We start from the raw sequence: 56,142 nt of genomic DNA on the forward strand, positions 1-56,142 counted from the left end.
ATGCCGACACCCTCGTGGCCGGGCACGAACGGCGGACTGGGCTTGACGGGCCAGTCACCATGGGCGGCGTGGATGTCGGTGTGGCAGATCCCGGACGCCTCCAGGCGGACCAGCACCTGGTGCGGCGCGGGCGTCGGGACCGGGCGGTCCTCGATCACCAGCGGCTGGGCGAAGTCCCGGACGACGGCGGCCTTCATGGTCTCTGCCTTTCGAGCGGGAGGACTTGGGCTGTTTCCATCCCACGCCCACCGCGCCCGTCCCGTAAGGGCCGAAGAGGACCCACCCACCCGGGCCGATGGTCCCCGCCCGCCCTGACCAAGGTCGCCCCGGCCAAGGTCGCCCCCGGCCAGACCCCGGCCCGGGTCAGCCGGGGTGGAAGATCACCCGGACGTCGGCGTCGACGGGCAGGATCAGCACGTTGCCCTCGTTCCAGGTCCAGGTGTACGGAATGAGGAACATCCGGTTGTTCGACTGGGCCAGCAGACGCAGGCCGCGATAGCGGTAGTGGAAGCGCTGGGCCGGCCCCGGGTCCGGCAGTGCCCGCTCGTCCACGCCCTGCCACTGGAGGTAGAGACGCTCCGTGGTGTCGACGATCACGGCGGGGCGCAGGGCGAGGTTGCCGGCGAGGCGGTGCGCGTCGCTGGTGCCCTTCTCGTGGGCGTAGCCCCCGGCGGCCCAGAACGAGCAGAGCGCGATGATCGCGACGCTGATGCCGAGCGCCGCCCGCTCCCCGGGCAACGGGTAGGGGGCGCCGGCGCTCCGCACGGCCAGCAGCCGGGCGAGGACGGCCAGCAGCAGGGCGCCGCCCAGCAGGAGCGGCGTGCCCATCGCGCCCGCGTCGATGGTCTGGAATCCGGCGAGGAAGCCGAGCACCAGGAGCGGAACGGCCAGGAGCCCGATGACGCGGCAGAAGCGGCGGACGGCCCGGGAGGCACCCGGGTCGTCGCGGACGGCGCTGGTCGCGAAGTGGTAGGCCAGCGCCGCGAGGAGGGCTCCGCAGAGGACGGCTCCCACCGGGAGGTAGAGCGCGGCGGAGCTGCGGAGCAGGTAGTCCTGGGTGGCGAAGCCGAGCGTCGCGGCGTCCACGCCGAAGAAGCTGTAGAGCGCGTCGGTGTAGGCGTAGCCGAAGAAGAGCAGCAGGGCGGTGACGAAGGTGGTGGGGGCGATCCACGAGGCGATCCGGCCGATCCAGCCGCTCCAGGTCTCCGGCCGCGCCGCCGGCGCCTCCTGCGGCGGCCCCTCCTGCGACGGGCTCCCCGGTGCGGAGGCCGCCGGTTCAGGGGCCGCCGGTTCGGGCGCCACCGGCTCCGGACCGCCGGCCCCGGTGCCTCCGGGCGGCTCCTGCTCCGCAGGCCTCAGGGCGTGCTCGCAGACGCTGTTCCGCCACCGGGCGCCCCGGGCGTGGCCGGCGGGTAGGAGCTCCCGCCCCCGGGCGAGGCGGAGCCCGGGCTGCCGCTCTGGCCCTCCGACGCGCTCTCGACCACGACGTGGCCCGAGGCGGTGGCGTTCCGGCTGGAGCCGCCCACGGTCACGGTGAGGCAGATGACGCGTTCACTGCCGGCCGGTGGCCTCGGCCCCGGGAGCGTGAACGTGACCGTGGTGCTGCTGCCGCCGACCACGGTGACCGTCCGGCTTCGCGGACTCGCCGGCGCGGACCTGGTGTTCCCGGTGCAGTCGACGACCTGGCTGATCTCGGCGGTGAACGTGCTCCGGGACGAACTCTCCAGGAAGACGCGGACCGTCGGCCAGATGCCGCTGGCGCTCGCCGACACCTCGCCCGCGGCGTTGAACCCGCCCTGGTTCCCACCCACCGAGGTCCGGTTCTCCGAGGGCTGCCGCCCCCCGCCTTCCACGGGCGGCGAGGACTCGGGCTCGGCCGTTCCCGACGCCCCGGCCGATGCGGCCGGGGACGCGGGCCCGGCACCGCCGCCCCCGGAGCAGGCCGCGAGCGTCGAGACCACCAGTGCCGCCAGAAGCCACCGGACCGGTCCTCCTGCTGCGCCGCGCGGTGCGGTTCGCGGTGTTCCGGGCATGCGGTCCCCCATCCAGGGACGAGAAGAGCACGGGCGGGGCCGGTCGGTCCGCCCCGCCGCACGCTACCCGTTCGCACACGTTCCGTCTGTCCGCCGAGCGGGTGGCACGGCAGACCCCGGCAGCGGGGCCGGCGGCCCGGGTCAGGGCGTCGGCCGCCCACCGCGGACCAGGCCCGACTGGTAGGCGATGGCGACGAGTTGGGCCCGGTCGCGGGCGTCGAGCTTGGCCATGGCGCGGTGGACGTGGGTGCGGACGGTGAAGGGGCTGACGTACATCCGCTCGGCGATCTCCTCGTTGGTCAGGCCGGTGGCGGCCATGGCCATCACCTCGCGCTCGCGGGCGGTGAGGACGGACAGCCGCTCGGGTGTGCCGGTGGGGGCGGGGTCGGGCTGGGCCAGGAACTGGTCGATCACGGCCCGGGTGGCGGCGGGCGACAGCAGGGCCTCGCCCGCCGCCACCGTGCGCAGCGCCGCGAGCAGTTCCTTCGGGTCGGCGCCCTTGCCGAGGAAGCCGCCGGCGCCCGCCCGCAGGGCCTGGGCGACGTACTCGTCGATCTCGAAGGTGGTGAGGATGAGCACCCTCGTCCCGGTGAGCTCCTCGTCGCCGCAGATGGCGGCGGTCGCCGTCAGGCCGTCGACGCCGGGCATCCGGATGTCCATCAGGACGACGTCGGGCCGGGTGGCCCGGGCGAGTTCGACCGCCTCGCGGCCGTCGGCGGCCTCCCCGACCACCTCCATGTCCTCGGCCGCGTCGATCAGCACCCGGAACGCGCCGCGCAGCAGCGCCTGGTCGTCGGCGAGCAGTACGCGAATGGTCATGACTGGTCCTTGTCCTCTCGGGCGGCGGCGGTGCGCAGGGGCAGTTCGGCGGAGACCCGGAAGCCGCCGTCCGGGCGGCGGTCGGCGTGGAGCCGCCCGCCGACGGCGGAGGCCCGCTCGCGCATGCCGATCAGGCCGTAGCCGGTCGCGTCGGCCGCCGGGCCGGGGATCGCGGGCCAGGGGGTCGCGGATCGCGGGGCGGCGGGCCGGGGGCCCGGCGGGCGGGGCGCCCCCGGTCGCCGGACGGTGGACGCGCCGTTGGCGACGGTGAGGGCGACCCGGCTGCCGGAGTACGCGAGGGTCACGTCGGCGGTGGCACCGTGCGCGTGCTTGGCGACGTTGGTCAGGGACTCCTGGACGATCCGGTAGGCCGTCAGGTCGACCCCGGGGGACAGCGGACGCGGCTCGCCCTCGACAGCGAGCCGGACCGCGAGCCCGGCGCGCTCGAACGAGTTGATCAGGCGCGGGAGCTCGCCGAGCCCGGGGGCCGGCTCCAGCGGCGCCTGCGGGTCGTCGGCGCGGCGCAGCAGGCCGACGGTGGCCTTGAGCTCCTGGAGCGCCGAACCGGTGGCCTCGGTGAGGTGGCTGAGCACCTCGCGGGCCTGGGCGGGGTGGGTGTCCATCAGGTGGACGGCGATGCCGGCCTGGGCGTTGGCCAGGGCGATGTGGTGGGCGACCACGTCGTGCAGGTCGCGGGCGATCCGGATCCGCTCGTCGGCGACCCGTCGCTGGGCCTCCTCCTCGCGGGTGCGCTCGGCGCGCTCGGCGCGTTCCTCGATCGCGGCCAGGTGGGCGCGGCGGGTCCGGATCGCGTCACCGATGGCGCCGGGCAGCAGGACCCAGCTGATGACGCCGAGTTTGTCGCTCAGCGGCGCACCGGACTGGACGGCCAGGGCGGTGGTGCTGAGCAGCACGGCGGCGATCACCGTGGCGTTGCGCGCGGTGGACCGGTCGGTGCGCACGGCCAGGAAGTAGAGGGCCAGCACCACGGGGCCGACCAGGGCGGGGGTGAGCCGGAGGCCGGTCAGTGTGAGCAGGATGCCGAAGCCGAGGGTGACGGCGGTCACCGCGCGGGGGTAGCGGCGGTGGGCGAGCAGGGTGAGGCTGGACACGGCCGCGAGGACGACGGCCACCGGGTCGGGCGGGCCGTAGTGGCCGGCGCGGTCGACCATGGTGCTCACGCAGGTCAGCGCGGTCAGGACGATCACGGCCAGGGTGTCCAGCAGGCGGGGGTGGCGGCGCCGCACGCGCTGCCAGAGGTCGGTCATTCTCGTGCTCTCCGAATCCAGGGATGCCCTGGCGGCACCCTTGGCCGGGGTTCTGCCAGTACGGTCGCCGGCCGCCGCCGCGGGGCGGTGACCGGCAGGCCGGGGGCCGTCGGCGCGGTGGTCGACGGCCCCCGGACGGAAGGGGAACGATCTAGACGCCGACGGAGTGCCGAACCGGTTCCGGCCGGGGCGCCGGGGTCTGGAGCCGGGCGCCCTCGACATCGATGTCGGGCAGGATCCGGTCCAGGCTACGCGGCAGCCACCAGGCCCTGTGCCCGAGCAGTGCCAGGGCGGCCGGCACGATCGCCATCCGGACCACGAAGGCGTCGAAGGCGACGGCGGCGGCGAGGCCGAGACCCATCATCTTGATCATCGGCTCGTTCATCCCGATGAAGCCGGCGAAGACGCTGATCATGATGAACGCGGCGGCGGTGACGACCCGGGCGTTGTGCCGGAAGCCGGTGACCACGGCCTCGCCGGGTTCCTCGCCGTGGACGTAGGCCTCGCGGATCCGGGTGACCAGGAAGACCTCGTAGTCCATGGCCAGGCCGAACACCACGCCCACCATGAAGATCGGCATCATGCTCATCACCGGACCGGTCTGGTCGACTCCGATCAGCCCGGCCAGCCAGCCCCACTGGAAGACCGCGACGACCGCGCCGAGCGCGGCGGCCACCGACAGCAGGAAGCCGAGCGCCGCCTTGAGCGGGACGAGGACGGAGCGGAAGACCACCAGCAGCAGGACGACCGCCAGGCCGACGACGACGACGAGGTAGGGCACCAGCGCGTCGGTGAGCTTCTGGGAGACGTCGATGTTCATCGCGGTGGCACCGCTCACCAGAACGGTGGCGCCGGTGGCGGTCTTCAGGTCGGCCGCCTTGCCGCGGATGGCGTGGACCAGGTCCTTGGTCTCGGCGGCGGCCGGCCCGGTGGACGGCACGGCGGTGAGCACCGCGGTGTCACCGGTCCGGTTGAACATCGCGGGCGTGACCGAGACGACGCCCGGCAGACCGGAGACGGTCTTGGCGACCCGGTCGGCGGCGGCCTTGGGATCGGCCACCCCCTTGACGTCCACCAGGACGCTCAGCGGGCCGTTGAAGCCGGGGCCGAAACCGTCGGAGAGCAGGTCGTAGGCGCGCCGCTGGGTGGTGGAGGTCGGCTTGGACTCGTCGCCCGGCAGCCCCAGCCGCAGGTCGAGGGCGGGCGCGGCGAGAATGCCGAGGCCCAGCACGCCGCCCACCAGTACGGCCACCGGGCGGCGCAGCACGAAGCGGGCCCACCGGGCGCCACCGTTGGCCCGTTGCCGGACCGTGCCGCCGTTCCGTATCCGGCGGGGCAGGACGCGGCGGCCGAGGAAGCCGAGCAGGGCCGGCACCAGGGTCAGGGCGACCAGCACCGCGATCACGACCGTCCCGGCGGCGGCCATGCCCATCTTGGCGAGCACCGGGATGCCCACCACGGAGAGCCCGGCCAGCGCGATCACGACGGTGAGCCCGGCGAAGACCACGGCGGAGCCGGCCGTGCCGGCGGCCCGCGCGGCGGCCTCCCGGGGCTCGTGGCCCTCGGCGAGTTCGGCGCGGTAGCGGGACACGATGAAGACGGCGTAGTCGATGCCGACCGCGAGGCCGAGCATCATCGCCAGGGTGCTGGTGGTGCTGGAGAGGCCGAGCGTGCTGCCGAGCGCGGTGATCGCGGCGATGCCGAGGCCGACCCCGACCACCGCCGTCAGCAGCGGCAGTCCGGCGGCGGCGAGCGAGCCGAAAGTGATCAGCAGGACGAGGGCGGACAGCGCCATGCCGATGGCCTCGCTGCTGCCGCCCATCTCCGACTTGGGCAGCAGCGCGCTGCCGCCGATCTCGACCGTGAGGCCGGCGTCGCGGCCGTGCTGCGCGGCCTGTTCGAGGGCGTCCGTGGCGGCCGTCGACAGCGCGCCGGGCTTGGCGTCGTAGCCCACGGTCGCGTAGGCGGTGGAGCCGTCCTCGGAGACGGCGCCGGCCTGGAACGGGCTGACCGCGCCGGTGACCTGCTCACCGTGGGCGAGCTCGGCGACGGTCCGCTCGACCGCCTGCTGGTTCGCGGTGGCGGTGATCTTCTGCCCGGACGGTGCGACGAAGACCAGGCGGGCCGAGGCCCCGTCGGCCTTGGCGCCGGGGAAGCGCTCCTCCATGAGGTCGAAGGCCTTCTGCGCCTCCGTGCCCGGCATGGCGAAGCCGTCGTCGGGGGCGGCCGGCGCCTTGGCGGCCAGGACACCGGCGGTCGCCAGCAGCGCGACCCAGAGCAGGGTCACCAGGCGGCGCCGGAGAAAGGCCCATCGGCCCAGGCGGTACAGGAATGTGGCCACGGAAGAGCAGACTCCTTCGAAGGACGATCACAGTGCGCGCCGGGGCGCCCCCGGTGGCCTCGCGGCCCGGGTCGCCCGCAGCATGGCCATCCTCGGTCGGCCGGGGCCGTCGGGTCGTCCTCGCTCCGCAGACACTTTCCGTACTGCGCATGCAGTAGGAAGCGGTCCCGAACGGAGTACGGCGGGCCTCCCCCTACGGCGCCGCGCCCCCGGTCGCGTCACCCGGGCGGGCGGTGACGACGGGCCGTGGGCGGCCGGGCGAAGTAGCGTGATGTGCCTGGCCTGACCCTTTTGTCCGGTCCGTCCAGATCCGACCCTTTTCGATGATGTGCTCATCCCGCTGCCGGAGGTGGCCCAATGGGGGTTCCAGCCGCTCGCATCGTGTTCGACGAGAGCGACCGTACGGCCGTCGCGGACGCGGTGACGGAGATCCTCGCCACCGGCGCGCTGACGCTCGGCCCGTGGACCGAGCGTTTCGAGCAGGCGTTCGCCGCCGAACACGGCGCCTCGCACGCGGTCGCCGTGGCCAGCGGCACGGCGGCCCTGGAGGTGGTGCTGCGCACCGTCGGCGTCCGGGACCGCGACGTCGTCGTCCCGGCCGTCACCTTCTACGCGACCGCGGGCGCCGTCGTCCACGCGGGCGGCCGGCCCGTCCTCGCGGACGTGGACCCGGCGACCTTCGCGCTCAGCCCCGAAACCCTGGAGGCGGCCCTCACCCCGGACACCGCCGCCGTGGTGCTGGTGCACATCGGCGGGCTGATCACACCCGAGGCGGACGCCCTGCGCGCAGTCTGCGACCGCCGGGGCATCCCGCTGGTCGAGGACGCGGCCCACGCCCACGGCAGCAGCTACCAGGGGCGGCCCGCCGGGTCGTTCGGCCTGGCCGGCGCCTTCTCCTTCTACCCGACCAAGGTCGTCACCAGCGGCGAGGGCGGCATGATCCTCACCGAGTCGGCCGAGCTGCGCGACGAGGCGCGGATCTACCGCGACCAGGGCAAGGGCTCGTTCACCACCAACCACCACGTCCGCTTCGGCGCGTCCTGGCGGATGAGCGAGCTGAACGCGGCCGCCGGAGCGGTGCACCTGCGCCGGCTCAAGGAGTTCGTGGAGACCAGGCGCGCGGTGGCCCAGCGGTACGACGCGGCGCTCGCCGGGCTGGACGGGCTGCGGACGGTGGCCGAGCCGGCCGGCTGCCGCGGCAACTACTACAAGTACGTGGCGCTGCTGCCGCACGGCGTCGAACGCGCCGCGTTCAAGCGGACGGTGGCCGAGGAGTACGGCGTCCGGCTCTCCGGCGAGGTGTACGACCTGCCGCTGCACCTGCAGCCCGTGTTCGCGCCCTACCGGACGGCGCCGCTACCGGTGGCGGAGGACCTCTGCGCGCGGCAGATCTGCCTGCCGGTGCACTCCGACATGACCGCGGACGAGACCGACCAGGTGATCGAGGCGGTCTCGGCCGTCCACCGCCGGTTCGCGGGATGACCCCCGGGCGGCCGGTCCCCGGCAGGCCCGGGACCGGCCGCCCGCACCGACCGAAGAGACCGGACTAGGAGAGAGAACGTGCGCGTAGCCGTCACCGGGGGATGCGGATTCATCGGCTCACACGTCGTGGACCGGCTGCTGTCGGCCGGGCACGAGGTGCTCGCGGTGGACGCCACCGACAAGTACCTCAACCCCGACGCCGAGCACTCCCGTATCGACGTCCTCGACCTGCCCGCCCTGACCACCGCCCTCGACGGCAGCGAGGTGGTCTTCCACCTCGCCGCGATGGCCGACGTCGAACAGGTCTCCGCCGACCCGGTCCGGGCCGTGCGGACCAACATCGACGGCACCGCGACCGTCCTGGAGGCGGCCCGGCGCAGCGGCCTCAGCCGGACCGTACTGGCCAGCACCGTCTGGGTGTACGGCGCCGCGCTCGCCGGGGAGGGGCCGGAGGGCGAGGAGCAGGAGGTGGACGAGCACGTCCCGGTCGAGCTGGAGCGCAGCGGGCACCTGTACGTCGCCACCAAGCTCGCCGCCGAGATGCTGGTGCACAGCTACCGGGAGCTGTACGGGCGGCACTTCACCATCCTGCGCTACGGCATCCCGTACGGCCCGCGGATGCGCGACGAGCTGGTGGTGGCCCGGTTCGTGCAGGCGGCCCTGGCCGGGCGGCCGATCACCATCGCGGGCGACGGCCGGCAGAGCCGCAACTTCGTCTACGTGGAGGACCTCGCGGACGCCCACGTCCGCGCCCTCTCCCCCGCCGCCGAGGACCAGACCTTCGCGCTGGAGGGCTCGGCCGCGGTCTCCGTCCGGGACATCGCCGACACCGTCGACCGGCTGCTCGGACCGGTCACCATCTCGCACATCGAGGCGCGCGCCGCCGACTACGCCGGGCGCCGCATCTCGTCCGCCCAGGCGAAGCGGCTGCTCGGCTGGTCACCGCGGACCAACTTCGCCGACGGGGTGCGGCGGTACGCGGACTGGTACCGGGACGCCACCGGCGCCGGGCCCGACCCGTCCTGAGCCGGGGCGCCGCCGTGCCACACGCCCTGCTGGTCTCCGGTTCGCTCGGCCAGGGGCACGACGTGATGGCCCAGGCGTGCGCGGACTCGCTGCGGGCCCGGGGCTGGACGACGTCCACGGTCGACGCGATGGCGCTGCTCGGACAGCGCGCGGGCGCGGCCGGGGAGGCGGTCTTCCGGCGGCTGCTCGACCTGCCAGGGGTGTACGACGCCCTCCACTTCTCGGCGCTGCGGCCGGGCGCGCGGCTCGCGCTGCTGGCCGACGCGGCGGCGCGGGCCCGGCTGGTGCCGGCCCTGCGGGAGCTGGTCGCGCGGCAGCGCCCGGAGCTGGTGGTGTCGGTGTTCGCGACCGCGAGCTCGGCGGTGAACCGGTTGCCGGGGCGGGGGTTCCGGCATCTGGTGCTCTGCACGGACGTGACGCCGCACCGGCTCTGGGTGCAGGACGGCACCGACCTGTTCCTGGTCACCTCCGAGGTCGCCGCGTGCGCGGTGCGGCGCTACCGGCCGGACGCGGCGATCGCCGTACTGCCGGCACCGCTGCGCGCGCCGTTCTACCGCCCGCCCGGGCGGGCGGCGGCGCGGGCCGGGCTGGGCGTGCCGGCGGACGCCCGGTGCGTGCTGCTGATGTCCGGCTCCTGGGGCCTCGGCCCGCTCGCCCGCACGGCGGCCGCTCTCGCCGACGCCGGGCCGCACGTGCTGGCCGTGGCCGGACGCAACCGGGAGCTGGAGCGCCGGCTGCGCCGGGCCACCGACGGCCGCCCCCGTCTGCACCCGTTCGGGTACACCGACCGGATCCCCGCCCTGATGGCCGCCGCCGACCTGGTGGTGACCAGCTCCGGCGACACCTGCAGCGAGGCCCGCGCACTGGGCCGGCGCCTGCTGCTGCTGGACGTCGTCCAGGGCCACGGCCGCGACAACCTGCAGCACGAACTGGAGCTGGGCCACGCCGACGTCACCTCCGCCCGCCCCGCCGAGGTCGTCCGGAGCGCCCTCGCCGCCCTGGCCCGCCCCGCCCCGGCCCCGTCACCCGGCGCCTCCCCCGAAGCCTGGCGGACGGGCTTCGCGGCGGCCCTGGGACGGGTGGGCCTGGCGGCGGAGTAGCGGGGGACGCCCGGTCCGGCACCGCACGACACCGCTGAGACCGACGGGCGCCGCTTCAGCTCGGTGGTCATGGCAATTCTTCCGGTGACGCCGTGGGCCGGTTCGGCTGCACGAGGTGTACGGCCACGCCGTCAGGTGTGCTGTTGGAGGAAGGCCGCGAGTTCGGCGTTGTAGGCGTCGGGGTCGGCGTTCCAGGAGCCGGTGTGGCCTGCTCCTTCCACGGTGACGAGTCTGACCTGGTCGGGCCAGTCGTGGGCGAATTCGGCGCTGGTGGCGTACGGCACGACGGTGTCGCCGGTGCCGTGGAAGAGCAGGACCGGTTGCTTGGGGCCGCCGGTGCGCCGGTTGGCGGCCAGGACGTCGACATCGCGGAAGTCCACGTCCGCGCGCAGGCCGACGATCACGGTTTCCAGGGCGGCGACCGGTGAGGGCAGGCCAAGGCCGGTGACGATGGTGTCGAGGGCCGCGCGGTAGTCGAGGGCGGGTGAGTCGAGGATGACGGCGCGCACGGCGCTGGTGTCGGCGGCACGCTGGAGGTAGGTCTCGACGATGCCTCCGCCCATGGAGTAGCCCAGCAGGACGACGCCGGTGGCCCCGTGGTCGCGGGCGTAGCGGACGGCGGCGTCGAGGTCGCGCCACTCGGTGTCGCCGAAATGCCGGGTGTTGCTGCTGTCCTGGGGCGCGCCGGGGTCGTTGCGGTAGGTGATGTCGAGGACGGGGTGGCCGAGGTCGTGCAGTTGGGGCATGGTGCGCAGTCCTGCGGCGCGGCCGGCGCCGAGGCCGTGGACCTGGATGGCCCAGGTGGTACCGGTGGCGGGAAGGAACCAGGCGGGCATCGGGCCGAGTTCGCCGGGGTAGGTGACGTCCTGGTAGCCGAGTCCGATGGCCTGTCGGGGGTCGGTGGCCCAGACGGTGACGATGATCTTTGCCTTGGCGCCCGGGGTGGGCGGGGTGCCGGCGGTGAGTGCGCGGGTGACGGTGTCGCCGTCGGAGGCGAGGACGGGCCCGAGGGTGCCGTGGTGGCGCTGGTCGGTTCCCTTGTCCTGCCAGATCAGGCCGTAGGTACCGGCGTAGCGGCTGTCCGTGGTGGCGGGGAGGGTCACCGTGCCCGGGGCGGAGGCGACGATGTGGGTGTTGAGCGGGGTGTCGTCCATGGGGCGGACGAGTCTGCCCGCGGCCAGCCAGAGCAGGCCAGCGGTGGCGCCGAGCGCGAGGACGAGGGCGCCCGCGAGGCCGGCCAACAGGCGCCGGCGCAGCCGGGAACGGCGGGTTCGGCGGCCGGGAGCGGTCGGGCCGGGAGCGGGGGGCTCGGGTGGCACGGCGGACACGGGCTCGTGCGGGGCGTGGTCGCGGGGCATGGCTGGTGACGGTTCCCGGTTCATGAGTGCTTCAGGGTGGTGGGGCCGGCGGTGAGGGTGAGAGCGAGGCCGGCCGGGGTGACGGTGAGGGCGGTGGGCTTGAGGCCGAGCGGGTAGTCGGCGGACTGCTTCTTGGCGGTGAGGCGCTCGTTGATCCGGTCGAGCTGGGGTCCGGTGACGGTTCGGCCGAGAAACTGGAGGGCGGTGGCGGTGATGGTGACGCGGCCCTCGGTGAGTGCGGGCTTGAGGGTGAGTCGACCGGTGCCGCCGGCTCCCAGGCCGAGTTCGATCGTGCCGGCGGCAGGGTCGGTGCGGGCGGTGCCGACGGGCAGGCTCTGGCCCCCGTCGCGGACGGCGGCCGCCAGGGCGTCCGCGGGGATCGTGATGTCCGCCTTCACGTCGGCCGCGCTGGGCGCGGGCTCGGCGATGCGCACGTCGTTCATCGTGATGCGCGCCGAGGCGCCGCTCAGACCGCCGAGGCGGGCATTGTCGGCGCTCAGCGTGACGTGCTCCAGGTGCCGGTCGAGGATCTTGAGCAGGGCCGGACCGCTGCCGGTGTCGACCTTCACCTGAGTGCCGAGGGCCTTCGTCGTGCTGTCGGTGATCCGGCTCTCCAGCACGTGCCCGGCGACGGCCTCCGCCCCGGCGGCGAGCACCAGGAGCGCGGCCACGGGCACTGCGACAGCGCGCACGATCCGGCCGCGCCGGGTGGCCGGGCGCAGGAGGCGGCGCGGGCGGCTCGGCGGGCGGGCGGGTGTGCGGGCCGGCACGGGGCGGCGGGTCATGGTCTTCCTCGGGTGGGCTCGGGGCGGCTGACGGTCCGCGGCTCGGCGGGTGTCGCGGTGCGGGTACGGGCGAGGAGCGCCGCGGCGGCGGTGACCAGGACGGCCGTGACGGCGGCGCCGGCGAGCACGAGCGCCGTCGGGTCCGTGACCACCGGTGCCCTCCTTCGTTCCGGGCCCGCCGGTCGGCGGGCCCGGAAGCAGGCTGCACCGGGGCTGCAAGTGGGAGGTTCGGCTTCTGTTCGGGGCGTGTAAGGATCACGGCCGCCGCCCGGGGCCGGCTCATCGCGCGCGTTAGCATCGAACAGTTCGAGACCACGGCCGGAGCGTGCGCGGTGGCGGGCACGGGAGAAAACTGCGATGACACCAAGCAAGGGCCTCGTCCTGGTCGTGGAGGACGAGCGTCACATCGCCGACCTCCAGCGCCTCTATCTCACCCGTGAGGGCTTCGGCGTCCACACCGAGCACGACGGCGCGGCCGGTCTCGCCGCCGTGCGGCGGCTCCGGCCGGTGGCGGTCGTCCTCGACATCGGCCTGCCCGGTCTGGACGGCACCGAGTTCTGCCGGCGCATGCGCGCCGCCGAGGACTGGACACCGGTCATCCTGGTCACCGCGCGCGACGAGGAGGCCGACCGGATCCTCGGTCTGGAGCTCGGCGCCGACGACTACGTCACCAAGCCGTTCTCACCGCGTGAACTCGTCGCCCGCGTCAAGGCGGTCCTGCGCCGGACCGCGGGGCCGCAGACAGCCGGCGTGCACAGCGTGGGGCGTCTGCGTCTGGACTCGCTGCGCCGAACCGTGCACCGCGACGGTGAGCCGCTGGAACTGACCACCACCGAGTTCAACCTGCTCGCCCACCTGCTGGCCCGGCCGGGCCAGGTCTTCGGCCGCGATCAACTGCTCTCCCAGGTCTGGGGGTACGCCGACTACCGCGACAGCCGGGTCGTCGACGTCTACGTCTCCCAGCTGCGCGCCAAGCTCGGCGACGCCAGCCCGATCCGGACCGTACGCGGCGTCGGCTACAGCGCCCAGGAGAGCGGCCGATGAGGCGTCCGTCCGTCCGTGCTCCCGGGGGTTCGCTGACCGGCAACCTGGTCCTGCTCACCACCGTCGTGGCGACCGTGGCGGTGCTGCTGGCCGGGTTCGCGGCCTGGCGCACGGCCCGTTCCAACGCCGAGGCCCAGTACCGGGAACGGCTCACCCGGCAGGCCGCCGTGCTGTCCGTCGCCCCCAACCTCTCCGTGCTGCTGCTCGACCAGGCGCAGCGGCTGACCGGCGCCACCGGTGTCCGGGTCGCGGTGATCGCCCCCGACGGCCAGGTGGCGGGCCCATCGGCGGAGGCCGTCACCCCGAGGGACCGGGACGCCCTGCTGGCCGGTGAGGACATCTCCACCACGGCCGTGCTCAGCGGTGTGCGGGTCCTCGTGGAGGGCCGCCCGGCACGCGACGGCGCCGTGGTCCTCGCCCAGCCCTTCACCGAGGTCGACGCCGCCGCCGACCGCATCCGCGCCGGCCTCACCGTCCCCCTGATCGCCGGGCTGCTCGGGGCGGCGCTGGCCGGCACCCTCCTCGCCCGGCGTATCGCCCGGCCCCTGGTCGGCGCCGCCGCCGTCGCCCACCGGCTCGCGGGCGGCGAACGCGCCCTGCACTGCCCGGTACACGGCCCCGCCGAGGCCCGCGAGGTCGCCCGCGCCCTCAACACCCTCGGCACCGCCCTCGAACACAGCGAGGGCCGCCAGCGTGCGTTCCTCACGTCCGTCTCCCACGAGATCCGCACCCCCCTCACCGCACTCCGGGGCTACGCCGAGGCCCTCGCCGACGGCGTGGTCGAACCCGGACAGCAGGAGGAGGTCGGACGGATCCTCCTGGCCGAGACCAGGCGTCTGGACCGCTTCGTCACCGACCTCCTCGAACTCGCCCGCCTCGACGCCGACGACTTCCGCATCACCCGTGAACCCACCGACCTCGGCGCCCTCGTCCAGGAGACCGCGCGAGCCTGGACCCAGCAGGCGCGGCAGCAGGGGCTGCGCCTGAGCCTGGAACACCCCGACGAACCGGTGATCGCGGCCACCGACGCGTTCCGCGTCCGCCAGCTTCTCGACGGCCTCCTCGCCAACGCCGTCCGCCACACGCCGCCCGGCGCACCCGTCGTGCTGGCCCTGCGACGGACCGACACCGGCCGGGCGGAACTGCAGGTCCGCGACGGCGGCCCCGGCCTCACCGACGACGACGTCCGCATCGCCTTCCAGCCCGGCACCCTGCGCGACCGCTACACCGCCACCCGCCCCACCGGTACCGGCCTCGGCCTGGCCATCACCCACCGCCTCACCGAACGACTCGGCGCCGTCATCACCCTCCGCGGCCACGGCCCCGAAGGCGGCGCCCACTTCACCATCACCCTCCCTGAAGGGGTCTGACCGCTGTACGACGGAGGAAAGCCGAAGCCGGTGCGCCTGTTCTCACCTCGGCGCCGCGAACGCGGCCCGGACGATCCACGTGCTCCACACGTTCGGGCTCCTGCCCGCCGGCTGCCCCGGCCTCCTGTAGGTGTCAAGCGTTGTGCTCCTGCTCGCTGCCGGCCGACGTGGACGAAGACCGCCGCCTTGCCCAGCGCGGTCAGCTCGGCGATCGTCCCGGCACCCGAGCGGGAGATCACCACGTCCGCCAGGGCCAGGACGTCGGGCAGTTCGGCGCCGGCGAACCCGGTGAGCAGGTAGCGGTCCGCGAGGTGAGAGGGGAGGCCGGCGTCCACAGGCGGCTGTCGCGGCCGGAGGGCAGGCCGTGGTCGCGGAGGGGGCCGAGGGTGAGGGTGTGGGTGCGGCAGTGGGTGGCGATCAGGGGGAGGGCGGCGAGGGTGGCGCGCCAGGAGTCGGGGGCGGAAGTGCAGTCGGAGTCGTGCAGCAGGAGGGTGGCGCCGCCGGTGAGGCCGGGGCGGGCGGTGGCGTAGACGGAGGCCGCGGTGGCGTCGTCGGTCCAGTCCCGGCCCCAGGCGGTCCAGAGGACGGTGCGCAGTCCGAGGCGGTGGGCGGCGAGGGCCGGGCCGGCCGTGAGGACGCCGTAGGGCGGCCGGTACCAGCGCGGACGGGCGCCGCAGAGGTCGGTGACCGCCTCGGCGGTGCGGCGCAGTTCCCGCAGGTCGCGGGCGGGCGCGGGGTACCACGGCCGGCGGTGGTGCCAGCCGTGGACGGCGACCTCGTGGCCGCGGGTGACCAGTTCGCGGCCGAGGCCGGGGGCGCGCTCCAGCATCGCGCCGAGCAGGAAGAAGGTGGCGCGCACGCCGAGTGCGTCCAGGGTGTCCAGGACGTACGGGGTGCTGCGCGGGTCGGGTCCGTCGTCGAAGGTCAGCGCCACATGACCGGGCGGCGAACCGTAGCCGGCCAGGTGCCGGGCCGCCGTGCGGCGCACGGGCGGCAGCCGGACGGCCGCCGGTGCGAGGTGCAGGAGCTGGAGGCCCGCGGCCACTGCCGCGGCCCGGCGGGCGGCGCGGGCCCGGTCCATCGGTCTGCGCCTCCCCCGCCTCAGCCGAACCGGGCCGCCAGGCGCCGGAACGCCCCCGGCGCGACGCCGTGGAGGCGCGCGGGGAGGCCGAGCCAGTGCGGGACGAAGAGGCGGTCGCGGTCGGTGGCGATGGTCGCGAGGACGGCGTCGGCGACCCGGTCGGCCGAGACCGGGCGCGGCCGTTCCCGCTGGTAGGGGGTGCCGCGCCGGGCGAAGAACGGGGTGTCCACCGGTCCGGGCAGGACGAGCCGTACACCGACGCCGGTGCCGCGCAGTTCGTACCGGAGGCTCTCGGCGAACATCGCCAGCCCGCCCTTGGTGGCCGCGTAGACGGCCTCGTCACGGACCCCGACCTGGCCGGCGATCGAGCCGAGCAGGACGATCCGCCCGCGGCGCCGTTCCAGCATGCCGGGCAGCAGCAGCCGGACCAGCCGGAGCGGGGCGGCGAAGTTGACCTCGATCATCCGGTCGAGGGCGTCGGAGGGCATGGTGGCGAACGGTCCGCGCCAGCCGAGGCCGGCACTGGCGATCAGCACGTCCACCCGCCCGGCGGTGGCGAGGGCGGCTTCGGCCAGGCGCAGCGGACCGTCCGGTTTGCCGAGGTCCTGGGGCAGGGCGTGGCCTCCGGTGCGGGCGGCGACGGCGTCGAGGCGGGCGCGGTCGGTGCCGGAGAGCAGCAGCTGCCAGCCGGCGGCCGCCAGGCGGGTCGCGGTGACGGCGCCGATGCCGGAGGAGGCGCCGGTGACCAGAACGACCGGGCGATCGGCGGCGGCGGGGCCGGGCCGGCGGGCCCGGTGGGGTCGTCGGTGGACCTCGTCCGCCATGGTCACCTGCCGCTCTGTCCGTGCCTCGCCGTCCGTTTTGTCCGGCAAGCCACCTTCGCACGGCGGCGCCGCCCGGGCTACCGGGGCGGGACCGCCGCCTCCGTCTCCTGCTCGGCGGCGGCCCGGGCGCCGGCGGCGGCCTCGCTCTCCGGTTCGCCGAAGCGGGAGAGCAGGAAGGTGCCGCCGACGGCCACCACGAAGCCGGTGAGCGCGCACCAGGCGTAGCCGGGCCGGGCCGCGTCGCCCAGCACGACGACCCCGACCAGCGCCGGACCGAAGGTCTCGGTGACCGTTCCGGCGGCGGTCGCCGCCGTCACCGTGCCGCGCTGCAGCGCCAGCGCGTACGCCAGGTACCCGCCGAGGCCTCCGGCGGCGAGCGCGTACGTCGCCGGGTCGGTCAGGAAACCGACCGGGCCGGTGGGGTCCAGGACGCGGACGGCCAGGCTGGTCACGCCGAAGCCGGCCCCCGCGAGCAGGCCGAGGCCGGCCGCGGCGGCGTTCCCGTCACGCCGGACCAGGACCAGGGTGAGCAGCACCATCACCACCGTGGCGGCCAGCAGCGCCCAGTGGAAGACGGGCCCGGCGTGCTCGCGGCCCTCCCGGCCCGAGCCGAGTGCCAGCAGGGTGAGGCCGACGACCACGGCCGCGATCCCGCAGACGTCCCCGCGCCGCAGGCGGGCGCCGAGCAGCCGGACGGCGGCGAGCGCGGTCACCGCCAGGCTCGCGTTGGTGAGGGCCTGGACCAGGAAGAGCGGCAGGCTGCGCAGGGCGACGATGCTCAGGGCGAAGCCGGCGATGTCCAGTGCCGTGCCCAGCAGGAACTGCCAGGACCGGGCGAGCGCGGCCAGCAGCCCGGCCCGCACCCGGTCCGCCCGGGGGGCCGTCCGGGCGCCGCGGGCCTGGAAGACCGACCCGAAGCCGAAGCAGACGGTGGCGACCACGGCGGTGGTGAGTCCGAGCAGCATGGCTCTCCCAGCCTCGGCGGCAGGATCCACCCCCAGTCTGTCCCCGCGCCCGGCGGACCGCACCGGCGGTCGGGTGGGACCGGGGGCCCTACGGCTTCAGGGCGACGGCGGCGTAGGAGGCGGCCTCGGCGTCGCCGACCGGGCCGGCGCCGTCGCCGGGGTGGTCGGGGCGCCAGCGGGGGGTGGGGACGAGGCCGGGGGCGACGAAGGCCCAGCCGTCGAAGAAGCGGGTGAACTCGGACCGGGTACGGGCCTGCGCGGCGGTGCCGCCGGCCTCGTAGACGCGGACCAGCCGGGCGACCTCCTCGGGGGCGAACTCCGGGGTGACGTGGGACATCACCAGGGCGCTGCCCGGGACCAGGCAGTCCTTGAGGTGCTCGACGATCTCGTAGGCGCCGAGCGCGTCGGGGACGAAGTGGAGCAGGGCGTTGAGGGAGAGCCCGACCGGGCGGGTGAGGTCGATGGTCTCGCGCAGCCGGGGTGAGGCGAGCAGCGCGGCGGGGTCGGTGACATCGGCCGCGACGTAGGCGGTGCGGCCCTCGGGGGTGCCGGTGAGCAGGGCCTGGGCGTGCGAGAGCACGATCGGGTCGTTGTCGGCGTAGACGACCCGGGCCTGCGGGTGGATCCGCTGGGCGACCTCGTGCAGGTTGGGCGAGGTGGGGATGCCGGTGCCGATGTCGAGGAACTGGTCGATGCCGGCCCGGGCGAGGGCCCGGGTCGAGCGGTGCACGAAGGCCCGGTTGGCGCGGGCGGCGGCGCGCAGCCAGGGTGCGACGGCGAGCGCCTGGCCGGCGGCCTCGCGGTCGGCCGCGAAGTTGGTGAAGCCGCCCAGGTAGTAGTCGTACATCCGGGCCGAGTGCGGCACGTTCAGCCGCAGGTCGGCCCCGTCGTAGTGGCTCATTGCGCTCCCCCCGGGGTGACGGCCCCGGCCCGGGGCGTCGGCCGGGCCCACGACGGCCGGGCCCACGGCGGCCGGGCTCTGTGCGCAGGACCCGATGACAGGACCCGGTGGCAGGACCTTTCGATAGGTGCCCATCGCACCCGGGGACCAATCACCCCCTGTCACAGCCGGGTTCGAGGCAACGAACGATCATCAGATCAGAGAAGATGACAATCTGTGTTCGAATTGCAGCCTGGAGTGACAGAGCTGATGGAATGTCGGTGGGCACCAGACAGCCCCCACCCTCAGGCGGCCCGGCATGCAGACCACGGCCGCGGAAAGCAGGCTCGATGACGATCGACAGGGGTGTCCGCCCGCGTGGGCACCGGGGCGGGCCGACGGTGGCGAGCCCGGCCGGGGCGTACGGCGACGGTGGGTACGGTGAGTACGGCGGGCCCGGCGAGTACAGCGGGCCCGGCGGCTATGGCGGCTACGGCGAGCGCGACTACCGCGACGGGGGCCGGGGCCAAGGCGGACAGACCGCCGAGGAGCCCGCCAACATCCGCCTGGAGCTGGCCTATTCGGCGTTCTGCGAGACCCATGAACCGGCCTGGCGGGCACTCGCCCTGACCCGGATAGGCAACCGCGCGGACATGGCGCTGGTCGTCGAGGCGGTGAAGGAGGACCTCGCGCGCTGCTGGCCGCATGTGCTGCGGTTCGAGGAGCCGGCCGCGTACGCCTGGCGGCTGGCCAACCGGCACGTCGCCGACTGGGTGGCCGGCGAGGAGCCGGTCGAGGTGGAGGCCGTCACCTTCGCCGCCGTGATCGGCGCCTTCAAGGACGTGGCGAACGGCCTGCTGCACAGCGAGGCGGACGAGGTCCGGCTCTACGCGGCGATCCTCGAACTCCCGGACCGGCAACGGGATGTGATCGTGCTGCGCTATCTGCTCGGCCTGCACGTCAAGGTGATCGGCGCCTACCTGGGCCGGCCGGTGGCGACCGTCCACTCCAATCTCCGGCACGCCAGGGACCGGCTCGCCAGACGGCTCGGGGTCCGCGAACTGCCCGACCGGGAGGGCGGTCAGTGAACCCCCGGCCCCGGCCCGAGGCGCTCACCGAACCGGGCGCGCCGCTGCTGGTCCCCCGGGCCGAACGGGCGCACGCCGCACGGATCGCGGCGCTGCGCCGGGCCAGGCTGACGGCCGCCCCCGCGCACCTGCCGTCCGAGCACGAGCAGGCCGCCTTCGAACTGGGCCTGGTGGTCGCCCTGGTGCTGAACGCGCCGGACGCCTCCCGGGGCCTGGACCTCCTGGTCGACGCGCGGCGGATCCAGCCCGAGGGCGCGGAGGTGTTCGGCGCCCTGCTGTACGCCACGGGCCGCGCGGAGGGCGCGGAGTTCTGGTGGCGGTTCGCCGCCGGCTCCGGGAGCGGCACGGCGGCGTACTGTCTGCACCTGCACCACCTCAAGCTGGGCGAGACCGACGACGCGGACTACTGGCGGGCCTGGTCGGACCAGCTCACCGCCGCCGAACGCCCGGGCGGGACAGGCCCGTTGCGGGTGGGCCGACCGCTGCTGCCGGACGACGTGCGGCGCGACGTCCTCTCCCGCTGCCATCGCGGCCTGGCGCCGCGACTGCCGCCCGCGCTGGTCGCGGTGATCGACCGGCTGCCGCTCCAGGACGACGCGGAGGAGCCGGGTGAGGTGCCCAGCCCGTGGGGGCTCACCTCGGGCACGACCTCCGCCTGCTCCTGGGACGGCCCATGGGGCGACACGCAGAACAAGGAGCCGAACGAGTGACGCGGTGACACGTCCGGGTGAAGCTGCCGCCGCGCCGAGCGCACCCTTTCAGGTGAGCCGGACGAGCCGGGCGGCGACCTCCGGGGCGCGACCGCCCCCTTCGGCGGCCACCGGCAGGGCGTCCCAGGGCGGTGGAGCACCCGGCCCGGCACGGTGGACGACGTAGTGATGGGGGGCCATCGCGGTGTCCCGCCCGGGCAGGGCGGCGACCACGGCGCGGTGGGCGGTCAGCGGGGTGAGCGTGCCGTCCTCGGTGAGCAGCCGGGCGACCAGGCGGCCGTCGGTGAGTTCGACCCGTGCGGCCGCGGTACCGCCGAGGGCATGGGCGAGCAGGGCGCGAACGGCGTCCAGATCGATCCAGGAGCCGTCGATCCGGTGCCAGTCGCCGCTTCGGACGGTCGGCCGCAGGGCGGGCAGGGAAGGCAGGCCGGCCAGCGGCAGCGGACCGGCCGCGGCGGCCTTGAGGACGGCGAGCAGACCGTGCGCGAACTCCGCGGTCTCCGCCCGGTCGAGCACCTGTGGGCAGGTGACCAGGGCGAACTCCAGGCTCCCGGAGATCCGCAGGATGTTGAACATGATCCGGACCGGGATCGGCTGGTCGGGCAGCCAGGTGAGCTCGGGGTCGGCCACGGGCGCCGGGCGGGCGTCCGACATGGACTCCGGGATGGTGAGGCTGAGGTCGTTGACGACGACCTGCCGGGCGAAGCGGGAGCCCCGCAGATGGGCGACGTCCTCGATGGTCTGCCAGACCTTGGCGGCGTCCATGGTGCTGTTCCAGTAACCGGCGAGGGAGGCGGACTTGGCGCGGCCGATCAGCTCGTCGAGGTCGGCGGCGTCGGCGTCCAGGGTGAGCAGGGCGTCCTGGGCGAGCGTGCCGACATGGTCGGCCAGCACGGCCCGCTGACGGTTGGCGGACAGCGCCGAGATCACCAGGGCCGGCTGGTCCGCGCACCGGGCGACCAGGGCGGCGAAGGCGGCGAGCAGGACGACGGACGGGCTCGCCCCGGTCCGCCGGGAGGCCGCGGCCAGATCCTCGGCGGCCGCGCGGGAGCGCAGGACCACCGCGGCGACGCCGCCCGGAGGGCCGGTGATCCGGGAGTCGGCGAAGACGGCCTGCGGGCCGGTGGCGAGGAGTTTCTCCCAGTGCCGCAGGGACGCCGCGGCCTTGCGGCGGCCCTGGTCGCTCTGTTCGAGGGCGGCCACCTGCAGCGGGGTCCGCGCGGTGGCGGGCGGGAGCTCCTTGCCCGCGGCGAGGGCGAGCCAGTCCTGGATGAGCAGCGCGGTGGCCGCTCCGTCCGCACCGGCGTGGCAGACCACCACGATCAGCCGCAGCACCCGGTCGGCCTCGGTAAGGAGGGTGAAGCGCAGCCGCGGCGCGACCGTCAGGTCGAACCCGACAGCGACCCCGATTCGCCCCAACTCATCGGCCAGGCGGTCCAGTTCGACGGCCTGGAGGCCGCCCGCTTCCACCGTCGTGACGGTGAACTCGCCTTCCGGGCACACCTCCTGACGGTCGGGGAAGGCGCCCGGGCCGGGGCCGGGCGGGAAGGCGGTGCGCAGCGATTCATGGCGTTCGACGAGAGCGCGCAGGGCGTCGAGCGCGGCGGGCAGGGTGGTGTCGTCGGGCACCGGCCAGACGGACTCCTTGTTGATCTGCTCGGGGTTGTCGCGCCGGATGCAGCGGATCATGTTGTCCTGGCCGAGGGTGAGCGGCCCTGAGCCGCTGCTCGCGCCACCGTACCGGACCGTGATCCGTCGGCTGGTCTCTGTCACGTGATACGCGCCCTTCGGCTGGCCGGGGTCTCGGCGGGATGCGGATCGGGACGCTATCAGCGGCCCCGAGAAGTGGTCCAGACCAGAAATCTGGGATAACTGACGGATCGTCAGCTTTCTTGCCAGGCAAGGGCTGTCGGCGGATTCCAGGCTCGGCTTCGGACCCGGACCGGCCGCTCGCCGACGACCGCGACGGCGGCCCGGAACGGTCCGGGGACGGGGGTGTCGTGGACCTGGCACGGGCCCTCGCCCAGGGCGCCCACCTCGGCCAGGCGCAGCGGGGCCGGTCCGGCCAGCGGCAGGCCGAAGCCCTGGACCAGCCGCCCGCCGTACGCCTTGACGCAGGCCTCGCGGCGGCACCAGAGCCGGGTGAAGCGCTCGGCCCGGGCGGCGGGCGAGGGCGCATCGGCCAGGAATCGCGCTTCGGCGCCCGGGAAGTAGCGGTTCGCGATCCGGGAGGCCACCCGGGCGTCGCGGATCTCCTCGACGTCGGCACCGACCTCCCGGTGCTCGGCCAGCGCCAGCACGGCGAGGGCGCCGGAGGCGGAGTAGCTGATCCGCAACCGGCCGTCGTCGGTGACCGGTTCGGGCTTGCCGTGCGGACCGTGACGCCAGACGACCTCGGCGGGGTGAATACCGAGGCGCTCGGCGACCAGCAGCCGGACGGCGCCGTGGACGGCGGTGAAGCGGCGGCCGAGCAGCCGGTCGGGGCCGGCGGCGCGGGCGCGTTCACGGGGGTCGAGCAGGTGCCGAAGCCGCTGGAGCACGGGCTCGGGCTGGTCGGTCGGGATGACCCAGAGGTCGATCAGGTCGGCCGGGCCGGTCGGGTCCGCCCGGGCGATCGGGCCTGCCCGGTCGGGCAGTTCGGGCCGGACGGACGGGCGGGCCGGGTCGGCCGGAACGGACCGGCCGGGCAGTTCGGGCCGCCCGGACGGGCCGGTCGGAACGGCCCCGTCGGACGGCCGGGGCCGCCCCGCCGGGTCGATCGGTCGGGTCAGTTCGGGCAGGTCGGCCAGTTCGGACAGGTCGGGCCAACTCACAGGAACGGTCGGGCAGGTCGGGCCCGGAGGGTCGGCGCAATCAGCGCAATCAGCGGAATCGGCAGGGTCGGCGGCCGGCTCGGCCGTCACGGGCCGGGCCGCAGGGCCAGGGTGCTCAGCACGCCGAGCCTGCGGTCGTGGCCGGCGACCAGCACCGGCCGCTGTTCGGCCTGCCAGCCGGGCAGCCGCCCGGCCAGCTCCGCCCAGACCCCGGTGAACGGCTGGGCGGCGGAGGCCGTCACCGCCTCCCCGGAGTCGTCGCCCACCGCCAGGCCCGGGCCCAGGACGAGCGCGAGGCCCGCGCCCAGGGTCTCGGCCTGTGCCCGGACGGCCTTCTCCAAGGCCTCCGACGCCGGCTCCGGCTCCGACACCTGACGTACCGTCAGCCCATCCCCGTCCGCCTCCTCGCAGACCAGGACCACGACACAGTGCCGCTCGGGCAGTTCCACCGGCTCGGCCGGCCGGTAGTGCAGCGCCGTCTGCTCGACGACGACCACCACCGCACGGCGGCAGACCCCGGTGCGCTGGTAGTCGGCGGCGATCCGCAGCGCGGTGAAGGCGGCGGCCGAGCCCTGGTCGCAGACGGCGAAGGCCAGCGGCGAGCCGGGACAGGACCGGCTCATGGCGAGCGAGGCGGGGGCGCCGGGGCGGACGTCCGGGGTGTCGAACGCCAGGATCAGCAGGTCCACCGGTCCGCTGTCGGCCAGGGCCTCGCCGAGCAGGCCCTCGGCCATCTCCGCGTAGGAGTGCCCGACGCCCTCGCCCAGCAGGTCCTCCCGCAGCGGCAGGCCGTACGGGCGGACCAGGTCGGAGACGAAGACCCGCAGGTCCGGGTCGAGCGAGGTCTCCGACCGGCCGTCGACGTACCGCGCCAGCACCTTGCTGATCCGCAGGCCCCGGCCGGTCTCGGCGGCCACCCGGTCAGTCCTCGGGGATGACGTGCCCGGCGACGTAGTCGGCCAGTTTCGTCACCGAGCGCAGGTCGTCCTCGCCGATCTGCTCGACGTCCACCTGGATGTCCAGCGACTCCTCGACCTCCAGGATGAGTTCGATGGTGCCGGCCGAGGTGAGGCCGAGGTCGTCGAAGAGGCAGGCGTTCTCCGGGATCTCGGGGAGGTCGCGCTTGAGGACGCGGGGCAGCAGCTCGCCGATGCTCCGCAGGATCCGGTCGCGCAGTTCGGTATCGGTGGTCTGGACCGCGGGTTCTGACATGGGTGTCCCGTCCCGTCGTACGTGGAATGTGAATGGGGGGCGGCCGGCCGAGGTGGTCGTCCCCGCCGCGCCGATACGTCGCCCGGGCCCGCCAGGCTGACGGTACGTCAGTGTTCGACGGCCATGGCGGAGAAGGTGGCTCCGACACCGGCGGCGGCGATCAGGTAGCGGTCGCCGCGCTGGAGCAGCCCCCGCGTGGTGGCGGTGTGGAGATTGATGAGGCTGTCCGCAGCGAAACTGTGCCCGACCTTCGGCACGTTGTCCAGCACCACCCGGTCGACCGGGTAGCCGATCCGGCGGCAGATCATCCGCCAGGAGGCCTGGTTGACGTTGTGCGGAAGCACCGCCGCGAGGTCCGAGAGGTCCAGACCTGCCTGGTCGAGGGCGGCCTCCATCGCCTCGATCATCACCGCCGGGTACTCCCGCTGGTAGCGCGCGAGCAGGTCCGGGTCCTCGGCCAGCCGGCCGTCGAACTCCGGCCGGTGGCGGACGGCGTAGGAGAGCACCCGGTTGCGCTCGCCGGTGGCGCGGACCAGGCAGGCGGCCGCACCCTCGGCGAAGATCCCGGTCTCGGGTACCACCTGGGCGTCCTTGGTGAAGGTCTTCTCCCCCGCCAGCACCAGCGCCAGCGCCTCCGGATCCGGGTCGCCGGCCAGCAGCCTGCCTGCCAGGTCCACCGCCAGCAGGCCCACCGCGCAGGCGTGGTGGGTCACCGTGAAGGCGTTGGCGTGGGACAGGCCGTAGCGGCCGAGGAGCTGGTGCAGCGGGTTGAGCGGGTAGGGCACCGCCACCGGCATGCTGCGCGCGTGGATCACGAACCGGACATGCCGTTCGCGTCCGCGCAGCTGCGGTAGGGCCTCGACGGCGGCGCCGAGCAGGTCGGGCAGCGTCCCGTCCGGGTCCAGCCGTAACTGGTCCAGGCCGTGGAAGCGGCGAAAGAGTCGAAGTTGACGTGGGGTCAGGCCGATCCGCTCGCCCACCGCCTCGATGGGCACGGTGAGGTGGGGGAGGTGAACGGCCACTGCCTCCAGTGCTGTCACGCGGGCTAGTATTCCGACGCCCGACGGGTCGCACAAGTGATCTCGGGCCGTTCTGAGACTCACACGCCCCGTGCCGTCGAGCAGGTGGAGCCCCCCGATGACCGATCGTGAACCCCCCGATTCCCCCGCCCCGGTGAGCCCGGAGCTGATCGCGCTGCTGCTGGAGGCCGCCGAGGCGCCGCCCGAATGGGCATCGCTGGTGACCCCGCAGGCCCGGCTGGACGGCGACCTGACGCTGGACGAGGTCGAACTGGCGGCCCTGGCCGCGAAGCTGCGTGAGCGCTACGGCCCGGCGGCCGATCTCGACCGGCTGCGCGCCGGGCTCGACCTGGCCGGCCTGGAGGCCCTGACCGTCGCCGACGTGCAGCGGCTGATCGCGGCGCAGGTGCGCCGATGAGCCGCTTCCTGCTGGTGGTGCCGCCGCTGACCGGGCACATCAACCCGACGGTGGGCCTCGCCCGCGAGCTGACCGCGCGCGGGCACGAGGTGGCCTGGACGGGGACGGAGTCCGTGCTGCGGCCGCTGCTCGGGCCCGGGGCGACGGTCCTGGGGACGGGCACCCGGGCGTTCCGGGCGCAGGGCGGACACGGGCTCGCCGCCCTGCGGTCGCTCTGGGAGGGCTTCATCGTCCCGTACGCGCGGTTCACCGCGAAGCCCCTGGACGCCGTCGTCCGGGAGTACCGGCCGGACGCGCTGCTGGTCGACCAGCACACCCCGGCCGGTGCGCTGGTCGCCCACCGGCACGGGCTGCCGTGGGCGAGCCTGGCGCCCGGCGCGATGGAGCTGGGCCGGCCGTTCCGGACGCTGCCGCAGGTCGAGGCGTGGATGACCGGCCTGCTGGGCGGGCTCTGGCAGCGGGCCGGACTGCCCGGGGAGGAGTACACCGATCCCCGTTTCTCCCCCGCCCTGGTGCTGGCGCTGACCGGCTCCGCGCTCACCGGCCCGGAGCCGTTCCCGGACCACTACGCGCTGGTCGGGCCGGTGCTGGCCGAACGGCCGGCCGACCCGGACTTCCCCTGGGAGCGGCTGCTGCCGGGGCGGCGGCGGGTCCTGGTGACCATGGGCACGCTGGCCGGGGACATCGGCGCGGACTTCCACGCGCGGGCGGTCCGGGCGCTGGAGCTGTGCGGGGACGACGTGCAGCCGGTGATCGCCGCGCCGCGCGAGCTGCTGCCCGAACTGCCGCCCCACGCGGTGGCGGTGGACCGGGCACCGGTGCTGGAGCTGATGGCCCGCGGGGCGCTGGACGCGGTGCTCTGCCACGGCGGGATGAACACCGTCGGCGAGGCCCTGGCACACGGGATTCCGCTGGTCACGGCACCGATCCGGCACGACCAGCCGTTCGTCGCGGCGCAGGTCGCGGCGGCCGGCGCCGGGCTGCGGGTGCCGTTCGCCCGGGTCGCACCGGAACTGCTGGCGCACCGGCTGCGGACCGTCCTGGACTCGGCCGCCCACCGGGAGTCCGCCGTCCGGGTGGGTGCCGCGCTGCGCGCGGGCGGCGGGGCGGTGACGGCGGCGGACCGGCTGGAGGCGCTGGTCACCGGCGGGGCGGCCGCGGTGCCCGGCGCGGCGCCGACGGCCGAAGAACATGCACATCCATTGGTCTAGGCCATTGTTTCCCGACCGTCGGAGACTCTAGGGTGGGCGCGCAGCACCGTTTTCTCAGGTGCCCCGGCAGCCCATCCCAGCACGGGAGTTCTGGTTGATCGAGACCAAGGGACTGCGCAAGTCCTATCGCAAGAACACCTCCCGCAAGCGCGGTGAGAACACCACCGTCGACGCCGTCCGCGGCATCGACCTGTCCGTCGCCGCAGGCGAGATCTTCGGTTTCCTCGGCCCCAACGGGGCCGGGAAGACCACCACCATGCGGATGCTCGCCACCCTGATCCGCCCGGACGGCGGGCAGGCCCGGATCGCCGGGGCCGACCTGCTCACCGACCCGGCCGAGGTCCGCCGCCGGATCGGCTACGTCGCCCAGGGCGGCGGCACCACCGACACGGTCAGCGCCCGCGAGGAACTCGTCCTCCAGGCGAGGATGTACGGCGCCGCCAAGGCACCGGCCCAGCACGCCGCCGAGGCCGCGCTGAAGGCCTTCGACCTGGAGGAGTTCGGCGACCGGCCGTGCGTCACCTACTCGGGCGGCCAGCGCCGCCGGGTGGACATCGCGCTCGGGGTGATCCACGCGCCCCAGGTGCTCTTCCTCGACGAGCCGACCGTGGGCCTGGACCCGGTCAGCCGCGGCCGGCTCTGGGAGGAGATCCGCCGGCTGCGCACCGAGGGCATGACGGTCGTGGTGACCACGCACTACCTGGACGAGGCGGACGCGCTCTGCGACCGGGTGGCGATCGTCGACCACGGCGAGGTGGTGGCCGAGGGCACCCCGGAGTCGCTCAAGCGGGAGATCTCCGGGGACGTCGTGCTGGTCGGGCTGGAGCCCGGCGGGGCGGGCTCCGAGGAGGACGGCTCCCCCGCCGAGCGGGCGGCCCGGGCCCTGCGCGCGCAGCCGTACCTGCACCGGCTGGAGCTGCAGGGCGAGGACGGGCTGCGGCTCTACCTGGACGACGGCGCGGCGGCCATCCCGCAGCTGCTGCGCGTCCTGGACGGCGCGGGCGTGACGCCCGGCACCGTGCAGCTCCAACGGCCCAGCCTGGACGACGTGTTCCTGGCGCGGACGGGCCGTTCGCTGAAGCAGGCCTGACCCGCCGCGGCTCCGGCCCTGTCTCTCTCCCCCTTTTTCCAGCCCCTCTCCGCCTCCACGCTCCGACTCCACCTTCTGGGGACACCGATGAAGCTCGCCCGCGACACCTGGCTGGTCTTCCAGCGGCAGTTGCTGCTGATGATCCGCACCCCGGTCTGGATCGCCGTCGGAATCATCCAGCCGGTCTTCTACCTGCTGCTGTTCGCACCGCTGCTCAAGAAGGTGCTGGCGCCGGACGGCGCGTCCTCCTACGCCGATGCCTACCAGGTGTACGTACCGGGCCTGTTGGCGGTGCTCTGCATCTTCGGCGGCCTGTTCACCGGCTTCAGCCTGCTGGGCGAGCTGAAGGCCGGGATCATCGAGCGGTCCCGGGTGACCCCGGTCAGCCGGCTGGCGCTGCTGCTCGGGCGGGCGCTGCGGGAGATGGTGGCGCTGCTGGTGCAGGCGGTCATCATCACCGTGATCGCCCTGCCGTTCGGCCTGCGGGTGGGGCCGGTGAACCTGCTGCTCGCCTATCTGCTGCTGGGGCTGCTGGCGCTGATGACCTCGGCCGTCTCCTACGGCATCGCCCTGATGGTGCCGAGCGACGCGGCGATGGCCCCCGTGGTGAACACCATCGCGCAGCCGATCGCGCTGCTCTCCGGGGTGCTGCTGCCGCTCACCCTGGCGCCGGACTGGCTGCAGCAGACGGCCCGGTGGAACCCCTTCTACTGGGCCGTGGAGGGCATGCGGGCGCTGTTCTCGGGCCACCTCGGGGACAGCGCGGTCTGGCAGGGGCTGCTGGTGGTGGCCGTGATGACGGTGGCCGCCGTGTACTGGTCGGCGCGGCTGTTCTCCACCCGGGTGCGCTGAGCACCGGCGGAAGCGGGGGCGGGGCCCATTCGGCCCCGCCCCCGCTTTCGGCTGTCACGCGCCGTCGACGACACGCTGCGTGACCGGCTACGGGCGGGGAGGGGCCGCCGGATCCTGCCGACCGGGCGCGGCGAACGTACCCTCGTGCCCGGGGCCCCAGGCCGCCGGAGAGCACGACTCGATGACAGGAGGAGCCTCATGACAGGCGAGCAACCGGTTCTCGTGACCGGCGCCACCGGCAGTGTGGGCGGCGTGGGCAGGCTGGTGGCCGACGCGCTGCGACGGCGTGGCCTGCCGGTCCGCGCCCTCGTCCGGGTGGATGACGAGCGGGCCGAGGTACTGCGCGCACTGGGTACCGAGGTCGTGGTGGGAGACCTGACCCGCGGTGCGGACGTCGCTCGCGCGTTGGACGGCTGCGGGCGGATGTACTTCGGCATGGGCGTGTCCGCGCAGTACCTGGAGGCGACGGTGACCGTGGCCTCCGCGGCCCGCCGGTACGGCGGCCTGGAGGTGCTGGTCAACATGAGCCAGATGACCGTCTCGCAGATGGATCTCACCAGTACGGCCGAATCGGCGCAGCAGCGCCAGCACTGGCTGGCCGAACAGGTCCTGGACTGGTCGGGCCTGCCCGTGACACACGTTCGGCCGACCGTGTTCCTGGAGAATCCGCTCTTCCGGGTCTTCGCGTACGAGTCGATGGCGAGGGACGGGACGATCCGGCTGCCCTTCGGGTCCGGCCGCACCTCCCCCGTCGCGGCCGCGGATGTCGCGGAGGTCATCGCGACGGTCCTGGCGGACCCCGCTGCGCACGTCGGCCGCCGCTACGAACTGACCGGACCCGTCTCGCGGGACCTGACGGAGCTGGCCGCGGAGTTCTCCGCGGTGCTGGGCCGGCCCGTTCGCTACCTCGACCCGCCGTACGACCGGTGGGTCGACCGGGAGTTGCGCCCGCTGGGGCTTCCCGGCCACGTCTTCGAGCACCTGGCGACCATGGCCCGCCTGCACGCCCTCAACCGCTACGACCGCGCCACCGGCGACATCGAGCTGGTCACCGGACGGCCGCCCACGGGGCTGCGGGAGTACGTCCGGGACAATCCCGGGCTGTTCCCCTCGGCGGCCCGCGCTGACGCCGGAGAGAACCCGGGCGGGCCGGCCGGGCGGTAGTGCCGTATCCGTCGCTGGTGCGGCCGATGGTCCCATGACCCCGAACGCGCCAGGCGGTGACCGATGTCGCCCGGCGCGTTCCAGGGCGAAACGCCCGGTCAGGCGCTCCCGGCCGTCAGGTGCTCCCGGCGGTCACACCTGGGCGCGGACGAAGCGCGCCAGGCTCTCGACGCCGTCCGCGATCTGCTCCGTCGTCAGCGAGCTGATGGAGAGCCTGAGCCGCCGCTCGCCCCCGCCCCCCGGGTAGAACGGCGCCATCGGCGTCCAGAGCACCCCGTGGTCGCGGGCGCACCGCTCCATGGCCGCGTCGTCGGCGGTGAACGGCACGGTCAGCACCGCGAAGAAGCCGCCCTCCGGACGGTTCCACGCCAACCCCAGGCGCCGGCGCTCCGGTTCGGGGAACCGCCGTTCCAACTCCCCCAGCAGCGCCGTCATGTTGGCCGCGTAGTAGGCCGTCGCGCGGGCGTTGGCGGCGCGCAGCCCGCAGTCGTGGTGCAGCAGCATGCCGCCGACGACGGCCTGGCTCAGCGCCGGGGTGTTGACGGTCGTCATGCTCTTCAGCTTGGCGAGTTCGTCGGCGAGCAGCGAGCGGCGCCCGCCGGGCCCGGCCACCTCCTGGTCGGCGACCACATAGCCGAGCCGGGCGCCGGGGAAGCAGGTCTTGGCGAAGGAGCCGAGATAGACCACCTGGCGGCGGTGGTCGAGCGCCTTCAGGGTGGGCCGCTCGCCGGGGTCACGGGCGAAGAAGCCGTACGGGTTGTCCTCGATCACCAGCAGCCCCTCGTCGGCGGCCGCGTCCAGCAGCCGGGCCCGGGCCGGGACGGGCATGCTGGTGCCCGAGGGGTTGGCGAAGTCGGGGACGACGTAGAGCGCGCGGGGCCGCCGCCCCCCGGCCCGGACGGCGGCCGCGGCGGCCCGGACGGCCTGCGGGTCGGGCCCGCCGTCCGGGCCCTCGGGCACCGGGACGGTGGTGAGGTCCAGCAGCCGGGCGGCGCCGGTGACGCCGACGTAGCAGGGCGAGCTGACCAGCAGCACGTCGTCCGGGGTGGCGCAGAGCGCGCGCAGGGTCAGCAGCATGCCCTCCTGCGCGCCGACGGTGAGCACCAGGGCCTCGGGGGCCACCGTGAGGCCCTCGTCGTTGGCCAGGGTGCGGGCGACCAGGTCGGCGACGATGCCCTTGGTGGGCCCGTACTGGAACAGGGCGGTGCGGACGGCGTCCCGGTCGAGGCCGCGGTCGGCCAGGTGGGCGAGGTAGGTGTCCAGATAGGTGTGGACGTCCTCGGGTTCGAAGAAGCCCTCGTAGGGGCGGCCGGGGGCGAAGGAGACCGCCCCGGGGTAGCGGGTGGTGACCTCGTTGAGGAAGGTCATCGCGTCCAGCAGCGGGTCCGAGAGGGAGGCGTGGAGCTCGCCGAGTGCCAGCGGCGGCGCGGCGCTCACCGCAGGGCCCCGCGCAGCCGCTCGGCGGCGTACCGCTGGGCCTCGCCGGCGGCGTCCAGGACGCCGGTCATGGCGAAGAATCCGTGCGGCACGCCCTCGTACCGGCGGGCCTCGACCGGGACGCCGGCCGCGCGCAGGGCCTCGGCGTACTGCTCGCCCTCGTCGCGCAGCGGGTCGTACTCGGCGGTGATCACGGTGGCGGGCGGCAGGCCGGCCAGGCTCGGGGCGCGCAGCGGGGAGGCGTGCGGGTGGTCGCCGTCGGCGGCGTCGGCGAGGTAGTGGCCCCAGTACCAGGCGACCGAGCGGCGGTTGAAGAGCAGCGGGTCGTCGTGCTCGCGCAGCGAGGCGGTGTCGGCGCGGTGGTCGGTGTTCGGGTAGACGAGCAGTTGGTGGCGGAGGGCCGGGCCGCCCTCGTCGCGGGCGAGCAGGGTGAGGGCGGCCGCGAGGTTGCCGCCCGCGCTGTCACCGCCGACGGCGAGGCGTTCGGGGTCGATGCCGAGGTCGGCGGCGTGGTCGGCGAGCCAGCGGGCGGCGGCACGGCAGTCGTGGACGGCGGCCGGGAAGGGGTGTTCGGGGGCGAGGCGGTAGCCGACCGAGGCGGTGACGCAGCCGACGGCGTTGGTGAGGCGGCGGCAGATCGCGTCGCTGGTGTCGGGCGAGCCCAGGGTCCAGCCGCCGCCGAAGAGATAGAGGAGGGCGGGCAGCCTGCGGCCGGTGGGCTCGGGGCGGTAGAGCCGGAGGGCGAGCCGGCCGCCGTCGGGGCCGGGGACGCGGTGCTCCTCGACGGCGGCGACCGGTTCGGGGGTGCCGGCGGCGGCCCGGATGTCGGCGAGGTCGGCGGCGCGGGCCTCGGCCGGGGTGAGGGTGTAGAGCGGGGGCGTGCCGGCGCTCGCGCGGCGGTCGCGAAGCGCCTCGGCCTGGGGGTGCAGTGGCATGTGGTCATCCCATCGGGCTGGGGGGTCGAACGGCCTGCGCCGGGGCCGGGCTTGCGCACCGGGCCCCGGCGGTCGGCCTGAAGGGCGGGAGGTCGGGCCCCGGCGGACGATCGGCGAACGACCTCGCGGGCGGCGGGTCACCGCCCGGCGGGCATCCGGGGGACGGCCCGGCGGGCAGTGGCCGGTGTCCGCCGACGAACGTCGAACGGCCTTACGGGCAGCGGGTCGTGGCCTGTCGGGCAACCTGCGGACGGCCGCCCGGGCAGGGGTTCGGAGCCCGCCGGACGAGCGGGGGCCCGGCTCTCAGCGGTCGGCCTCGACGTAGACGGTCTCGTCCGTGCGGAACGCGGTGTCGAGGTCGGCGACGTCGGCGCGGACACCCTCCCGGTAGGCGCAGTGCCGGATCTGCCCGGGCTCGAAGCCGGCCAGGGTGAGCACGTGCCGCAGTTCGTCCAGGTCGTAGATCCACTGGTGGCCGTAGTAGCGGAAGATCTGGTTGACCAGGAAGGCCGGGCGCTGCGGCATCGGCGGGCCGAAGCCCATGGTGGTGAGCCGTCGGCGGTGCTTGGCGAGGAAGCCGTCGTCGGTGGTGTAGCCGGCCAGGTAGCGGGCCAGGTCGGGGGTGGTGATCCGCAGGACGCCGCCGGGGCGGAGCACCCGTCGGGCCTCGCGCAGCCAGCCGACCGCGACCGGCATGGTGACGTGCTCGATCAGGTGCTCGGCGTAGACCCAGTCCACGCTGGCGTCGGCGAAGGGCAGCGGTTCGGCGATGTCGAGCTGGGTGAACCAGCGGTCTCCGTCGACGCGGTAGAGGGTGCCGGGTTCGGTCGTGGTGCCGGGGGCCCGCAGGGCGGTGAGGTCGGTCCCGAGGCCGGCCGGGTGGGCGGTCCGGAAGGCGGCGAACTCGATTCCGGTGAGTCCGAGTTCGCGGAATCCCTCGTGATCGCGCGGAAGGCCGGTGGGGGCCGGTTCGAGCTTCTGACAGGTGGCGACCCCGGCGCTGAAGCCGTCGAGGCGGGCGGCGAGGCCGTCGGGGTCGTCCCAGTCCCAGCCGGGGAAGGCGTCCTGCTTCTTCATGGCGTCGGTCTTTCTGTGCGGGTGCGGGGCCCTGGTCCGGCGGGGCGGACGGGCGCGGCCCCGGCGCGGGGCCGGGGCCGGTTCGGGGTGCGGGCCGGGCTGCTGGGCGCAGGCCGGGCAGGTCCTGACGGGCCGGGCCCTACGACACGGGCCAGGGGGCGAGGGCGGTCCGGTTCAGCTCCGCGAGCCGGGGGCGCCCCAACAGGGCCATGGTGTGCTCCAGTTCGTCCCTCAGCAGGGTGAGGACACGGGCCGCCCCGGCCTCTCCCCCGGTGGCGAGCCCCCACAGGACCGGGCGGCCGACCAGGACGGCGCGGGCTCCGAGGGCGAGCGCGACGGCGATGTCGGTGCCGCTGCGCACCCCACCGTCGAGCAGGACCGGGAAGTCCGGCGGAAGGGCCTCCACGACCTCGGGGAGGGCGGCGAGGCCGGGCAGGGCGCCGTCCAGCTGGCGGCCGCCGTGGTTGGAGACCACGACCGCGTCGACGCCGTGCTCGGCGGCGAGCCTGGCGTCCTCGGCGGTCAGGATGCCCTTGAGGACCAGCGGCAGTCGGCTGCGCTCGCGTATCCAGGCCAGATCGTCCCAGGTCAGAGTGGGGTCGAACTGCTCCCGGGCGTGGTCGGCGATGCCCGAGGAGCCGGCGTCGGCACGGTGGCTGGCGGCCATCAGGGCCGGGTCCAGGTTGACCGCGCGGATCTGCGGCGGGACGGCGAAGCCGTTGCGCAGGTCGCGCAGCCGGTGGCCGATCCGGGGGGCGTCCACGGTGAGCATCAGGGCACCGAAGCCGGCCGCCTCGGCGCGTTCGATCAGCGCGGCGAGGGCGTCGCGGCGGCGCAGCCAGTACAGCTGGAGCCAGAGCGGGCCGGTGGCCGCGGCGGCGATCTCCTCCAGGGTGCGGCTGGCGAAGATCCCGGCGACGAGCAGCGCCCCGGCCCGGCCGGCCGCGCGGGCGGTGGCGGTCTCCCCCTCCGGATCGACCAGTCGGTGGTAGGCCATCGGGGCAATTCCGACCGGCAGTTCGAGCAGGCTTCCGAGCAGGGTCTGCGCGAGCGAGCAGACCGAGACGTCGACGAGCGTACGGGGCCGCAGTGCGTACCGGCCGAACATTTCCGGGTTCGCCGCCATGGTGCGTTCCGCACCGCTTCCACCTTCGATGAAGTCCCAAATTTCTGGGGGAAGTTCGGCGCGCGCAGCGCGCTCGATCCCGGCCAGCGTGAGTGGTCCCACGGGCATCCTCGTTCCCGGACGGCCGCGCTCGGACCTGTCCCGGAACGGGAGCGTAGGAGGTCCAGACCACATTGGTATAGACCTTGATTTGACCAATCGTCTGTGCAATCGTCTGGCAACGGAATTGGCCGTATTGGTTTGAACGGCGTCCATGTCAAATCTCCTCACTGCGTGGAGTGGCGTTGACCGGCATTTCCCTCTCTTCACCTCCGCCCTTCTCGCCCCCGCACACCGACGCCCCGGAACACTGGGCGGAACGGTTCCTGCTGGCCGGCCCCGGGGGCGAGGAGTGCCTTCGTTTCGGCACACCCCTCGACCGCGACGCCCTGCGCGCCCTGGTCGAGGGACAGGCCGAGCGGCTCTCCGCCGCCGGCCTGGGCCCCGGCGGGACGGTGGCCCTGCGGCTGCCGCCCTCCACCGCCTTCGTCACCGTGCTGCTGGCCAGTTGGCGGCTGCGCGCCCAAGTGATCCTGCTGGACCACCGCCTGACGGACCATGAGATCGACCTGGCGGTCGAACGGCTGGCCCCACAGGTGCTGGTAGGGTCGGCACACCGGCCCTCGGGGTCGCTGCGCGGCTTCTCCGAGGTCGAGCCGGTGGCCGTCCGACTGTCGAACGGCCGGCCCGCCGGGACCGGGCACGCCCTGGTCCAGCTCAGCTCCGGGTCCACCGGCCCGGCCAAGGTGATCGCCCGCACCGCCAGTGATCTGATCCGCGAACTCGGCTGCTACCAGCAGCTGGTGGACTTTCCCGGCGAGGGCGAGCGGGTGGTGCTGCTCTCCTCGGTGGTGCACGTTCTCGGACTGGTCGGCGGGCTGCTCAACAGCCTGCACGCCCGCGCCCCGCTGACCGTGCCGGAACGGATGACGGCCGCGGGCATCCTCGCCACCGTCGCCGCCGACGACCGGCCCACCACGGTGATCGGCGTACCCTTCCACGCCGAACTGCTGTCCGGCACGGCCGCACCCCCGCCGCTGCCGCAGCTGCGCCGGATGATCGTGGCGGGCGAACTCGTCCGCCCGGGACTGCCGGACCTCTTCACCGCCCGCTACGGCGTGCCGCTGGGCACCATGTACGGGATGACCGAACTCGGCGTCATCGCGACCGATCTGACGGCCGGTCTGCACCCGGCGAAGGAGCCGGTCGCCGGGATGGAACTACGGATGGTGGAAGGAGAGTTGCAGATCCGGACGGCCGCCTCGCCGTATCCGGGGCTGGACGATCCGACCCGCTGGTCGGACGGCTGGCTGCACACCCGGGACGCCGCCGTGCTGGACCGGGCCACCGGGCGGGTCACCGTCCTCGGCCGCCGGGACTCCCAGGTCTCGATCGGCGGCCTGAAGGTGGACCTCACCGAGGTCGAGCAGACGCTCGCCGCCCTGCCCGGGGTCCGCGAGGCCGTCGTGGTCTTCGACGCGGGGGCCGTGGAGGCCTACCTCGCCGTCGAGGAGGGCGCCGACCCCGCCCTCGTCCAGGACGGACTCGCCGGGCGGCTCGCCGCCTACAAGCGGCCGCGCCGCCTCGCCTTCCTGCCCCTCCTCCCCCGTACCGCCACCGGGAAACTGCTGCGCGACCCCGCCGCCCTGCGCGACGCGGCCACCGCCGCGGTCCCGACCTGAGACCCGGCCCGTACCCGACCTTCCCCGACACCGCGCGCGCCGCACGCGCGCGAGCACAAGGAGCACACCATGCAGGACCGCATCCGCGAGTTCGTCCTCGCCGCACTGACCGAAATGCAGTACGACGTCTCCGAGGTGACCGGCGACACCGACCTCGGCCCGGCCGGACTCGACCTCGAGTCGCTCGCCCTGGCCGACCTGTCGGTGCAGGTCGAGGACGAGTTCGGGGTCAAGTTCGACCTCGACGAGATGGAGTCCACCGCGCTGATGACGCTCGACCAGTTCACCGCCGACATCGCCACGCGGATCAACGCCACCACCGCCGCCGCCACCACCGCCACCGCGGGCAGCCCGGCGTGACCGGCACCGCACTCCCCGGCCGGGCCGAGGTCCTCGGCATGCTGGCGGCGTTCGGGCAGCGCACCGCCGACACCGTTCCCGAAGAGCTCGGATCGCTCGAACTGACGTGGCTGATAGCCGAGTTCGAGCAGCGCTACGGCATCGAGCTGGATCTCGACGACGAGCGGTTCGAGGCCGTCCGCACGGTCGACGCCGCCACCGAGCTGCTGCGCGAGGCCGTCCTCGCCGCCGCGCCCGCCGGAGCCGCGCAGCCATGACCGGCCACGCCCCGCCCGCCGTCCGGCCCGTGGTCACCGGGCTCGGCGTGCTCAGCGCCGTCGGCCACGGGCTCGACGCGCTCGCCGAGGCGACCGCCCACGGCAAGGCCGCGTTCGGCCCGGTCACCCGGTTCGACGTGTCCCGGCGTCGGACCACCCGGGCCGCGCTGCTCGCCGAACCGGTGGCGCTCGCCGACGCCGTGCTCGACGTCACGGCCCAGGCCTGCCGGCAGGCCGGCCTGACCGCCGCGGACGGCGCGGAGATGCCCGTCCTGCTGGCCCTGCACAGCGATCTGCGGACCAGGGAGGTCACCGCGGCCGTCGCCGCGGGGGCCGGAGCGGCCCTCGGGGTCCGGGGCGTCACCCGGGTCTACACCGGCGCCTGCGTCGCGGCCGGGACGGCGGTGGCCGACGCCGCCGCACTGGTCGCCGTCGGCCGGCACACCCGGGTCCTGGTGGCGGCCGGGCACCTGGTGGAGCCGGGCGTCTTCGGAGCCTTCGACGCCGGCCGGGCGCTGGCCCGCGACGGCGAGCTGCGCCCGTTCAGCGCCGGACGGACCGGCACCCTGCTCGGCGACGCGGCCGCCGCCGTGGTCGTCGAGGCCGGGCCCGCCGCCGAGCGGCGCGGCGCGCCCGTGCTCGCCCGGCTGGCCGGCTGGGGCCGGGCCGGCGACGCCCACCACGTCTGCCGCCCCGAACCGAACGGCGACGGGGCGGCGCGGGCCGTCGAGGCGGCACTCGCCCGGGCGGGCGCCGACCCGACGGAGGTCGGCTACGTCAACGCCAACGGCACCGGCTCGCCGCTCGCCGACCTGGCCGAGGCGCGCGCGCTGCGGCGGGTCTTCGGGGCGCATGCCGACCGGCTGCCGACGAGCTCCAGCAAGTCCGTCCACGGCCACGCCCTGGAGGCCTCCGCACTGCTCGAACTCGCCGTCACCATAGCGGCGTTGCGCGACGGCCTGCTGCCGGTGAACGCCGGCTGGCTCGGCCCGGACCCGGACGTCGGCCTCGACCTGGTCCTGGACGGCCCGCGCGCCGCTCGCCCCCGCTACGCGCTCAGCCTCAACTCCGCCTTCGGCGGCGCCAACACCGCACTTCTGGTGGCCGCCGGATGAACGGACCCCGCATCCTCGCCGAGGGCCGCTGGCCCGACCCGGAGCTGCCCGGCGGACTCCCCCCGCTGCCCGGCTTCTCCGCCTCCTCGTTCAGCCCGCTGGTGGCCGAGGCCGCCGAGCGCTGTCTCCGTGCCCACCACGGCGCCGACGCACCGGCCCCCGGCCGCACCGCCCTGCTGCTCGCCAGCAGCGGCGGCGACCGGGCCACCGCGCGGGCCATCGACACCGCCGCCGCCTCCGGGCAGCGGGTGCCGCCCCTGCTGTTCTTCCAGTCCAACCCCAACGCCGTACTCGGGCACATCGCCGCCCGCTGGGGCCTGACCGGCCCCGTCGTGGCGATCAGCCCCGCCGAGGCCGTACCCGGGCACGTCCCGCAGGACGCGCTCGACCTGGCGGCGCTGCTGCTCGCGGACGGCGACGCCGACCAGGTCCTCGTCATCGCCGCCGAGCAGGCGGACGACGACGGCCGCCCCGACCGGGCCGTGGCCCTGCTGGTCGCCGCCGGCTGACCCCCCGGCCGCCCCGGCCGGACACCTCCGTGCCCTTCGAGCACCCCGCACGGAGCGCGCCCCACCGCGCCCACCCACCGCCATCGGGCGGACGGCCCCACCCGCCGCGCGCCGCCGCAGCACACCCAGCACCATCGGAGGATCCACCACCGTGAGCATCCGCAGTATCCGCACCCTTCTGGCGGACGACCCGGACGTCGGCGCCGGCAACGTACTGACCAGCCGCATGGCGCTCGGCCTCGGCCTGGACGAGCCGCTGCTGGCCTTCGACACCCCGGTGGACGGCCACGCCGCCTGGCACCCCTTCACCCTGCGGGAACTCGACCGCGCCGTCCGGGCCCGGGCCGCGTCCCTGCACTCCCTCGGCATCACCCGCCGCGACCCGGTGGTGGTGTACGCGACCGACGCCGCCGACCACGTCCTGGCCTTCCTCGCCCTCACCCGGCTCGGTGCCATCCCCGCGCTGCTCAACCCCAACGTGGACGGCGAGCGGGCCGCCCGCTACATCGGCCGGCTCGGCGCGGCCGGCGTCCTCGCCGACGGCCCGCACCTCGCCGCCCTCGCCGGCCACGACACCGGCACCCCCGTGCTTCCCGAGATCGGCGCGCTCGGCGCGGGCGACCCGGACGCCGCCCCGGCGCCCTACCGCCACTGGTCCGGCGACCCGGTGGCGATCACCCACTCGTCCGGCACCACCGGCATGCCCAAGGCCGTGGTGCACTCGCACGCGAGCCTGTACGCGGCGATCCGCCACCGGCTGCGGATGCCCCGCCCGCAGGGCCAGGAGCGGATGCTCAGCGCGCTGCCCGCGCCGCACGCCGCCACCCTGATCGCGGTCAACCTGGCGCTCAGCTCGCACACCGAACTCGCCCTGCTGTCGAAGCAGTCCGGCACCGGAGTGCTGGACGCGATCGAGCGCCGCCGGCCGACCGGGGTGATCGGCTTCGCCGCCACCTGGGCCGAGCTCGCCCACCACGACCTCAGCGAGCGGCACCTGGACTCCGTCGCGCTCTGGTGGAACACCGGCGACTGCGCGCACGAGGTGCACATCCGCCGGCTGATCGCCGCGGGCAGCCGGGAGACCGTCACCCGCCAGGGCCGGGTGCGCGCCCCCGGATCGCTGTTCGTGGACGGCCTCGGCTCCACCGAGATGGGCCACTCCCACTTCTTCATCACCCACGGCCCCGGCACCGAGCGCTACGGCCGGTGCGTCGGCCGCCCGCACGCCTTCGTGGACTGCGAGGTGGTCGGCCCGGACGGCGAGCCGCTCGGCCCCGGCGAGGTCGGCGAACTGGCCACCACCTCCCCCACCCTGGCGCTCGGCTACTGGAACGACTCGGCCACCACCTTCCGCACCCGGCTCCGCGGCCGCTTCCTCACCGGCGACCTGATGTACCGGGACGAGGAGGGCTACTACTACCACGTCGACCGCGCCGTGGACTCGATCGAACTCGGCGGCGGCAAGCGGCTGTTCACCGCGATGTCGGAGGAGCGGGTACTGGCCCGCTGCCCGGACGTGGCGGACTGCACGGTGGTCGCCGTCCGGGACGGCGACCGGGTCGTCACCGACGTGCTGCTGATCCTGGCGGCCGACGCCGACCCGCGGACCGACCGGACGAAGGAGGTCACCGCCGCCCTCGACGAGGCCACCGCCGCGACCGTCCGGCAGGTCCTGGTCGTGGCGGGCGACGACATCCCGCTCGGCCCGACCGGCAAGGTCCGCAAGGTGCTGCTCCGGCAGCGCTACCTGGACTCGGCGGGCGCCCGATGAGCCCGGCCGGCGGGCGCCCCGCCGCCGTCATCACCGGCATCGGCCTGGTCACCCCGCTGGGCCGCAAGCCCGCCGAGGTGTTCGACGCGCTGACCGCCGGCCGCTCCGGCATCCGGGCCCTGCCCGAGGGCCACGCCGCGCACGGCTGGCTGACCGCCGCCGGGCTCGCCCCCGCCGTGGACGGCCGCGAGGTGCTGCCACCGACCGAGACCCGCTGCGTGGACCGCTTCGTGCTGCTCGCCCTCGCCGCCGCCGACGACGCGCTCGCCGACGCCGGCCTGGTGGTCGGCCGGGACGCCGACCCGCACCGCACCGCCGTCGTCCTCGCCACCGGCGGCGGCGGGCTGGAGACCTTCGAGCAGCAGTCGCACCGGCGGCTGGAACGCGGCCGGCCCGGCGTCAGCCCGTACCTGCTGCCCGGCATGCTCTCCAACATGGCCACCGCCCGGATCGCCATCAAGCACGGTATCCGGGGCTACAGTTCGGCGATCGTGACGGCCTGCGCGGCCGGCGCCCAGGCCGTCGCCGAGGGGCTTCGGCTGATCCGGGCCGGGGACGCGGACGTGGTGGTGTGCGGCGGCAGCGAGTCCTCACTGCACCCGACCATCGCCGCCGCTTTCACCAACGCCCGTGCGCTGTCGAGTGGTTGGGACGACCCGGAGCAGGCGAGCCGGCCGTTCGACGCCCGCCGCAACGGCTTCGTGCTCGGCGAGGGCAGCGCCGTGCTGGTCCTGGAACGCGCCGAGCACGCGGACGCGCGCGGGGCGGCCGGCTACGCCGACCTGACCGGCTGGGGCGCCTCCACCGACGCCCACCACCCGACCATGCCGCGCCCGGACGGCGCGGGCGCCGCCGACGCGATGCGCGCCGCACTCGCCAACGCGGGCCTGTCCCCCGCCGACATCGGCTACGTCAACGCGCACGGCACCGGCACCAAACTGGGCGACGTCGCCGAGACGGCCGCGCTGCGCTCCGTCTTCGGCGGGGACGGGCCCGCCGTCAGCTCCACCAAGGGCGCGACCGGCCATCTGCTGGGTGCCGCCGGAGCCCTGGAGGCCGTGGTCACCGCGCTGGCGGTGGCCCGGGGGACGCTGCCGCCCACGGTGAACCTCACCGACCCCGACCCCGCCTGCGATCTCGACCACGTCCGGGGCGCGGCCCGGTCCGCACCGCCGCGCCCCGCGCTGAGCAACGCCTTCGCCTTCGGCGGCCACAACCTCAGCCTGATCTTCGGCCCGGCGTCCACCCGGGCCACCAAGTAGCGCTCCGCCCACCGTCTTTTCCGTACGTCCGGGGAGAACCGTTGTCCATCCAGACCATCACCCATGTCGAGTACCACTGCGCGGACGCCGACAAGACCGCCGCCGGCCTCTGCGCCGACTTCGGTTTCACGGCCGAGGAGTTCACGCCCGAAACCTCCACGCCCGGGGCGTCCGGGCCCGACGAACCCACCGGACAGCCGGAACCCGGGCTGCGGGTCGTGTGGCTGCGCCAGGGCGGCATCCGGCTGTCCCTCGCCTCGGCCGCCGACCCCGACCACCCGGTGGCCCGGTTCGCGGCCCGGCACGGGGACGGCGTCGCCGTGCTCGCGCTCGGCTGCACCGACCCGCAGGCCGCGCTGGAGCGGGCGGAGCGGCACGGCGCCCGGGTGCTCGACCGGGCCGGCGGGCTGGTCGCCGGCTTCGGCGACGTGGCCCTGCGGTTCACCGCCACGACCGCCACGAGCACCACCGCGACCCCCGCCGGGGCCGCCGACGAGGGCGGCGAGGGCGGCCCGAAGGACCTGCTGGACGCGCTCGACCATGTCGCGATCTGCGTCCCGGCCGGCGAACTCGGCCCCGCCGTACAGTTCTGCGAGGCCGCGCTTGGCCTGCACCGGATCTTCGGCGAGTACATCGAGGTCGGCGAGCAGGCCATGGACTCCAGCGTGGTGCAGAGCGCCTCCGGCGACGTCACCTTCACCCTGCTCGAACCCGACACCACCCGCCGGCCCGGCCAGATCGACGAGTTCCTGGACGCCAACGAGGGCGCCGGCGTCCAGCACCTGGCCTTCCGCACCGCCGACATCGCCACCGCCGTCCGGACCGCCCGCGGCCGCGGCGTGGAGTTCCTCACCACCCCGGGCGCCTACTACGACGCCCTGGCCGAGCGCCTCGGCTCGACCGCCATCCCGATCGAGACCCTGCGCGAGCTCGACGTCCTGGTGGACCAGGACCACGGCGGACAGCTGTTCCAGATCTTCGTCCGCTCGACGCACCCGCGGCGGACGCACTTCCTGGAGCTGATCGAGCGCCAGGGCGCGGGCACCTTCGGCACCGCCAACATCAAGGCCCTGTACGAGGCCGTCGAGCGGCAGAAGTCCACCGCCGCCGCCTGACCGGACCCCGCCCCGCCGAAACCCACCCTCGCCCTCTCCCCGAGGAGGCCCACCCCATGACCACCGCAACCGAGTTCCGGCTCACCGACGCCGAACGCGCCCTGCTGCCCACCCCCGAGGAGGTGGCCGGCTACCTCGAACACGGCTGGTACCTCTCCCGCCGGCTGTTCAGCGACGAGGAGCTGGACACCCTCCAGGCCGCCACCGAGAAGTACTACGAGGGCCACCGCGACCGCACCCTGGCGGTCCGCCCGCCCAACCTCGCCTCCTGGGAGCCCGCCCACGGGCCGATCCAGCGGCACAACGACTACGTGCACTACGAGAGCGACGCCATCGGCTCGATCCTGCGCAAGCCGCTGCTCGGCGCCGTCGCCGCGCTGCTCGCCGAGGCCGAGGAGATCCGGGTCTTCCAGGCCACCCTGATCTACAAGCCGCCGGTGCCCGGGGAGCCCAGCAACCAGGTGCCCTGGCACTTCGACAGGCACTACTGGCAGACCTCGACCTCCGACCGGATGCTGACCGCCTTCCTCCCGTTCCACGACTGCGGGGAGGAGAACGGCACCATCACCATGGTCGACGGCAGCCACCGCTGGCGCGAGCTGGACTCCGGCGAGGACTCCACCCGCCACTTCGCCCAGCGCTCCCGCGCCGAGCTGGAGGACATCCTGGCCGCCAACGCCGCCCACAACGGGCAGCAGGTGCGCAAGGTCCCGATGGTGATCCCGCGCGGGCACGTCAGCTTCCACCACTGCCGCACCTACCACGGCAGCGGCGCCAACCTCTCCACCGCGCCGCGCCGGGCGGTCTCGCTGCACCTCCAGGACGGCGCCAACGAGTACCGCCGGCACGAGAAGGCGGACGGCAGCCCGGTGGTCTACAACCACGACGTGGTGGTCCGGCGCACCGCCGACGGCCGGCCCGACTACGCCGACCCGGACATCTGCCCCACCGTCTGGCGGGGAGAGACCGGGTGACGACACCGCTCGACACGCCGGAGCGGCGGTACCGGATGCTGCGGCTGATCCGCGGCTTCGAGGAGCTGGCGCTCACCCTGGTCAGGTCCGGGGTGATCACCGGCGGCATCCACCCGTACATCGGGCAGGAGGCGGTCGCGGTCGGCGTCTGCTCCGCGCTGGGCGACGGCGACCGGCTCACCAGCACCCACCGCGGTCACGGCCACGTCCTCGCCCGGGGTGCCGACCCGCGCCGGCTGCTCGCCGAACTCGCGGGCCGGGTCGACGGGTTGAACCAGGGCCGGGGCGGCTCGATGCACGCCGCCGACCTCTCGCTGGGCATCCTGGGCGCCAACGGCATCGTCGGCGCGGGCGCGCCGATCGCCGTCGGCGCCGCCTGGGCCGCCCGGCAGGCCGGCGAGGACCGGGTCGCGGTCGCGTTCTTCGGGGACGGCGCGCTCAACCAGGGCGTCCTGCTGGAGTCGCTCAACCTGGCCGCGATGTGGCGGCTGCCGGTCGTCTTCGTCTGCGAGAACAACGGCTACGCCACCACGCTGCCCGCCGCCACCGCGGTGGCGGGCAGCGCCCTCGGCCGGGCCGCCGCCTTCGGCATCCCGGCCGCCGAGGTCGACGGCATGGACACCGAGGCCGTCCGGTCGGCCGCCGAGGAGGCCGTCGGGCGGGCCCGGGCCGGCGGCGGCCCCGCCTTCCTGGAGTGCCGCACCTACCGATTCGAGGGCCACCACACCATGGAGCGCCGGATGAAGCTGCGCTACCGCACCCCGGAGGAGGTGGCCGGCTGGCGGGCCCGCGACCCGCTGCTCCGGGCGGCCGAGGCCATCGGCGCGGCCCGCGGCGAAGCACTGGACGCCGAGGTGGCGGCCGAGCTGGCCGAGGCCGAGCGGTTCGCCCTCGCCTCCGAACATCCCGACCCCGCGGGCGCGTTGGACCACCTGTACGCCGACGGGACCAGGCCGCGGGCGGGGGCGGTGGCATGAGCCGGCTCTCCTACACCAAGGCGCTCAACCGGGCACTCGCCGACGAACTGGCCGCCGATCCCTCGGTCTGCCTGTTCGGCGAGGACATCGGCGCCGGGCTGGCCGGGCCGACGCTCGGCCTGCTGGACCGCTTCGGGCCGGACCGGGTGGTGGACACCCCGCTGTCCGAACAGGCCTTCACCGCCATGGCGGTCGGCGCGGCACTCGCCGGGCGGCGGCCGGTGCTGGAGTTCCAGATCCCCTCGCTGCTCTTTCTGGTCTTCGAGCAGCTCGTCAACCAGGCCCACAAGTTCTCGCTGATGAGCGGCGGCCAGGCGAGCGTCCCGCTGACCTGCCTGGTGCCCGGTTCCGGCTCCCGGGACGGCTGGGCCGGCCAGCACTCCGACCACCCGTACAGCCTGTTCGCGCACGCCGGGGTGAAGACCGTGGTGCCCGCCACCCCCACCGACGCCTACGGCCTGCTGCGCTCGGCCGTCCAGGACCCGGACCCGGTCGTGGTGTTCGCGCCCGCCGCGGCGCTGCCCGTCCGGGAGAACGTCACCTGGGAGCTGGCCCCCGTCCCGCTCGGCTCGGCCCGGGTGCACCGCACCGGGACGGACGTCACCGTGGTCGCCGTCGGCCACCTGGTGCACGACGCGCTGGCGGTCGCGCAGGAGGTCGCCGACGACATCTCCGTCGAGGTCCTCGACCCGCGCACCCTCCACCCCTTCGACTGGCCGGCGCTCGCCGCCTCCCTGGAACGCACCGGCCGGCTGGTGGTCGTCGACGACTCCAACCGGAGCTGCGGCATCGGCGCCGAGGTACTGGCCACCGCCGCCGAGGAGATGCGCCTGATCGCCCCGCCCCGGCGGATCACCCGCCCCGACGGAACCGTCCTGCCCTTCGCCCCCGCACTCGACCGCGCCCTCCAGCCGGGCCGGGAGCAGCTGCGCCACGCCCTGTACGCCGTCATGAAGTAGCCACCCCGGCACGGCCCTTACCACCACCCCGCCCCAAGGAGTCTCCATGTCCACCAACCGCTACCACTGGGACCGTTCGCACCCCGGCCTGACCGGCCTCCAGCAGGCCATCGACCCGCTGCGCCGCGAGGTCGTCGGGCACACCGTCTACGGCGGGCTGAACAGCGTCGAGCGCGTCCGCACCTTCCTGGACCGGCACGTCTTCGCCGTCTGGGACTTCATGTCGCTGCTGAAGAGCCTGCAGCGCGAGCTGACCTGCGTCGACGTGCCGTGGGTTCCGAACGGGCCGACCGCGAGCCGTCGGCTGATCAACGACATCGTGCTGGTGGAGGAGAGCGACGAACTCGGCGAGGGCTTCACCAGCCACTTCGAGCTGTACGTCGAGGGCATGCGGCAGGCCGGCGCCGACCCGAAGCCGGTCGAGGCCTTCCTGGAGCTGCTCCGCTCGGGCACCGCGGTGCCCGAGGCGCTGAAGACCGCCGGGGTGCCGCAGGCCGCCGTCGACTTCACCGCGACCACCTGGGAGATCATCGAGAACGCGCCGGTGCACTGCCGCGCGGCGGCCTTCGCCTTCGGCCGCGAGGACCTCATCCCGGACATGTTCGCGCAGGTCATCAAGATCGAGGACCCGGACGGCGGGCTGACCGTCTTCAAGGACTACCTGGCCCGGCACATCGAGGTGGACGGCGAGCAGCACACCCCGATGGCGATGCAGATGCTGATCGACCTCTGCGGCGACGACACCGCCAAGTGGGAGGCCTGCGCCGAGACCGTGCGCACCGCGCTGCGGGCCCGGGTCCGGCTGTGGACGGCGATCGAGGAGGCGTTCCCGGCCTGATCCCGGGGCACGGACGGGAGGGGGGCGGCCGGCCGGCCGCCCCCCTTCCCGTCTGCCAGGTACCGTGCCCTCAGAGCACCTTGGGAACGGTGGCGGCCAGCGGCGGCAGCACGTCCGCCGGGTCGCGGAAGCGGTGCAGCGCCGCCCGCCCCCCGGCGCCGCGCAGCCGGGCGGCGAGCCGCGCCGGCAGCACCACCGTGGTGAGGAAACCGGTGCCGTGGAAGCCCTCGACCGTCCAGGAGACCCACGGCAGCGGGTAGTTGGCGGCCGGGCTGAAGAACACCGGCCGCTGGCCCTGGAACCGCAGCTCGTACGCGCCGAAGCGGCTCCAGTTGGAGAAGCTGAAGCGCCGCCGCTGCGGGTCGAAGCCGAGCGGCATGCAGTCGCGCAGCCGGGCCCGGCCGATCGCCTCCAGGAAGCCGAGGTTGGCGCGCAGGTTGAGGTGCCCGGTGGCGAAGTCGTCCAGCGCCGCCCGGAGTGCGCCCGCGAGCGCCGCGGGCCCGTCCTGCGGGGTCTGCGGCAGGTGGACCTCGCTGAGCAGGTTGCCCACCAGGGCGGGTGGCAGGCCCAGCCAGCGGCGCGCGTCGACCGGCACGGTCAGCCAGCGCTGTTCCCGGTCGTCGTCCAACTCCCGCAGGACGCTGGTGACATGGGCACAGAGGACATCGCCCGAGGAGAGCCGGCGCCCGACCTTCGCGGTGAAGTCCTCGCGCATCCGGGCGATTTCGGCGTCACCGAAGTACAGCTGGACGGTCCGGTTGGCCCGTGGCCCGCTCGCCACCTCGCGGGCCAGCTGGGCGGCCTCCTCCGGCCCGGGCAGCCGGAAGCCGGGCCGGCCACAGTCCTCGGCGGGCAGCACCTTCTCCAGCAACGCGTCCTGGTCCTCGACCAGTTCGGCCTCCGGCAGCTCCTCCCCCTCCACCGCGGCGGACCAGGCGCGCAGCAGCAGCATGAAGCTCTGCAGGTCCCCGATCGCGTGGTGCCAGGAGCAGCCCAGCACCGTGCCGCCGCCCGAGGGCCGGGTGATCCGGACGGTGAGCAGCGGCAGACCGCCCGCCCGCGCGGCCGGGGCGTCCACCGGGTCGACGAGCTGCGCGCCGACCGAGGTGACCCGGCCCATCGCCTCCGCGAGCGTGCCGTCCACCTGGTAACTGTCCATCGGCACACCGGAGTCGTCGCAGACGGCGGTCAGCTCCTCCCCGTCCGTGCGGAGCCGGCCGGCGAACACCGGCACCCGGTCGAGGGCCCGCGCCAGCCCGGCGGCGAGCCGGTCCTCGTCCAGGGTCTGCTCGAAGAAGAGGACCACCGAGACCGAGAGGTCGGCCAGCATGGTGTCCATCAGCCCGCAGCGCAGTACCGTTCCCGGGGCCCGGCCGGCCCTGACGGTCCGGGAATCGCGCAACTGGGGCCAGACGCTCATGTTCCATCCCGGAGGGTTCGCGGGGAGTCGTGCACGTCACCCCGAACGGCAGGGCCGCACTCCGATACGGCGGGGCGGCACCCCGAACGATAGGGCAGTGGCCGGTCACTGATCCAGTGGTCCAGTCCAATTCATTGGCGCCGGCGGGGAACCGGACCGGCCCCGGCGGCCCGGCGGCGATAGAATCCGAGCTATGGGAGAGGGCGCAGGCGTGCCCACCGCGCCGCCGATGGTTCTCGTCACCGACAGGGACTCGCAGCTGATCGACCCCGGCCGGGCGTACCACGTCGGCCGCGACCCGACCAGCGAGATCGTCCTCGACGACCCCCGGGTCTCCTGGCACCACGCCGTGCTGCGGGCGGCCGACGGGCACTGGCTGCTGGAGGACGTCGGCAGCACCAACGGCACCTTCGCCGACGGCCGCCGGGTCCGGCAGGAGGACGTCGGCCCGGGCACCCGGCTGCGGTTCGGCAGCCAGGCGGACGGCCCGTCCGCCACTCTCACGGACCTGCCCGCGCCGAAGCCGGGCGACCGGCCGTCCCTGGTCGCCCCGGCGGCGTCCGGTGTCTTCCGGCGGCCGAGCGCCGTACTGCGGCTGCCCGACCGGACGGTGCAGATCGGCCGGGCGGACGACAACGACCTCGTCCTGGACGACCTGGTGGTCTCCCGCCACCACGCGGAGCTGCGCGCCCGGCCGGACGGCGGTCACGAGATCGTCGACCTGACCAGCCACAACGGCACCTACGTCAACGGCCGGGCGGTCGAGCGCTCCCCCGTCGGCCCGGCCGACATCATCGGTGTCGGGCACTCGGTGCTCTGCCTGGCCGGCGACGAACTCGTCGAGTACACCGACACCGGCGAGATCTCGCTCAACATCCAGGGCCTGGTCGTCCGGGTCGGCGCCGAACGGCGGGTGCTGCTGGACGACGTGAGCTTCCCCCTCGCCGAGAAGGCGCTGCTCGCGGTGGCCGGCCCCAGCGGCGCGGGCAAGTCCACCCTGCTCAACGCCCTGACCGGGCTGCGCCCGGCCGACGAGGGCACCGTCCTCTACGACGGGCGCGACCTGTACCGGGACTACGCGGAACTGCGCCGCCGGATCGGCCTGGTGCCCCAGGACGACATCCTGCACACCCAGCTCACCGTCCGCCGTGCCCTCTCCTACGCGGCCGAACTGCGCTTCCCCGGCGACACCGACAAGCGCGAGCGGGAGGCCAGGGTCGACGAGGTGATCCACGAACTCGGTCTGGACCGCCGGGCCGACCTGGTCGTCTCGCGGCTCTCCGGCGGCCAGCGCAAACGCGTCAGCGTCGCCCTGGAGCTGCTGACCAGACCGTCGCTGCTCTTTCTCGACGAACCCACCTCCGGCCTCGACCCGGGCATGGAGCGTTCGGTGATGCAGATGCTGCGCGGCCTCGCCGACGACGGCCGCACGGTGGTCGTGGTCACCCACAGCGTGCTCAGCCTGGACGTCTGCGACCGGCTGCTGGTGCTCGCCCCCGGCGGCCGCACCGCGTACTACGGCCCGCCCGGCGAGGCGCTGCCGTTCTTCGGCTTCACCGAGTGGCCGGAGGCGTTCGAGGCGTTCGAGAGCGAGGACCACGAGGCCTGGCAGCGCCGCTTCCGCGAATCCCCGCAGTACGAGCGGTACGTGACCGCCGAGGCGCTGCCCGCCGTCCACCCCGGGCCCCGGACCCCGGCGGAGGGGGCGGCGGCCGGTCCGGAGCAGCCGCAGGGCTGGTTCTCCCAACTCGGCACGCTCGTCCGCCGCTACACCGCCGTGCTCGCCGCCGACCGGCTCTTCCTGACCGTGATGACCGCGCTGCCGTTCCTCATCGGCGTGATGTGCCGGGCCATGGCGGGTACCCGGCTGACCTCGGACAACGCCCTCAACTGCCTGCTCACGCTCTGCATCGGCGGCCTGCTCACCGGCTCGGCCAACGCGGTGCGCGAGCTGGTCAAGGAGCGGCCGATCTACCAGCGGGAACGGGTGGTCGGGCTGTCCAGATCCGCGTACCTGGTCTCCAAGGTGGTGGTGCTCGGCACCGTCACCGTCGTCCAGGCGGCCGTCCTGACCGTCGTCGGCCTGGCCGGGGTCACGCTCACCACGGCCGTACCGGACGGGGTGCTGATGCCGCCGCTGCCCGAGCTGATCCTGGCCGTCGCGATGCTCTCCTTCTGCGCCATGATGCTCGGCCTGCTGGTCTCGGCCGCCGTCCGCAAGGAGGAGGCCACCATGCCGCTGCTGGTGCTCCTCTCGGTGGTGCAGATCGTGTTCAGTGGCGCCATGCTGAAGCTGCACGGGGTGCCAGGCCTGGAACAGTTCGCCTGGCTGGTGCCCTCCCGCTGGGGCCTGGCCGCGATGGCCAGGACCATCGACCTGCACACGATCCTGCCGACCGCCATCACCGCCGACCCGATGTTCCGCCACGACGGCGCCGGCTGGCTGCTCTCCATGGGCATGCTGGTCGCGCTCTCGGTGGTCCTGGGCGTGGCCGTGCTCGCCCTGTTGCGCCGGCAGGAGCCCGCGATCATGCGCGGGTAGACCGCCCCGGAGCCCGCGAGGGCAGCCGGGGGAACCGCCGAGCCAGGAGCCGAGGAAACCGCCACCCATGGACGAGTTCGCGTTCCGCCCCACCCACGTCGCCCCGCCGGACGGGATGGCCACCTGGGCGGCCCCGGACCCGGCACAGCCGTCGGTCCGGCTGGATCCGCTGCTGCCGGTGCGGCTGGTCGGCCGCCAGGGCTACTGGGCGCACGTGCTGTGCTCCAACGGCTGGTCCGCCTGGGTGGACGGCCGGCTGCTGGTCAGTCTCCCGAACACACCGCCCGCCGCCACCGGGCCGCCCGCCCGGACCGCCGACCCGCGCCCGGCGCTCGCCGAGGCCGAGGGCGCGCTGGCCCGCTACCGGGGCCTGCTGGAGGAGCTCGCCGCCGGGGACGCGGACCTGGAGGTCTTCCGGGAGCGCGCCCGGGGTCTGCGGATCGGGCTGGTCATCGACGGCGAGGAGCTCTGGCTGTTCGACCCGGCGCGCGACCGCTGGTGCTACTGCGACGGGCTCCAGCTCCAGACGTACGCCGCCACCGACCGGCCCGCCGGGCCGGTGCCCGGCTCGTACCAGCGCACCCGGACCGGTGAACCGTGACCCCGCCGGAGCGGCCCCGCGACGAGGACCTCCCGCCGGAACAGCCCGACGGCGACGACGCGGCGCTGGACCTGCCGTCGGGCATGGTCGGCCGACGGGTGGCGGGCTACCGGCTGGAGTCGGAGATCGGGCGGGGCGGCATGGCGGTCGTCTACCGGGCGAAGGACCTGCGGCTCGGCCGGACGGTCGCGGTGAAGCTGCTGGCACCCGAACTGGCCCGCAACGAGGTGTTCCGGCAGCGGTTCATCCACGAGTCCGAGGCCGCCGCCGCGATCGACCACCCGCACATCATCCCGGTGTTCGAGGCGGGCGAGACCGACGGCATCCTGTTCATCGCGATGCGCTACGTCGAGGGCGGCGACCTGCGGGCCCTGATCGACCGGAGCGAGCCGTTCACGGTCAGGCGAGCGGCCCGGCTGGCCCTGCAGATCGCCTCCGCCCTGGACGCCGCGCACGACCACGACCTGGTCCACCGGGACGTCAAGCCCGGCAACGTGCTGGTCGCCGCCGGCACGGACAGCGAACACCCCGTACACCTCTACCTGGCCGACTTCGGCCTCACCAAGAAGTCGCTCTCGCTCAGCGGGCTGACCGGCGTCGGCCAGATCGTCGGCACCCTGGACTACGCGGCGCCCGAACAGATCACCGGACGGCCGCTGGACGGCCGGTGCGACCAGTACAGCCTGGGCTGCGTGGTGTTCGAGATGCTGGCCGGGGCGCCGCCGTTCCGCCGGGAGAGCGATGTCGCCCTGCTCTGGGCCCACCTCAACGACCCGCCGCCCACCCTGCGCGAACACCGCCCCGACCTGCCCACCGCCGTCGACGCCGTACTGGCCCGGGCGCTCGCCAAGGCTCCCGAGGAGCGGTACACCAGCTGTCTGCGGTTCGTCGCCGAACTCCGCGCGGCCGGTGCGGTGGCCGCCGGGCCCGCACCGACCGGCCAGTGGCGGTCGACCGGCCCGCCGACCCGGGTCGTACCACCGCACGACGCGGCCGCCGCCCCTCACTCACCCGCTCCTCACTCGCCCGCGCCCCGTTCGCCCGTCCCCCGTTCGCCCGCCGTGCCGTCGCCCGCCGTGCCGGAGCCCCCGGCCTGGGCCTCACCGGTGGTCCACCCGCCGCGACGGTGGCCCGGCCCCTAGCCCGGTCCGCGTCTCCGGGCCGCTATCCCGGCGGGACCGGGCCGTTCACCGCCGGCTGCCCCGTCTCGACCTCACCGCGCCTACCCACATGAGCCGCCAGCAGGCCCCCCAGCCAGCCGGTGACCAGCCCCCAGCCGGCCGCCAGCGGCACCGCCACCCAGAGGTCGGGGCGCAGCGCCAGGGTGCCGCCGCCCAGCCCGGCCAGGGGATTGCCGCCGCCGAGAACGGCGCCGAGCAGGTCGCCGAGGCCGCCCTCACCGACGCCCACGCCCAGCACCGAGAGGCCGTAGTCGGCCGAGACCCGCGACCAGACGCCGACCAGCAGCACGGTGACGGCCGCCGCCACGCCGAGCCGTACCGCGTGCTGCCAGAGCCGGACGCCGCGCGGCGAGCGGTAGGCCGCGAGGAAGCCCGCCGCCAGCAGCAGGACGGCGGCCAGCGGCAGCAGCCACCAGGCGCGGGCGTCGTGGTCGGCGAGCGTGCCGAGGCCGACGGTGGCGTCCTGTCCGTTCGGCGCCCGCAGCACCTCGGCCAGCGCGTTCGGCACCGGCAGGCCGACCGCGCCGACGAGGTGCCCGTGCCACTCGGCGCCGAGCCCGACCCCGAAGGCGAGCCAGACCAGGTTGGGCAGCGCCAGCAGGACGACGGCCATGGTCTCGCGCGCGTTGCCGTGCACGACGGCCGTCACGGCGCCGGCCACCACCCCGATCACCACATACGCCAGCAGGACCAGCAGCATCGCGAACGCGGCCGGCCGGACCGCCTGCTGGAACGGCACCAGGCCGCGTGGCAGCGGCGCCCGGCGGGACACCGCGAAGGCCGCCGCCAGCACCACCAGCAGCCAGAGCAGCCCGAGACCGACGGTGCTCGGCGGGTCCGCGTGGAAGCCGACCTCGGGGGTCAGGCCCAGGGCGCCGCCGAGGACACCGGCGAGGCCGCCGCCCAACGGGACCACGAAGGTGTGCCGGGCACCGAGGGTGAGCAGCACCAGCGCCACCACCCAGAGCACCGCCGTACGGGCCACCCGGCCGAGCAGTTCCCCTCCCCCGGCGACCGCCCGGAAGCGCAGCTGGCGCAGGAACACCTCGGCCATCACCAGCGCGCCGACCAGGCCGACGGAGAGCGGCATGGCGGTGATCCCGGCATCGACCTTGGCGAAGAAGCCCGCGCCGCCGTCCAGTTGGACGGAACCGCCGACCGCGAGGGCCAGCGTGCCGGCCAGCACGGAGGGGAATCCACCGTCCGGAAGGCCGTTGGCGCCCGCCAGCCAGAGACCGAGCGCGGCCACCGCCGCCATCGCGGCGAGTCCGGCGACCACCACGGCCAAGGCGTCCAGCCAGCCCCGCAGGGCGCCGGGCGGGCCGGGCGGCACGGGGTGCGGCTCCTGGTGCATGCGGGCTCCTGGTGGACTCGGGTGCCCCCCTCGCGTCTGACTCCAGATTCACCCAGGAGCGGCCGCCGCGCGCTGCACACCCTCGGAGACCCGCTGTTGCGGGGGTTGGGAAGCCGGGCAGAAATGGAAGCCAGTGGCAGGAGCTTCCTGTGCCGGCCGTGTTCGCCGGCCGCCTGCGAAACGGAGCCTCGATGAGTGCCCAACCACCCCCGCCCGGCCCCCCAGCCGGCCCGCCGCCGGGGCCGTCGCCGGGCCCGCCGCCCAGCCCTCCCTCCGGCCCGCCGTCCGGGCCCCCGGCGTCCGGGCCACCGTCCGACGGCGGCGCGGGCCCGCCGACCGCTCCCCCGTCCGGCCCCTCGGGCCCTCCAGGACCGGGGGCGCCGGGTGGGCCTGGCGGGCCTGGCGGTGCTTCCGGCGGGCCCCGGACGCCCTGGTGGCGCTCGGGGCGGAAGCTGACGCTGGTCGCCGGCGCAGTGGTGCTGGCGGCGGTGGCCACGGTGCTGATCGTCAGCAACCAGCACAACGATGCCGTCCCGACCGCCAACGAGGTCGCGCTCCAGCAGCCCTCCGATCCGGGTCAGGCCCCGTTCACCCAGTCGGTGGAAACGGCCGGCGTGACGGCCCCGGCACCCGCGTCCCCGCCGGCCCAGCCGACCGGTCGGCCCAGCGGGGCCCGGACCACCGCCGCACCGGCGGCGGGCATCCACAGCGTGGAGGGGACGTCCCCCGGGCTCTACGCGGGGTCGATGTCCAAGCCGAGCTGCGACGTGGAGCGCCTGATCACCATGACGTCCTCCGGGGACGTCGGCCGCGCCTGGGCCTCCGCGCAGGGCATCAGCCAGTCCGCCATCCCGGGCTATCTGCGCTCGCTGACCTCGGCCTACCTGCGGGTGGACACCCGGGTGACCAACCACGGTTACAAGAGCGGCGCCGTGATCGGCTACCAGTCCGTGCTGCAGGCCGGCACCGCCGTCCTGGTGGACGCCCAGGGCGTGCCGCGGGTGCGGTGCGCCTGCGGCAACCCGCTCAAGCCCCCGGTGCTGGTGAGCGACGCCGAGTACACCGGCAAGGCCTGGCCTGGCTTCCGGCCGACCACACTGGTCGTCGTGGTGCCGGCGCCCCAGCCGGTGACGGAGATCGTGCTGGTGAACGTCGACACGGGCACCTTCTTCGCCCGGGCCACCGGGCGGATCGAGGTGATCGACCGGCCCGTTCCGGGGCCCAGCGGGCCGCTGGCGGTGGGCATTCCGCCGGCCGCGCCGATGAAGCCGTCGTCGCCCTCGGCGTCCGTCTCCGGGGCCACCTCGGCTTCGACCTCTGCCTCGTCCCCGGGCGCGTCGTCCGGCTCTTACTCGGGCTCGCCGTCCGGCTCGTCGTCGGCTTCGACCTCTGAAGCAACCTCCTCCTCCGGGCCTTCGTCCGGCTCGGCCTCGGCGTCGAGCTCGTCCGGTAAGCCGTCCGGGCCGTCCTCGGCGCCGGGCACCTCCTCGGGCGGGTCCTCGCCCACGTCGTCCACCTCGTCGGCGCCCGAATCGTCCGGGCCGTCGTCCACCCCTGGGTCGTCCGGGCCTCCGTCGGCACCGAGGCCGTCCGGCCCGTCCTCCGCGACCGGCGCGCCGTCCACCGCGACGACCGCGACGAATCCGGCGACCGGCCCGACCACGGTCCTGCCCCCGACCGGCACCGCCGCCCCGGGCCGTTCACCGAGCTGACCGGTCGAACCGTCCCCACGCCACCATTTAAGTTGGATTATCAAACTCGCCAGGCTAGGGTGAGTTTCAGATTCCAACCAACCGGCGACGAGGGGACGACGAGCGTGCACAGTCCACCGGCGGAGACCTCCGCCGCAGACCGGCCCCGACCGGCCCGTCCGCACCCTGGGCACCCCCGTCGCCCCGTCGCCCACCAGCCGCCGGTCCCCCTCCCTCCCCGGGCAGTCGGCGGCCCTGGCGGAGCGGCTTGAGATCCGGCCGCCCCCCACCTGCCCCGTTGAGTCGCGTCCCGCGAACCCCGCCGGCCCGGCCCGGCGCGCTCCGGCACACCCCCTTCCGCACAACCCCACACACCCCAGCCATGGAGAGCCCAGTGAAACTCGCCCGCCGTACCGCACCGGCCACCACAGCCGGCGCGGATCCAGGGCCCGCCCCCGTCCGCCCCAGCAACGGGACCAGCACGGGAGCCGGCACCGCGACCCTCACAGCGAGCGCCCCCGCGACCGCCACGACCCACCCGGGGGCGTCCGATGTCGCGCACTGACCGCAGCGGACTCGTTCTACTGGCCGCCTGCCTCGGCCTGTTCACGGTCTTCGTCCAGACCACCCAGACCATCGGCACCCTGGGCGCGGTCCGCAAGGACCTCGGCCTCGACTCCGCCGACCTGGTCTGGGTCCCGAGCATGTACACCCTGGTCGTCGCCTCCGTCGTCCTGGGCGCCGGCGCGTTCGCCGACCGGTGGGGGCGGCGGCGGATCTTCCTGCTCGGCGCCCTCGCGATGGCCGTCGGCGGGGTGGTCCTGGTGTTCGCCGGGAGCCTGTCCGCCGTGCTGGCCGGCCAGGCGATCGCCGGGCTCGGCGGCGCGCTGATCACCCCCAGCTCGCTCGCCCTCATCACCAACGCCTTCCCCGACCCGCGCCGCCGGGCCGGCGCGATCTCCGCCTG

General features: G+C 74.8%; 53 protein-coding genes and 1 pseudogene (1 of these 54 only partly in view). 29 read left to right on the forward strand and 25 right to left on the reverse strand.

Annotated elements, in window-relative coordinates; translation table 11 throughout:
- The 6 genes from AB0P06_RS22825 to AB0P06_RS22850 all read right to left on the reverse strand — a co-directional run.
- Window positions 1-197 (reverse strand): alcohol dehydrogenase catalytic domain-containing protein (locus AB0P06_RS22825; RefSeq protein WP_363610113.1); only part of this gene is annotated, 197 nt, incomplete at its 3' end.
- A gap of 166 nt (window positions 198-363) precedes the next feature.
- Complete coding sequence (locus AB0P06_RS22830; protein ID WP_363610115.1) at window positions 364-1,302, reverse strand: hypothetical protein; 939 nt, start codon at window positions 1,300-1,302, stop codon at window positions 364-366.
- A gap of 53 nt (window positions 1,303-1,355) precedes the next feature.
- On the reverse strand, window positions 1,356-1,811 hold the full coding sequence (locus AB0P06_RS22835) for a hypothetical protein (protein ID WP_363610117.1): 456 nt from the start codon (window positions 1,809-1,811) through the stop codon (window positions 1,356-1,358).
- A 363-nt stretch (window positions 1,812-2,174) separates the two neighbouring features.
- Window positions 2,175-2,852, reverse strand: a complete 678-nt coding sequence (locus AB0P06_RS22840) for a response regulator transcription factor (protein ID WP_363610119.1) — start codon at window positions 2,850-2,852, stop codon at window positions 2,175-2,177.
- Window positions 2,849-4,120: a histidine kinase gene (locus tag AB0P06_RS22845; protein ID WP_363610121.1), complete on the reverse strand. Its 1,272-nt coding sequence runs from the start codon at window positions 4,118-4,120 to the stop codon at window positions 2,849-2,851. Before AB0P06_RS22845 ends, AB0P06_RS22840 begins: the two co-directional genes overlap by 4 nt.
- A 151-nt stretch (window positions 4,121-4,271) precedes the next feature.
- Complete coding sequence (locus tag AB0P06_RS22850) at window positions 4,272-6,461, reverse strand: MMPL family transporter (RefSeq protein ID WP_363610123.1); 2,190 nt, start codon at window positions 6,459-6,461, stop codon at window positions 4,272-4,274.
- 357 nt (window positions 6,462-6,818) lie between these two features.
- On the opposite strand from AB0P06_RS22850, the gene AB0P06_RS22855 reads away from it, so the two are divergent.
- From AB0P06_RS22855 to AB0P06_RS22865, 3 genes are all read left to right on the forward strand, one after another.
- Window positions 6,819-7,943, forward strand: a complete 1,125-nt coding sequence (locus AB0P06_RS22855) for a DegT/DnrJ/EryC1/StrS aminotransferase family protein (RefSeq protein WP_363610125.1) — start codon at window positions 6,819-6,821, stop codon at window positions 7,941-7,943.
- Window positions 7,944-8,021: 78 nt separating this feature from the next.
- Complete coding sequence (locus tag AB0P06_RS22860; protein WP_363610127.1) at window positions 8,022-8,969, forward strand: NAD-dependent epimerase/dehydratase family protein; 948 nt, start codon at window positions 8,022-8,024, stop codon at window positions 8,967-8,969.
- Between the two features lie 14 nt (window positions 8,970-8,983).
- The gene (locus tag AB0P06_RS22865; RefSeq protein WP_363610129.1) at window positions 8,984-10,069 is read left to right on the forward strand and encodes a hypothetical protein; all 1,086 of its coding nucleotides are present in this window, start codon (window positions 8,984-8,986) and stop codon (window positions 10,067-10,069) included.
- A gap of 131 nt (window positions 10,070-10,200) precedes the next feature.
- Here AB0P06_RS22865 and AB0P06_RS22870 read toward each other — a convergent pair whose 3' ends face one another.
- Genes AB0P06_RS22870 through AB0P06_RS22880 form a run of 3 tightly spaced genes read right to left on the reverse strand, consistent with a single transcriptional unit; the run spans window position 10,201 to window position 12,364 of the window.
- Entirely contained in the window at window positions 10,201-11,427 is a 1,227-nt protein-coding gene (locus AB0P06_RS22870; RefSeq protein ID WP_363610131.1) for an alpha/beta fold hydrolase, read from the reverse strand.
- 20 nt (window positions 11,428-11,447) lie between these two features.
- A complete protein-coding gene (locus AB0P06_RS22875; RefSeq protein WP_363610133.1) occupies window positions 11,448-12,212 on the reverse strand; it encodes a DUF2993 domain-containing protein in 765 nt (254 codons plus the stop codon).
- On the reverse strand, window positions 12,209-12,364 hold the full coding sequence (locus tag AB0P06_RS22880) for a hypothetical protein (protein WP_363610135.1): 156 nt from the start codon (window positions 12,362-12,364) through the stop codon (window positions 12,209-12,211). Before AB0P06_RS22880 ends, AB0P06_RS22875 begins: the two co-directional genes overlap by 4 nt.
- Before the next feature lie 205 nt (window positions 12,365-12,569).
- On the opposite strand from AB0P06_RS22880, the gene AB0P06_RS22885 reads away from it, so the two are divergent.
- Together AB0P06_RS22885 and AB0P06_RS22890 are read left to right on the forward strand one after the other, a co-directional pair.
- On the forward strand, window positions 12,570-13,256 hold the full coding sequence (locus AB0P06_RS22885; RefSeq protein WP_363610137.1) for a response regulator transcription factor: 687 nt from the start codon (window positions 12,570-12,572) through the stop codon (window positions 13,254-13,256).
- Window positions 13,253-14,626, forward strand: a complete 1,374-nt coding sequence (locus tag AB0P06_RS22890; protein WP_363610139.1) for a HAMP domain-containing sensor histidine kinase — start codon at window positions 13,253-13,255, stop codon at window positions 14,624-14,626. The genes AB0P06_RS22885 and AB0P06_RS22890 overlap by 4 nt, the downstream gene beginning before the upstream one ends.
- Window positions 14,627-14,762: 136 nt before the next feature.
- Here the strand turns inward: AB0P06_RS22890 and AB0P06_RS22895 are convergent.
- The 5 genes and pseudogenes from AB0P06_RS22895 to AB0P06_RS22915 form a co-directional block, all read right to left on the reverse strand.
- Window positions 14,763-14,955, reverse strand: a pseudogene (locus tag AB0P06_RS22895) (glycosyltransferase); the annotation flags it as partial.
- Window positions 14,862-15,707 (reverse strand): polysaccharide deacetylase family protein, encoded by an 846-nt coding sequence (locus AB0P06_RS22900; RefSeq protein WP_363610141.1) that lies wholly within the window; start codon window positions 15,705-15,707, stop codon window positions 14,862-14,864. The pseudogene AB0P06_RS22895 and the gene AB0P06_RS22900, both read right to left, overlap by 94 nt.
- A gap of 20 nt (window positions 15,708-15,727) precedes the next feature.
- Window positions 15,728-16,531 (reverse strand): SDR family NAD(P)-dependent oxidoreductase, encoded by an 804-nt coding sequence (locus AB0P06_RS22905; protein WP_363610268.1) that lies wholly within the window; start codon window positions 16,529-16,531, stop codon window positions 15,728-15,730.
- Between the two features lie 77 nt (window positions 16,532-16,608).
- On the reverse strand, window positions 16,609-17,496 hold the full coding sequence (locus AB0P06_RS22910) for a DMT family transporter (protein WP_363610143.1): 888 nt from the start codon (window positions 17,494-17,496) through the stop codon (window positions 16,609-16,611).
- 88 nt (window positions 17,497-17,584) lie between these two features.
- Window positions 17,585-18,397: an SAM-dependent methyltransferase gene (locus AB0P06_RS22915; RefSeq protein ID WP_363610145.1), complete on the reverse strand. Its 813-nt coding sequence runs from the start codon at window positions 18,395-18,397 to the stop codon at window positions 17,585-17,587.
- Window positions 18,398-18,726: 329 nt separating this feature from the next.
- Between AB0P06_RS22915 and AB0P06_RS22920 the strand changes: the two genes are divergently transcribed.
- On the forward strand, window positions 18,727-19,464 hold the full coding sequence (locus AB0P06_RS22920; RefSeq protein ID WP_363610147.1) for a sigma-70 family RNA polymerase sigma factor: 738 nt from the start codon (window positions 18,727-18,729) through the stop codon (window positions 19,462-19,464).
- The gene (locus AB0P06_RS22925; protein WP_363610149.1) at window positions 19,461-20,174 is read left to right on the forward strand and encodes a hypothetical protein; all 714 of its coding nucleotides are present in this window, start codon (window positions 19,461-19,463) and stop codon (window positions 20,172-20,174) included. The genes AB0P06_RS22920 and AB0P06_RS22925 overlap by 4 nt, the downstream gene beginning before the upstream one ends.
- A gap of 48 nt (window positions 20,175-20,222) precedes the next feature.
- Here AB0P06_RS22925 and AB0P06_RS22930 read toward each other — a convergent pair whose 3' ends face one another.
- The 5 genes from AB0P06_RS22930 to AB0P06_RS22950 all read right to left on the reverse strand — a co-directional run bounded on the left by AB0P06_RS22930 (window position 20,223) and on the right by AB0P06_RS22950 (window position 25,239).
- Window positions 20,223-21,947, reverse strand: coding sequence for a condensation domain-containing protein (locus AB0P06_RS22930; protein WP_363610151.1), 1,725 nt, complete (start codon window positions 21,945-21,947; stop codon window positions 20,223-20,225).
- A gap of 110 nt (window positions 21,948-22,057) precedes the next feature.
- A complete protein-coding gene (locus AB0P06_RS22935; protein ID WP_363610153.1) occupies window positions 22,058-22,987 on the reverse strand; it encodes a 4'-phosphopantetheinyl transferase superfamily protein in 930 nt (309 codons plus the stop codon).
- A gap of 86 nt (window positions 22,988-23,073) precedes the next feature.
- Window positions 23,074-23,904 carry a hypothetical protein gene (locus tag AB0P06_RS22940; protein WP_363610155.1) on the reverse strand — a complete coding sequence of 277 codons (831 nt, stop codon included), beginning with the start codon at window positions 23,902-23,904 and terminating at the stop codon, window positions 23,074-23,076.
- Between the two features lie 4 nt (window positions 23,905-23,908).
- The gene (locus AB0P06_RS22945) at window positions 23,909-24,199 is read right to left on the reverse strand and encodes an acyl carrier protein (protein ID WP_363610157.1); all 291 of its coding nucleotides are present in this window, start codon (window positions 24,197-24,199) and stop codon (window positions 23,909-23,911) included.
- 107 nt (window positions 24,200-24,306) lie between these two features.
- Window positions 24,307-25,239, reverse strand: a complete 933-nt coding sequence (locus AB0P06_RS22950) for a 3-oxoacyl-[acyl-carrier-protein] synthase III C-terminal domain-containing protein (RefSeq protein ID WP_363610159.1) — start codon at window positions 25,237-25,239, stop codon at window positions 24,307-24,309.
- 97 nt (window positions 25,240-25,336) lie between these two features.
- Between AB0P06_RS22950 and AB0P06_RS22955 the strand changes: the two genes are divergently transcribed.
- From AB0P06_RS22955 to AB0P06_RS22975, 5 genes are all read left to right on the forward strand, one after another.
- Entirely contained in the window at window positions 25,337-25,636 is a 300-nt protein-coding gene (locus tag AB0P06_RS22955) for a hypothetical protein (RefSeq protein WP_363610161.1), read from the forward strand.
- A complete protein-coding gene (locus tag AB0P06_RS22960; protein WP_363610163.1) occupies window positions 25,633-26,847 on the forward strand; it encodes a glycosyltransferase in 1,215 nt (404 codons plus the stop codon). Before AB0P06_RS22955 ends, AB0P06_RS22960 begins: the two co-directional genes overlap by 4 nt.
- 94 nt (window positions 26,848-26,941) lie before the next feature.
- A complete protein-coding gene (locus tag AB0P06_RS22965) occupies window positions 26,942-27,937 on the forward strand; it encodes an ATP-binding cassette domain-containing protein (RefSeq protein ID WP_363610165.1) in 996 nt (331 codons plus the stop codon).
- An 87-nt stretch (window positions 27,938-28,024) separates the two neighbouring features.
- The gene (locus AB0P06_RS22970; RefSeq protein ID WP_363610167.1) at window positions 28,025-28,789 is read left to right on the forward strand and encodes an ABC transporter permease; all 765 of its coding nucleotides are present in this window, start codon (window positions 28,025-28,027) and stop codon (window positions 28,787-28,789) included.
- Between the two features lie 198 nt (window positions 28,790-28,987).
- Window positions 28,988-29,953: an NAD(P)H-binding protein gene (locus AB0P06_RS22975; protein WP_363610169.1), complete on the forward strand. Its 966-nt coding sequence runs from the start codon at window positions 28,988-28,990 to the stop codon at window positions 29,951-29,953.
- Window positions 29,954-30,085: 132 nt separating this feature from the next.
- Here AB0P06_RS22975 and AB0P06_RS22980 read toward each other — a convergent pair whose 3' ends face one another.
- The 4 genes from AB0P06_RS22980 to AB0P06_RS22995 form a co-directional block, all read right to left on the reverse strand.
- Complete coding sequence (locus AB0P06_RS22980) at window positions 30,086-31,390, reverse strand: PLP-dependent aminotransferase family protein (protein ID WP_363610171.1); 1,305 nt, start codon at window positions 31,388-31,390, stop codon at window positions 30,086-30,088.
- Window positions 31,387-32,325, reverse strand: coding sequence for an alpha/beta hydrolase (locus AB0P06_RS22985; protein WP_363610173.1), 939 nt, complete (start codon window positions 32,323-32,325; stop codon window positions 31,387-31,389). Before AB0P06_RS22985 ends, AB0P06_RS22980 begins: the two co-directional genes overlap by 4 nt.
- A 303-nt stretch (window positions 32,326-32,628) precedes the next feature.
- Window positions 32,629-33,402, reverse strand: a complete 774-nt coding sequence (locus AB0P06_RS22990; RefSeq protein ID WP_363610175.1) for a methyltransferase domain-containing protein — start codon at window positions 33,400-33,402, stop codon at window positions 32,629-32,631.
- 139 nt (window positions 33,403-33,541) lie between these two features.
- Window positions 33,542-34,630 (reverse strand): alpha-hydroxy acid oxidase, encoded by a 1,089-nt coding sequence (locus AB0P06_RS22995; RefSeq protein WP_363610177.1) that lies wholly within the window; start codon window positions 34,628-34,630, stop codon window positions 33,542-33,544.
- Window positions 34,631-34,812: 182 nt separating this feature from the next.
- On the opposite strand from AB0P06_RS22995, the gene AB0P06_RS23000 reads away from it, so the two are divergent.
- The 12 genes from AB0P06_RS23000 to AB0P06_RS23055 all read left to right on the forward strand — a co-directional run bounded on the left by AB0P06_RS23000 (window position 34,813) and on the right by AB0P06_RS23055 (window position 46,386).
- Window positions 34,813-36,249: a fatty acid--CoA ligase family protein gene (locus AB0P06_RS23000; RefSeq protein WP_363610179.1), complete on the forward strand. Its 1,437-nt coding sequence runs from the start codon at window positions 34,813-34,815 to the stop codon at window positions 36,247-36,249.
- A 69-nt stretch (window positions 36,250-36,318) separates the two neighbouring features.
- Window positions 36,319-36,609, forward strand: coding sequence for a phosphopantetheine-binding protein (locus tag AB0P06_RS23005; protein WP_363610181.1), 291 nt, complete (start codon window positions 36,319-36,321; stop codon window positions 36,607-36,609).
- Entirely contained in the window at window positions 36,606-36,866 is a 261-nt protein-coding gene (locus AB0P06_RS23010) for an acyl carrier protein (RefSeq protein WP_363610183.1), read from the forward strand. Before AB0P06_RS23005 ends, AB0P06_RS23010 begins: the two co-directional genes overlap by 4 nt.
- Window positions 36,863-37,981, forward strand: coding sequence for a beta-ketoacyl synthase N-terminal-like domain-containing protein (locus AB0P06_RS23015; protein ID WP_363610185.1), 1,119 nt, complete (start codon window positions 36,863-36,865; stop codon window positions 37,979-37,981). Before AB0P06_RS23010 ends, AB0P06_RS23015 begins: the two co-directional genes overlap by 4 nt.
- Window positions 37,978-38,490 carry a beta-ketoacyl synthase N-terminal-like domain-containing protein gene (locus AB0P06_RS23020; protein ID WP_363610187.1) on the forward strand — a complete coding sequence of 171 codons (513 nt, stop codon included), beginning with the start codon at window positions 37,978-37,980 and terminating at the stop codon, window positions 38,488-38,490. The genes AB0P06_RS23015 and AB0P06_RS23020 overlap by 4 nt, the downstream gene beginning before the upstream one ends.
- Before the next feature lie 151 nt (window positions 38,491-38,641).
- The gene (locus AB0P06_RS23025) at window positions 38,642-40,261 is read left to right on the forward strand and encodes a class I adenylate-forming enzyme family protein (protein WP_363610189.1); all 1,620 of its coding nucleotides are present in this window, start codon (window positions 38,642-38,644) and stop codon (window positions 40,259-40,261) included.
- Complete coding sequence (locus AB0P06_RS23030) at window positions 40,258-41,523, forward strand: beta-ketoacyl-[acyl-carrier-protein] synthase family protein (protein WP_363610191.1); 1,266 nt, start codon at window positions 40,258-40,260, stop codon at window positions 41,521-41,523. The genes AB0P06_RS23025 and AB0P06_RS23030 overlap by 4 nt, the downstream gene beginning before the upstream one ends.
- 41 nt (window positions 41,524-41,564) lie before the next feature.
- Complete coding sequence (gene hppD, locus AB0P06_RS23035) at window positions 41,565-42,638, forward strand: 4-hydroxyphenylpyruvate dioxygenase (RefSeq protein ID WP_363610193.1); 1,074 nt, start codon at window positions 41,565-41,567, stop codon at window positions 42,636-42,638.
- A gap of 56 nt (window positions 42,639-42,694) precedes the next feature.
- Entirely contained in the window at window positions 42,695-43,612 is a 918-nt protein-coding gene (locus tag AB0P06_RS23040) for a phytanoyl-CoA dioxygenase family protein (RefSeq protein ID WP_363610195.1), read from the forward strand.
- Window positions 43,609-44,589, forward strand: a complete 981-nt coding sequence (locus tag AB0P06_RS23045) for a thiamine pyrophosphate-dependent dehydrogenase E1 component subunit alpha (protein WP_363610197.1) — start codon at window positions 43,609-43,611, stop codon at window positions 44,587-44,589. The genes AB0P06_RS23040 and AB0P06_RS23045 overlap by 4 nt, the downstream gene beginning before the upstream one ends.
- Window positions 44,586-45,548, forward strand: a complete 963-nt coding sequence (locus tag AB0P06_RS23050) for a transketolase C-terminal domain-containing protein (protein ID WP_363610199.1) — start codon at window positions 44,586-44,588, stop codon at window positions 45,546-45,548. The genes AB0P06_RS23045 and AB0P06_RS23050 overlap by 4 nt, the downstream gene beginning before the upstream one ends.
- A 46-nt stretch (window positions 45,549-45,594) precedes the next feature.
- A complete protein-coding gene (locus AB0P06_RS23055; protein WP_363610201.1) occupies window positions 45,595-46,386 on the forward strand; it encodes a DUF3050 domain-containing protein in 792 nt (263 codons plus the stop codon).
- A gap of 70 nt (window positions 46,387-46,456) precedes the next feature.
- Here the strand turns inward: AB0P06_RS23055 and AB0P06_RS23060 are convergent, their stop codons facing one another.
- Entirely contained in the window at window positions 46,457-47,806 is a 1,350-nt protein-coding gene (locus AB0P06_RS23060) for an acyltransferase (RefSeq protein WP_363610203.1), read from the reverse strand.
- Window positions 47,807-47,999: 193 nt separating this feature from the next.
- On the opposite strand from AB0P06_RS23060, the gene AB0P06_RS23065 reads away from it, so the two are divergent.
- The 3 genes from AB0P06_RS23065 to AB0P06_RS23075 all read left to right on the forward strand — a co-directional run bounded on the left by AB0P06_RS23065 (window position 48,000) and on the right by AB0P06_RS23075 (window position 52,091).
- Window positions 48,000-50,348: an FHA domain-containing protein gene (locus AB0P06_RS23065; RefSeq protein WP_363610205.1), complete on the forward strand. Its 2,349-nt coding sequence runs from the start codon at window positions 48,000-48,002 to the stop codon at window positions 50,346-50,348.
- A gap of 67 nt (window positions 50,349-50,415) precedes the next feature.
- Window positions 50,416-50,949, forward strand: a complete 534-nt coding sequence (locus AB0P06_RS23070; protein WP_363610207.1) for a hypothetical protein — start codon at window positions 50,416-50,418, stop codon at window positions 50,947-50,949.
- An 83-nt stretch (window positions 50,950-51,032) separates the two neighbouring features.
- Window positions 51,033-52,091 (forward strand): serine/threonine-protein kinase, encoded by a 1,059-nt coding sequence (locus AB0P06_RS23075; protein WP_363610269.1) that lies wholly within the window; start codon window positions 51,033-51,035, stop codon window positions 52,089-52,091.
- A gap of 22 nt (window positions 52,092-52,113) precedes the next feature.
- Here AB0P06_RS23075 and AB0P06_RS23080 read toward each other — a convergent pair whose 3' ends face one another.
- Window positions 52,114-53,484 (reverse strand): streptophobe family protein, encoded by a 1,371-nt coding sequence (locus tag AB0P06_RS23080; protein ID WP_363610209.1) that lies wholly within the window; start codon window positions 53,482-53,484, stop codon window positions 52,114-52,116.
- Between the two features lie 488 nt (window positions 53,485-53,972).
- Here AB0P06_RS23080 and AB0P06_RS23085 point away from each other — a divergent pair, with 488 nt between their 5' ends.
- Together AB0P06_RS23085 and AB0P06_RS23090 are read left to right on the forward strand one after the other, a co-directional pair.
- Window positions 53,973-55,196, forward strand: a complete 1,224-nt coding sequence (locus tag AB0P06_RS23085) for a DUF6777 domain-containing protein (RefSeq protein WP_363610211.1) — start codon at window positions 53,973-53,975, stop codon at window positions 55,194-55,196.
- A gap of 419 nt (window positions 55,197-55,615) precedes the next feature.
- Window positions 55,616-56,142, forward strand: the 5' end (the start) of a protein-coding gene (locus AB0P06_RS23090) for an MFS transporter (RefSeq protein ID WP_363610271.1). 1,081 nt of this gene lie beyond the right edge of the window; the window shows 527 of its 1,608 coding nt (coding positions 1-527); it begins with the start codon at window positions 55,616-55,618; its stop codon lies beyond the right edge, outside the window.

It is taken from the genome of Kitasatospora sp. NPDC088351, from assembly GCF_040685575.1.
Lineage (GTDB): Bacteria > Actinomycetota > Actinomycetes > Streptomycetales > Streptomycetaceae > Kitasatospora.

What these genes read in the sequence shown, in the direction of transcription:
- AB0P06_RS22975 (WP_363610169.1), top strand. Translation starts at nt 28,988, where the DNA reads ATGACAGGCGAGCAACCGGTTCTCGTGACCGGCGCCACCGGCAGTGTG.
- AB0P06_RS22890 (WP_363610139.1), top strand. Translation starts at nt 13,253, where the DNA reads ATGAGGCGTCCGTCCGTCCGTGCTCCCGGGGGTTCGCTGACCGGCAAC.
- AB0P06_RS22855 (WP_363610125.1), top strand. Translation starts at nt 6,819, where the DNA reads ATGGGGGTTCCAGCCGCTCGCATCGTGTTCGACGAGAGCGACCGTACG.
- AB0P06_RS23080 (WP_363610209.1), bottom strand. Translation starts at nt 53,484, where the DNA reads ATGCACCAGGAGCCGCACCCCGTGCCGCCCGGCCCGCCCGGCGCCCTG.
- AB0P06_RS22910 (WP_363610143.1), bottom strand. Translation starts at nt 17,496, where the DNA reads ATGCTGCTCGGACTCACCACCGCCGTGGTCGCCACCGTCTGCTTCGGC.
- AB0P06_RS22915 (WP_363610145.1), bottom strand. Translation starts at nt 18,397, where the DNA reads ATGAGCCACTACGACGGGGCCGACCTGCGGCTGAACGTGCCGCACTCG.
- AB0P06_RS22945 (WP_363610157.1), bottom strand. Translation starts at nt 24,199, where the DNA reads ATGTCAGAACCCGCGGTCCAGACCACCGATACCGAACTGCGCGACCGG.
- AB0P06_RS22870 (WP_363610131.1), bottom strand. Translation starts at nt 11,427, where the DNA reads ATGCCCCGCGACCACGCCCCGCACGAGCCCGTGTCCGCCGTGCCACCC.
- AB0P06_RS22960 (WP_363610163.1), top strand. Translation starts at nt 25,633, where the DNA reads ATGAGCCGCTTCCTGCTGGTGGTGCCGCCGCTGACCGGGCACATCAAC.
- AB0P06_RS23055 (WP_363610201.1), top strand. Translation starts at nt 45,595, where the DNA reads ATGTCCACCAACCGCTACCACTGGGACCGTTCGCACCCCGGCCTGACC.
- AB0P06_RS23020 (WP_363610187.1), top strand. Translation starts at nt 37,978, where the DNA reads ATGAACGGACCCCGCATCCTCGCCGAGGGCCGCTGGCCCGACCCGGAG.
- AB0P06_RS22985 (WP_363610173.1), bottom strand. Translation starts at nt 32,325, where the DNA reads ATGCCACTGCACCCCCAGGCCGAGGCGCTTCGCGACCGCCGCGCGAGC.
- AB0P06_RS23070 (WP_363610207.1), top strand. Translation starts at nt 50,416, where the DNA reads ATGGACGAGTTCGCGTTCCGCCCCACCCACGTCGCCCCGCCGGACGGG.
- AB0P06_RS22955 (WP_363610161.1), top strand. Translation starts at nt 25,337, where the DNA reads ATGACCGATCGTGAACCCCCCGATTCCCCCGCCCCGGTGAGCCCGGAG.
- AB0P06_RS22970 (WP_363610167.1), top strand. Translation starts at nt 28,025, where the DNA reads ATGAAGCTCGCCCGCGACACCTGGCTGGTCTTCCAGCGGCAGTTGCTG.
- AB0P06_RS22990 (WP_363610175.1), bottom strand. Translation starts at nt 33,402, where the DNA reads ATGAAGAAGCAGGACGCCTTCCCCGGCTGGGACTGGGACGACCCCGAC.
- AB0P06_RS22840 (WP_363610119.1), bottom strand. Translation starts at nt 2,852, where the DNA reads ATGACCATTCGCGTACTGCTCGCCGACGACCAGGCGCTGCTGCGCGGC.
- AB0P06_RS23050 (WP_363610199.1), top strand. Translation starts at nt 44,586, where the DNA reads ATGAGCCGGCTCTCCTACACCAAGGCGCTCAACCGGGCACTCGCCGAC.
- AB0P06_RS22920 (WP_363610147.1), top strand. Translation starts at nt 18,727, where the DNA reads ATGACGATCGACAGGGGTGTCCGCCCGCGTGGGCACCGGGGCGGGCCG.
- AB0P06_RS23040 (WP_363610195.1), top strand. Translation starts at nt 42,695, where the DNA reads ATGACCACCGCAACCGAGTTCCGGCTCACCGACGCCGAACGCGCCCTG.
- AB0P06_RS23065 (WP_363610205.1), top strand. Translation starts at nt 48,000, where the DNA reads ATGGGAGAGGGCGCAGGCGTGCCCACCGCGCCGCCGATGGTTCTCGTC.
- AB0P06_RS23030 (WP_363610191.1), top strand. Translation starts at nt 40,258, where the DNA reads ATGAGCCCGGCCGGCGGGCGCCCCGCCGCCGTCATCACCGGCATCGGC.
- AB0P06_RS23060 (WP_363610203.1), bottom strand. Translation starts at nt 47,806, where the DNA reads ATGAGCGTCTGGCCCCAGTTGCGCGATTCCCGGACCGTCAGGGCCGGC.
- AB0P06_RS22905 (WP_363610268.1), bottom strand. Translation starts at nt 16,531, where the DNA reads ATGGCGGACGAGGTCCACCGACGACCCCACCGGGCCCGCCGGCCCGGC.
- AB0P06_RS22885 (WP_363610137.1), top strand. Translation starts at nt 12,570, where the DNA reads ATGACACCAAGCAAGGGCCTCGTCCTGGTCGTGGAGGACGAGCGTCAC.
- AB0P06_RS23075 (WP_363610269.1), top strand. Translation starts at nt 51,033, where the DNA reads ATGGTCGGCCGACGGGTGGCGGGCTACCGGCTGGAGTCGGAGATCGGG.
- AB0P06_RS22845 (WP_363610121.1), bottom strand. Translation starts at nt 4,120, where the DNA reads ATGACCGACCTCTGGCAGCGCGTGCGGCGCCGCCACCCCCGCCTGCTG.
- AB0P06_RS23005 (WP_363610181.1), top strand. Translation starts at nt 36,319, where the DNA reads ATGCAGGACCGCATCCGCGAGTTCGTCCTCGCCGCACTGACCGAAATG.
- AB0P06_RS22900 (WP_363610141.1), bottom strand. Translation starts at nt 15,707, where the DNA reads ATGGACCGGGCCCGCGCCGCCCGCCGGGCCGCGGCAGTGGCCGCGGGC.
- AB0P06_RS22875 (WP_363610133.1), bottom strand. Translation starts at nt 12,212, where the DNA reads ATGACCCGCCGCCCCGTGCCGGCCCGCACACCCGCCCGCCCGCCGAGC.
- AB0P06_RS23015 (WP_363610185.1), top strand. Translation starts at nt 36,863, where the DNA reads ATGACCGGCCACGCCCCGCCCGCCGTCCGGCCCGTGGTCACCGGGCTC.